Annotated in this window: 49 protein-coding genes and 3 pseudogenes; 23 read left to right on the forward strand and 29 right to left on the reverse strand. The window is 65.4% G+C overall.

All coding sequences use genetic code 11. The annotated features are described in order from the left end of the window. Nucleotides 1-109 precede the first annotated feature (109 nt). Nucleotides 110-622: a methylated-DNA--[protein]-cysteine S-methyltransferase gene (locus ASF57_RS22115; protein WP_056487567.1), complete on the forward strand. Its 513-nt coding sequence runs from the start codon at nt 110-112 to the stop codon at nt 620-622. A 7-nt stretch (nt 623-629) separates the two neighbouring features. Here ASF57_RS22115 and ASF57_RS22120 read toward each other — a convergent pair whose 3' ends face one another. Continuing rightward, entirely contained in the window at nt 630-1,364 is a 735-nt protein-coding gene (locus ASF57_RS22120) for a GyrI-like domain-containing protein (protein ID WP_056487569.1), read from the reverse strand. Nucleotides 1,365-1,613: 249 nt separating this feature from the next. On the opposite strand from ASF57_RS22120, the gene dapF reads away from it, so the two are divergent. Next, the gene (gene dapF, locus ASF57_RS22125) at nt 1,614-2,507 is read left to right on the forward strand and encodes a diaminopimelate epimerase (protein WP_056183591.1); all 894 of its coding nucleotides are present in this window, start codon (nt 1,614-1,616) and stop codon (nt 2,505-2,507) included. 1 nt (nt 2,508) lies between these two features. Then, nucleotides 2,509-3,768 (forward strand): tRNA (N(6)-L-threonylcarbamoyladenosine(37)-C(2))-methylthiotransferase MtaB, encoded by a 1,260-nt coding sequence (gene mtaB / locus ASF57_RS22130; protein WP_056487572.1) that lies wholly within the window; start codon nt 2,509-2,511, stop codon nt 3,766-3,768. Nucleotides 3,769-3,804: 36 nt separating this feature from the next. On the opposite strand, the gene ASF57_RS22135 is transcribed toward mtaB, so the two are convergent. Beyond that, nucleotides 3,805-4,506 (reverse strand): RluA family pseudouridine synthase, encoded by a 702-nt coding sequence (locus ASF57_RS22135; protein ID WP_056183595.1) that lies wholly within the window; start codon nt 4,504-4,506, stop codon nt 3,805-3,807. A gap of 41 nt (nt 4,507-4,547) precedes the next feature. On the opposite strand from ASF57_RS22135, the gene ftsY reads away from it, so the two are divergent. Both ftsY and ASF57_RS22145 read left to right on the forward strand, forming a co-directional pair. Then, complete coding sequence (ftsY, locus tag ASF57_RS22140; RefSeq protein ID WP_056487575.1) at nt 4,548-6,023, forward strand: signal recognition particle-docking protein FtsY; 1,476 nt, start codon at nt 4,548-4,550, stop codon at nt 6,021-6,023. Nucleotides 6,024-6,081: 58 nt separating this feature from the next. Then, nucleotides 6,082-6,699, forward strand: a complete 618-nt coding sequence (locus tag ASF57_RS22145) for a septation protein A (protein ID WP_056183647.1) — start codon at nt 6,082-6,084, stop codon at nt 6,697-6,699. A gap of 10 nt (nt 6,700-6,709) precedes the next feature. On the opposite strand, the gene ASF57_RS22150 is transcribed toward ASF57_RS22145, so the two are convergent. Next, a complete protein-coding gene (locus ASF57_RS22150; protein ID WP_056487577.1) occupies nt 6,710-7,255 on the reverse strand; it encodes a Crp/Fnr family transcriptional regulator in 546 nt (181 codons plus the stop codon). Nucleotides 7,256-8,125: 870 nt separating this feature from the next. Between ASF57_RS22150 and ASF57_RS22155 the strand changes: the two genes are divergently transcribed. Beyond that, nucleotides 8,126-8,842 carry a Crp/Fnr family transcriptional regulator gene (locus tag ASF57_RS22155; protein WP_056487579.1) on the forward strand — a complete coding sequence of 239 codons (717 nt, stop codon included), beginning with the start codon at nt 8,126-8,128 and terminating at the stop codon, nt 8,840-8,842. 37 nt (nt 8,843-8,879) lie between these two features. Here ASF57_RS22155 and ASF57_RS22160 read toward each other — a convergent pair whose 3' ends face one another. From ASF57_RS22160 to ASF57_RS22180, 6 genes are all read right to left on the reverse strand, one after another. Continuing rightward, entirely contained in the window at nt 8,880-9,491 is a 612-nt protein-coding gene (locus tag ASF57_RS22160) for a DsbE family thiol:disulfide interchange protein (RefSeq protein ID WP_056487583.1), read from the reverse strand. Continuing rightward, the gene (gene ccmD / locus ASF57_RS25095; protein WP_082504301.1) at nt 9,488-9,664 is read right to left on the reverse strand and encodes a heme exporter protein CcmD; all 177 of its coding nucleotides are present in this window, start codon (nt 9,662-9,664) and stop codon (nt 9,488-9,490) included. Before ccmD ends, ASF57_RS22160 begins: the two co-directional genes overlap by 4 nt. A 63-nt stretch (nt 9,665-9,727) precedes the next feature. Next, the gene (locus ASF57_RS22165; protein WP_056183605.1) at nt 9,728-10,549 is read right to left on the reverse strand and encodes a heme ABC transporter permease; all 822 of its coding nucleotides are present in this window, start codon (nt 10,547-10,549) and stop codon (nt 9,728-9,730) included. 88 nt (nt 10,550-10,637) lie between these two features. Continuing rightward, nucleotides 10,638-12,965, reverse strand: coding sequence for a PAS domain S-box protein (locus ASF57_RS22170; RefSeq protein ID WP_082504303.1), 2,328 nt, complete (start codon nt 12,963-12,965; stop codon nt 10,638-10,640). A gap of 43 nt (nt 12,966-13,008) precedes the next feature. Then, a complete protein-coding gene (locus tag ASF57_RS22175) occupies nt 13,009-13,818 on the reverse strand; it encodes a Crp/Fnr family transcriptional regulator (protein WP_056487588.1) in 810 nt (269 codons plus the stop codon). 328 nt (nt 13,819-14,146) lie between these two features. Further along, nucleotides 14,147-14,395 carry a hypothetical protein gene (locus ASF57_RS22180; RefSeq protein ID WP_056487591.1) on the reverse strand — a complete coding sequence of 83 codons (249 nt, stop codon included), beginning with the start codon at nt 14,393-14,395 and terminating at the stop codon, nt 14,147-14,149. Between the two features lie 246 nt (nt 14,396-14,641). On the opposite strand from ASF57_RS22180, the gene ASF57_RS22185 reads away from it, so the two are divergent. Beyond that, nucleotides 14,642-14,857 (forward strand): hypothetical protein, encoded by a 216-nt coding sequence (locus ASF57_RS22185; protein WP_056487593.1) that lies wholly within the window; start codon nt 14,642-14,644, stop codon nt 14,855-14,857. 269 nt (nt 14,858-15,126) lie between these two features. Here ASF57_RS22185 and ASF57_RS22190 read toward each other — a convergent pair whose 3' ends face one another. The 5 genes from ASF57_RS22190 to ASF57_RS22210 form a co-directional block, all read right to left on the reverse strand. Further along, nucleotides 15,127-15,396, reverse strand: coding sequence for a hypothetical protein (locus ASF57_RS22190; RefSeq protein ID WP_156376280.1), 270 nt, complete (start codon nt 15,394-15,396; stop codon nt 15,127-15,129). 241 nt (nt 15,397-15,637) lie between these two features. Further along, nucleotides 15,638-16,699, reverse strand: coding sequence for a hypothetical protein (locus ASF57_RS22195; RefSeq protein ID WP_056487598.1), 1,062 nt, complete (start codon nt 16,697-16,699; stop codon nt 15,638-15,640). Between the two features lie 296 nt (nt 16,700-16,995). Continuing rightward, the gene (locus ASF57_RS22200) at nt 16,996-17,421 is read right to left on the reverse strand and encodes an RES family NAD+ phosphorylase (protein WP_244477078.1); all 426 of its coding nucleotides are present in this window, start codon (nt 17,419-17,421) and stop codon (nt 16,996-16,998) included. 128 nt (nt 17,422-17,549) lie between these two features. Further along, on the reverse strand, nt 17,550-20,657 hold the full coding sequence (locus tag ASF57_RS22205; RefSeq protein ID WP_056487602.1) for a transglycosylase domain-containing protein: 3,108 nt from the start codon (nt 20,655-20,657) through the stop codon (nt 17,550-17,552). Nucleotides 20,658-20,870: 213 nt separating this feature from the next. Further along, complete coding sequence (locus tag ASF57_RS22210; RefSeq protein ID WP_056183618.1) at nt 20,871-22,505, reverse strand: AarF/UbiB family protein; 1,635 nt, start codon at nt 22,503-22,505, stop codon at nt 20,871-20,873. Between the two features lie 248 nt (nt 22,506-22,753). On the opposite strand from ASF57_RS22210, the gene ASF57_RS22215 reads away from it, so the two are divergent. The 4 genes and pseudogenes from ASF57_RS22215 to ASF57_RS22235 all read left to right on the forward strand — a co-directional run. Then, nucleotides 22,754-23,398, forward strand: a complete 645-nt coding sequence (locus ASF57_RS22215) for an MBL fold metallo-hydrolase (protein WP_056183620.1) — start codon at nt 22,754-22,756, stop codon at nt 23,396-23,398. Between the two features lie 587 nt (nt 23,399-23,985). Beyond that, entirely contained in the window at nt 23,986-26,433 is a 2,448-nt protein-coding gene (gyrB, locus tag ASF57_RS22220; protein ID WP_056487606.1) for a DNA topoisomerase (ATP-hydrolyzing) subunit B, read from the forward strand. A 520-nt stretch (nt 26,434-26,953) separates the two neighbouring features. After that, a partial coding sequence (locus tag ASF57_RS22225) for a transposase (protein ID WP_244477079.1) occupies nt 26,954-27,266 on the forward strand: 313 nt, incomplete at its 3' end. A gap of 1 nt (nt 27,267) precedes the next feature. After that, nucleotides 27,268-27,806, forward strand: a pseudogene (locus tag ASF57_RS22235) (IS5 family transposase); the annotation flags it as partial. A gap of 115 nt (nt 27,807-27,921) precedes the next feature. Here the strand turns inward: ASF57_RS22235 and ASF57_RS22240 are convergent. From ASF57_RS22240 to ASF57_RS22250, 3 genes are all read right to left on the reverse strand, one after another. Continuing rightward, the gene (locus ASF57_RS22240) at nt 27,922-29,910 is read right to left on the reverse strand and encodes an ATP-binding protein (RefSeq protein ID WP_244477063.1); all 1,989 of its coding nucleotides are present in this window, start codon (nt 29,908-29,910) and stop codon (nt 27,922-27,924) included. Between the two features lie 485 nt (nt 29,911-30,395). Continuing rightward, nucleotides 30,396-31,613, reverse strand: a complete 1,218-nt coding sequence (locus ASF57_RS22245) for a glycerate kinase (RefSeq protein ID WP_056487612.1) — start codon at nt 31,611-31,613, stop codon at nt 30,396-30,398. 87 nt (nt 31,614-31,700) lie between these two features. Then, a complete protein-coding gene (locus ASF57_RS22250) occupies nt 31,701-32,636 on the reverse strand; it encodes an SLC13 family permease (RefSeq protein ID WP_348528153.1) in 936 nt (311 codons plus the stop codon). Here ASF57_RS22250 and ASF57_RS25100 point away from each other — a divergent pair. From ASF57_RS25100 to ASF57_RS27090, 3 genes are all read left to right on the forward strand, one after another. Then, nucleotides 32,524-33,281 (forward strand): IS5 family transposase gene (locus ASF57_RS25100; protein ID WP_156376281.1). Its coding sequence is split into 2 segments (ribosomal slippage): nt 32,524-32,854 and nt 32,854-33,281, totalling 759 coding nucleotides; the frame shifts between segments, so codons are not numbered across the junction. The genes ASF57_RS22250 and ASF57_RS25100 overlap by 113 nt on opposite strands. 44 nt (nt 33,282-33,325) lie before the next feature. Then, nucleotides 33,326-33,538: a MucR family transcriptional regulator gene (locus ASF57_RS27405; RefSeq protein WP_348528154.1), complete on the forward strand. Its 213-nt coding sequence runs from the start codon at nt 33,326-33,328 to the stop codon at nt 33,536-33,538. Beyond that, nucleotides 33,480-33,644 (forward strand): MucR family transcriptional regulator, encoded by a 165-nt coding sequence (locus tag ASF57_RS27090; protein WP_244477064.1) that lies wholly within the window; start codon nt 33,480-33,482, stop codon nt 33,642-33,644. Before ASF57_RS27405 ends, ASF57_RS27090 begins: the two co-directional genes overlap by 59 nt. Nucleotides 33,645-35,017: 1,373 nt before the next feature. On the opposite strand, the gene ASF57_RS22270 is transcribed toward ASF57_RS27090, so the two are convergent. Beyond that, nucleotides 35,018-38,176, reverse strand: coding sequence for an efflux RND transporter permease subunit (locus ASF57_RS22270; RefSeq protein ID WP_056487632.1), 3,159 nt, complete (start codon nt 38,174-38,176; stop codon nt 35,018-35,020). Nucleotides 38,177-38,338: 162 nt separating this feature from the next. Here ASF57_RS22270 and ASF57_RS22275 point away from each other — a divergent pair, with 162 nt between their 5' ends. The 4 genes and pseudogenes from ASF57_RS22275 to ASF57_RS27095 all read left to right on the forward strand — a co-directional run. Continuing rightward, nucleotides 38,339-39,550 carry an efflux RND transporter periplasmic adaptor subunit gene (locus tag ASF57_RS22275; RefSeq protein WP_082504308.1) on the forward strand — a complete coding sequence of 404 codons (1,212 nt, stop codon included), beginning with the start codon at nt 38,339-38,341 and terminating at the stop codon, nt 39,548-39,550. Between the two features lie 798 nt (nt 39,551-40,348). After that, nucleotides 40,349-40,864 carry a DUF3280 domain-containing protein gene (locus ASF57_RS22280; RefSeq protein ID WP_056487635.1) on the forward strand — a complete coding sequence of 172 codons (516 nt, stop codon included), beginning with the start codon at nt 40,349-40,351 and terminating at the stop codon, nt 40,862-40,864. 532 nt (nt 40,865-41,396) lie between these two features. Continuing rightward, nucleotides 41,397-42,599, forward strand: a complete 1,203-nt coding sequence (locus ASF57_RS22285) for an AI-2E family transporter (RefSeq protein ID WP_244477065.1) — start codon at nt 41,397-41,399, stop codon at nt 42,597-42,599. A gap of 130 nt (nt 42,600-42,729) precedes the next feature. After that, nucleotides 42,730-42,906: pseudogene (locus ASF57_RS27095) on the forward strand (PAP2 family protein); the annotation flags it as partial. 188 nt (nt 42,907-43,094) lie between these two features. On the opposite strand, the gene ASF57_RS22290 reads toward ASF57_RS27095, so the two are convergent. Together ASF57_RS22290 and ASF57_RS27100 are read right to left on the reverse strand one after the other, a co-directional pair. Further along, nucleotides 43,095-43,478: a VOC family protein gene (locus ASF57_RS22290; protein WP_056487638.1), complete on the reverse strand. Its 384-nt coding sequence runs from the start codon at nt 43,476-43,478 to the stop codon at nt 43,095-43,097. A 204-nt stretch (nt 43,479-43,682) separates the two neighbouring features. Further along, nucleotides 43,683-43,826: pseudogene (locus tag ASF57_RS27100) on the reverse strand (dihydrofolate reductase); the annotation flags it as partial. 846 nt (nt 43,827-44,672) lie between these two features. On the opposite strand from ASF57_RS27100, the gene ASF57_RS22300 reads away from it, so the two are divergent. Beyond that, the gene (locus tag ASF57_RS22300) at nt 44,673-45,215 is read left to right on the forward strand and encodes a DUF1003 domain-containing protein (protein WP_056487935.1); all 543 of its coding nucleotides are present in this window, start codon (nt 44,673-44,675) and stop codon (nt 45,213-45,215) included. 160 nt (nt 45,216-45,375) lie between these two features. Here the strand turns inward: ASF57_RS22300 and ASF57_RS25130 are convergent, their stop codons facing one another. The 4 genes from ASF57_RS25130 to hmpA form a co-directional block, all read right to left on the reverse strand. Beyond that, nucleotides 45,376-46,068 carry a GntR family transcriptional regulator gene (locus ASF57_RS25130; protein WP_082504339.1) on the reverse strand — a complete coding sequence of 231 codons (693 nt, stop codon included), beginning with the start codon at nt 46,066-46,068 and terminating at the stop codon, nt 45,376-45,378. 140 nt (nt 46,069-46,208) lie between these two features. Continuing rightward, entirely contained in the window at nt 46,209-46,991 is a 783-nt protein-coding gene (locus ASF57_RS22305) for a 5-formyltetrahydrofolate cyclo-ligase (protein ID WP_082504313.1), read from the reverse strand. A gap of 29 nt (nt 46,992-47,020) precedes the next feature. Next, nucleotides 47,021-47,449 carry a PAS domain-containing protein gene (locus tag ASF57_RS22310; RefSeq protein ID WP_056487643.1) on the reverse strand — a complete coding sequence of 143 codons (429 nt, stop codon included), beginning with the start codon at nt 47,447-47,449 and terminating at the stop codon, nt 47,021-47,023. Nucleotides 47,450-47,498: 49 nt separating this feature from the next. Then, complete coding sequence (gene hmpA / locus ASF57_RS22315; RefSeq protein ID WP_056487646.1) at nt 47,499-48,740, reverse strand: NO-inducible flavohemoprotein; 1,242 nt, start codon at nt 48,738-48,740, stop codon at nt 47,499-47,501. A gap of 96 nt (nt 48,741-48,836) precedes the next feature. Between hmpA and ASF57_RS22320 the strand changes: the two genes are divergently transcribed. Continuing rightward, entirely contained in the window at nt 48,837-49,310 is a 474-nt protein-coding gene (locus ASF57_RS22320; RefSeq protein WP_056487650.1) for an Rrf2 family transcriptional regulator, read from the forward strand. Nucleotides 49,311-49,397: 87 nt separating this feature from the next. On the opposite strand, the gene ASF57_RS26025 is transcribed toward ASF57_RS22320, so the two are convergent. Continuing rightward, the gene (locus ASF57_RS26025) at nt 49,398-49,703 is read right to left on the reverse strand and encodes a hypothetical protein (RefSeq protein ID WP_156376282.1); all 306 of its coding nucleotides are present in this window, start codon (nt 49,701-49,703) and stop codon (nt 49,398-49,400) included. A 399-nt stretch (nt 49,704-50,102) separates the two neighbouring features. On the opposite strand from ASF57_RS26025, the gene ASF57_RS22325 reads away from it, so the two are divergent. Continuing rightward, complete coding sequence (locus ASF57_RS22325) at nt 50,103-51,224, forward strand: HPP family protein (RefSeq protein ID WP_056487655.1); 1,122 nt, start codon at nt 50,103-50,105, stop codon at nt 51,222-51,224. 14 nt (nt 51,225-51,238) lie between these two features. Here ASF57_RS22325 and ASF57_RS22330 read toward each other — a convergent pair whose 3' ends face one another. Then, on the reverse strand, nt 51,239-51,676 hold the full coding sequence (locus tag ASF57_RS22330; protein WP_056487658.1) for a helix-turn-helix domain-containing protein: 438 nt from the start codon (nt 51,674-51,676) through the stop codon (nt 51,239-51,241). A 78-nt stretch (nt 51,677-51,754) separates the two neighbouring features. Here ASF57_RS22330 and ASF57_RS22335 point away from each other — a divergent pair, with 78 nt between their 5' ends. After that, a complete protein-coding gene (locus ASF57_RS22335) occupies nt 51,755-53,617 on the forward strand; it encodes a chloride channel protein (protein WP_056487661.1) in 1,863 nt (620 codons plus the stop codon). A gap of 113 nt (nt 53,618-53,730) precedes the next feature. Then, complete coding sequence (locus tag ASF57_RS22340; protein ID WP_156376283.1) at nt 53,731-54,012, forward strand: hypothetical protein; 282 nt, start codon at nt 53,731-53,733, stop codon at nt 54,010-54,012. A gap of 214 nt (nt 54,013-54,226) precedes the next feature. Here the strand turns inward: ASF57_RS22340 and ASF57_RS22345 are convergent, their stop codons facing one another. The 3 genes from ASF57_RS22345 to ASF57_RS22355 all read right to left on the reverse strand — a co-directional run bounded on the left by ASF57_RS22345 (nt 54,227) and on the right by ASF57_RS22355 (nt 56,952). Then, complete coding sequence (locus ASF57_RS22345; protein WP_056487667.1) at nt 54,227-55,894, reverse strand: OFA family MFS transporter; 1,668 nt, start codon at nt 55,892-55,894, stop codon at nt 54,227-54,229. A 166-nt stretch (nt 55,895-56,060) separates the two neighbouring features. Next, nucleotides 56,061-56,510, reverse strand: coding sequence for a cupin (locus ASF57_RS22350; RefSeq protein ID WP_056487670.1), 450 nt, complete (start codon nt 56,508-56,510; stop codon nt 56,061-56,063). A gap of 82 nt (nt 56,511-56,592) precedes the next feature. Then, a complete protein-coding gene (locus tag ASF57_RS22355; protein ID WP_244477066.1) occupies nt 56,593-56,952 on the reverse strand; it encodes a DoxX family protein in 360 nt (119 codons plus the stop codon). Nucleotides 56,953-57,132: the final 180 nt, after the last annotated feature.

Consider the following 57,132-nt stretch of genomic DNA (forward strand, 5'->3'; position numbering starts at 1 on the left):
AGCCAGAACAGGTCCACCATCGCCGCCTCCATGCTGCAAACGGCGGCTCTGAATCACAAAACCAGAACTCTCGCAACGTCTTGGTTCGGTTCACACCCTAGGAGGGGCCATGTCCCGAATGCGCTACACAACCCTGCCCAGCCCCATCGGCACCCTCGTCCTCGTGGGTGCGGACGGACGCCTCGCCTGCATCGGTTTCCCCGCCGGCAAAGGCGCTGTGACAGTGGGTTCCGACTGGCGACGGGACGATGCAGCCTTCCCGGATGTGCGCGCCCAGCTGGGTGCCTATTTCGGTGGGTGCCTCACACGGTTCGAGGTGGAACTCGCTCCGCGCGGTACGCCGTTTCAGCTCGATGTCTGGCGGGCCCTCACCGAAATTCCGCCGGGCGAGACGATCTCCTACGGCGAACTCGCCCAACGGATCGGCCGTCCGCGTGCCAGCCGGGCCGTCGGCGCGGCCAACGGCGCCAATCCCTTGCCCATCGTGGTGCCCTGCCATCGGGTCATCGGTGCAGGCGGCGCCCTGACTGGCTTTGCCGGCGGCCTCGATACCAAGCGCTTCCTGCTGGCACTCGAACGCGGCCACGGTCGCACGCAGCTGGAGCAGATAGGTCGACTCTGACACCCGCCTATTTCGGCAGGGCGTAGATGTTCACGTCCAGCTTCTCGTCCGCCTTGTCATTGAGATCGGTGACGTATTCCTCGATGAACCTATCCTGCACCACCACGTCCTTGGCATCGAGATAGGCCGTCAGAGTCTCGTAGGTGCCGTCGATCTCGTCGTAGGAGCCCTTGTGCGGGAAGCGCAGGGCCTTGCCGCTCGGCGTGGTGCCGAAGCGCAGGCCGTCGGTTTCGGCCGGCTTCGGGTCCGGCATTGCGGCGATCGGGATCATCGCGTCGTACTGGAAACCGTCATCGTCGGTCTTGGCGAAGACGGCGATCGGCCGGCCCACCGGCCGAATGCCGGCCTTGGCTAGATCGGCTTCGATCCGCTGGAAAGCGGCCTTCAGGCTCGGCACCGCCTCCTCCCACTTGGCCCGGCCCGCCAGGATGGCGGCCGGCTTGGCCGGTAGCGAGACCTCGTCGACGTCGTTGGCGTCGCCGGGCGTCGCGACCAGTGTCTCGCGTCCCGCAGCCGGCGGGGTGGCGGAGGGAGCAGCACCCGCCTGGGCGGGGACCGGGATATCGGCCGTTCCCGGCGTCTTCGGATCGGGATTGGTGGTCGTCGGCAGCGGGTTCGTTGCGGCCGGCGGCGGTGACTGAGCAAGAGCAGGTGCGGCAGCATCAGCAACCGAGAGCGCGAGGCACCCGGCGAGCGTGCGGGCCAGCAGCGTCGAACGCGACTTGGAACGTGTGCGGGTCAAGGCGAGGGCTCCGGAACGTCGCTGGGGCGCGGATGACGTCGGATCGGCGACGCGACTCCGAGGTCAGGAACCTAGTGGCGACAGGAGCAATCGGCGAGAGATCATGGGTGTCGCGACGCACGAAGCCTGCAGGGCGCGGCGCTTCTGCAACGCAGCTCTGGCGCCGGCCCCCGTGCGTGCGGGCGCGCTTTGCCCTATAGCCCTGGGGCGTTGAAGACACCGGAAGACAGACGAAAGAGACTAGGCGGCATGAGCGAGCTCGCCCATCGACGGTTCCTGAAGATGCATGGAGCCGGCAACCGGATCGTGGTGCTGGATCTGCGCGGAGCCTCCACGCAGGTCGCTCCCGGGGAGGCGCGCGCGATCGCGGAGCATCCGCGATCGGCCTTCGATCAGCTCATGGTCATTCATGATGCCCGCACCCCCGGCACAGACGCGTCCCTGCGCATCTACAACACGGACGGATCGGAATCCGGTGCCTGCGGCAATGGCACCCGCTGCGTCGCCTACGCCATGTTCGATGATCCGGCCATGGCGCGCCCGGCGGAGAGCGGTCGGCTGCTCTTGGAGACGCAAGGCGGGTTGGTGGGCGTCAAGCGCGTTGCCGAGCGCTCCTTCACCGTCGACATGGGTCGGCCGAAACTGGCTTGGAACGAGATCCCGCTCGCCGAACCGTTCCAGGATACGCGGCGGATCGAGCTGCAGATCGGGCCGATCGACGATCCGGTCCTGCACTCGCCGAGCGTCGTCAACATGGGCAACCCGCACGCGATCTTCTTCGTGGAGCACGACCCCGACAGCTACGATCTCGCCCGGATCGGCCCGATGCTGGAGAACCACCCCATCTTCCCGGAGCGCGCCAACATCTCGGTGGCGCAGGTCCGCGGGTCGGATCGGATCAAGCTGCGGGTCTGGGAGCGCGGGGCCGGGTTGACGCTCGCCTGCGGCACGGCCGCCTGCGCCACCGTGGTGGCGGCTTCGCGCCTGCGCATGATCGGCCGCGGCGCCACAGTAAGCCTGCCGGGCGGCGACCTGGTCATCGAGTGGCGCGCCGATGATCACGTCCTGATGACCGGACCCGTGGCTCTCGAATGGGACGGCACCTTCCCGCCCGAGCTGTTTTCGCACGTGGACGCCGCCTGAGATGGCGGTGGAAACCCTGACCTTCGGATGCCGCCTCAACACCGTCGAATCGCAGGTGATGCGCGAGCATGCGGAGGCGGCTGCGATGCACCGCGACCTCGTCATCGTCAACACCTGCGCGGTGACGGCCGAAGCCGGGCGCCAATCGCGAAAGGCCATTCGCCGCCTCGCTCGCGAGCGTCCCGGCGCGGAGATCATTGTCACCGGCTGCGGCGCGCAAGTCGAGACCGCCGCCTACGCGGCGATGCCCGAGGTCGCACGTCTCGTCGGCAACGATGCGAAGAGTCGCGCCGAGACCTGGGGCTTACTTGCGTGGCCGGCGGAACGGACTTCGACGGAACGGATCGAGGTCGACGACATCATGTCGGTGCGCCGGGCGAACTCCACCCGGATCGCCGGCATTGCCGGGCAGACCCGCGCCTTCGTGCCCGTCCAGAACGGCTGCGACCATCGCTGCACCTTCTGCATCATTCCTTTCGGGCGCGGAAACTCGCGCTCCGTCCCGATCTCCGACGTCATCGACCAAGTCGTCCGCATCGTCGCGGCCGGCGGCCGCGAAGTGGTGCTCACCGGCGTTGATCTCACGGCCTATGGCCGAGACCTCGACGCAACCCCGAGCCTGGGCCGACTGGTTCAGGCTATCCTCGCACAGGTCCCGGATCTCGGCCGGCTCCGTCTCTCCTCCATCGATTCCATCGAGGTCGATGATGCGCTGATGGAGGCGATTGCGGGCGAAGCGCGGCTGATGCCGCATTTCCACCTCTCCCTTCAGGCCGGCGACGACCTCATCCTGAAGCGGATGAAGCGTCGCCACGCCCGTGCCGACGCGATCCGGTTCTGCGACGCCGTGCGGCGATTACGGCCGGGAGCGGTGTTCGGCGCTGACCTGATCGCGGGCTTTCCGACCGAAACCGAAGCACAGTTCGCCCGCTCCCTCGACCTCGTGGACGCGTGCGGGCTGACCCATCTGCACGTCTTTCCGTACTCGGCCCGCCCCGGGACACCGGCGGCCCGAATGCCGCCGGTGCCGGATGACATCGTCCGGGAGCGCGCGGCCCGCCTGCGAGAGGCAGGCGCAGCCGCCCTGGCGGTCCATCTCGCCAGCGAGGTCGGGCGCACCCACCGGGTGCTCACCGAGCGCGGTGGGATCGCGCGGACCGAGGGGTTTACCCCCGTCCGCCTGTCGTCCGACACACCGGCGGGCCGGTTTCTCGATGTGACGATCACGGGGCACGACGGACGGGTGCTCATCGCGTCCTGAAGGGTGAGCGTCGATGCCCCAGTCGGGCGCCGCCGTTCACTGCGCGTAGCCGCACGTCTCCAGCCTCGAGCGCATAGGCCCGGGCACCGGCGCTTCCACCGTGATCGGCGGCTTCTTCGGGTATAGCGGAAGGCGCAGGGCCCGGGCATGCAGCTGCAGCCCGGGACCGCCGCTGCGGGGGCCGGCGCCATAGATTGGGTCGCCGAGGATCGGATAGCCCATCGCCGCGCAATGGACGCGAAGCTGATGCGTCCGGCCGGTGACCGGCGAGAGGGCGAGCCAGGTCAGGCCATCGCCGCGCCCCAGAACGGTGTAGCGCGTCAGGGAAGGATCACCCGCCGGATCGGCTTTCATCCACCAGGAGCGCGGATCGTCGGAGCGGCGTGCAAGTGGCAGATCGATCGTACCCGACTGGTCGGATGGCCCTCCCTCCACGAGGGCCCAGTAGGTCTTCTCGACGGTGCCGCTCGCGGCGAACAGCTTGTTCAGGCGCGCCAGCGCCTTGGCATGGCGTCCGAGCGCGAGGCAGCCGGAGGTGTCCCGGTCGAGCCGATGCGCGGCCTCAGGCCGTCGGGGCAGGCCGAAGCGCAGGGCATCGAGATGGTCGGTGAGGGTTTCGCCCCCCTTCGGCCCGGGATGAACGGGCAAACCCGCCGGCTTGTCGATGACGAGCACCAGGGCATCGCGGTAGAGGAGGCGCGCGCCTATGTCTGTTACGAGGGCATCGGCTGGGGACATAGCCCTGCGCTAACCATGCCGGGTCCGGGGAGCAAGCGGGAATGAGCGAAGACAAGAGGCCGGGCTGGCTGCTGCGCAAGATGTTCGGCACCAAGGAGGAGCCGCGTCCAGCACCGGTACCAGTTCAGCCGCCGGACCCGAAGCCGACTTCGGCAGGGACTCTGGCGCCCGCTCCACAACCGGCGCCTGAGCCTGTCGTCGCACCCGTAGCCCCCCCACCCGAATCCCCAGCCTCGTTCTCCGAAGGACAGCCGGACTTCGCCACCGCCGCGACGGATGTGTCCCACGTGCCACCGCCGCCGAACGAGCCCGGCACAGGGACGCCGGACAAGAACGCGGTGCCTGACGAACTCGAAGGAGCCGACCTGCAGCCGGTGGAGGGTGCCGAGGAGCGTCCCCCCGCCGGTACGGCCGGTGACGACCCGAACCGGGGTGCCGAGGCCGCCGATACGACGACCCAGGCGTTTGCACCCGAGCCCGCGCAGGCACCGGACCTTCCGTCCGAGCCAGTGCAGGTACCGGATCTGAAGCTTGAGCCGGAAGTCGCGACCCAGATCTTCATGCCCGAGCCGGACGCGGCTGCGGAGGAGCCCAAGCGCGGGTGGTGGAGCCGCTTGACCGGAGGCATGAAGCGCACGTCCTCCGCGCTGACCGAGCGCGTGACCGGCCTGTTCACCAAGCGCAAGCTCGATGCCGATACGCTGGAAGAACTGGAAGACGCCCTGATCCAGGCTGATTTCGGTATCGAGACCGCCATGCGGATCTCCGAGGCCGTGGGCAAGGGCCGTTACGAGAAAGGCATCTCACCGGATGCGGTGCGCGAGATCCTCGCAACCGAAGTCGAGCGGGCGCTCACCCCCGTGGCCATCCCGTTCAGCATCGACACCACGAAGAAGCCCTTCGTGATCCTGATGATCGGGGTGAATGGAGCCGGCAAGACCACCACCATCGGCAAGCTCGCGATGAAGCTGAAGGCGGAAGGTCATTCCCTCATGTTGGCCGCGGGCGACACGTTCCGGGCCGCGGCGATCGAGCAGCTCAAGGTCTGGGGGCAGCGCACGCAGACCCCCGTGATCGCCAGGGCCCAGGGCGCGGACGCGGCAGGCCTCGCCTTCGATGCCTATGAGGCTGCCAGGGCACAGGGCACCGACGTACTGCTGATCGACACCGCCGGACGGCTCCAGAACAAGGCCGGCCTGATGGCGGAACTGGAGAAAATCCTGCGGGTGATCCGCAAGATCGACCCGGAGGCCCCCCACGCCGTCCTCCTCGTCCTCGACGCCACCGTGGGTCAGAACGCGCTAAGCCAAGTCGAGCTGTTCTCGAAGGCCGCCAACGTCACAGGCCTCGTCATGACGAAGCTCGACGGCACCGCGCGCGGCGGCATCCTGGTCGCGCTCGCGGCCAAGTTCGGCCTCCCCGTCCACTTCATCGGGGTCGGCGAGGGCGTTGAAGATCTCGAGCCCTTCGAGGCCCGGGATTTCGCCCGCGCCATCGCCGGGCTCGACGCCATTTAGGCGACCGAGCGCCACGTCACAGCCCACAACGGCCGGGACTGCTATAGATATGGACACCATGCAGATCGAAGCCATTCCCCCGCGCCGCCATCTTCCGCCCCTGCTCAAGCTCGCGCTCGAGCTTGGGCCGCTGATGGTCTTCTTCTTCGGCAATGCCTATGCCGAGCGCCTCGGCGTTCACCCCGACCAGAAGCTGTTCGTGGCCACCGGAGTCTTCATCGCCGCGACCGTGGTGGCGCTGGCAATCCACTACGCGTTGATGCGGAGGCTTCCCATCATGCCGCTCGTCTCGGGCGTCGTGGTGGTGGTGTTCGGCGGCCTGACTCTGGCGCTGCAGGACAAGACCTTCATCATGATGAAGCCCACCATCGTGAACACGCTGTTCGGTCTCGTGCTGCTCGGCGGTCTCGCGTTCGGAAAATCCCTGCTGTCGGTCGTGCTCGATTCGATGTTCACCCTGACCGAGGATGGCTGGCGCAAGCTCACCTTCCGATGGGGCGTATTCTTCCTGGTACTGGCGGTCCTGAACGAGGTGGTGTGGCGAACCCAGACGGAGGATTTCTGGGTGAGCTTCAAGGTGTTCGGCATCATGCCGCTGACCATTGTCTTCGCATTGGCCCAGACGCCCCTCTTGATGCGCTACGAGCGCAAGGAGCCCGGCGCAGACCCGGTCTGACCGGACCCCATCAGGGGATTCCTAGGATTCGGGTATATTCGAGTTCGGGAACCCCATAGGAAGCCCCGGCAATCTCCAGCAGCGCCGTGCGGTCCCTGATGTCGACGCCGCCGCGCCGTGTCTTCAGGGCCCCGGTGAGTTCGAGCACGCGCAGACCGGTGGTCACCCCCGCCCGTCGCACGCCGAGCATCAGCGAGAGCATCTCGTGGGTCAGCGGCAGATCCTCACGATCGGCACGGTCGTGGCACATCAGAAGCCAGCGCGCGAGGCGTTGCTCAATGGTGAAATGGGCATTGCAGAGACCGGCCTGAGCCAGCTGCACCGCGAAGGCCTGGGCATACCGCAACAGGTAATCATGCAGGGGTCGGCTCTCAGCCAGCACGCCCCGGAGGACATCCGCTTCGATCCGCAGGGCTCGGCACGGCACCTGAACCAGAGCCGTATGGGGCGAGGCATCGACGCCGTTCAGCAGGGTGATGCCAGTCATGCCCTCCGGCCCGACGATGCCGGCTTCCGCCTGGGTTCCATCCGCGCCGTGCGCGACGACGGAGATCATGCCAGGTTCCGGGAAATGCGCAGCGCGGATCGTGACACCAGGTGCCTCGAGGACGGCACCCTGATCGAGCGAGCACCGGACGAAATGCGATTGAAGACGCTCGAACTCAAGCGGCGGCAATGCGCGAAGGAGGCGGTTACGGACCTCAGATTGAACGATGAACGACGTCACAACTCCGGCACTCGATAGGCGGGAGTGCAAACGCAAGGTCACCCGCAACCTGAATTCATTTCAGGGAACGCAGTGGACATGGCACACGAATTTAACACAGGGAAGAGAACGTGGACTTATATTTTTGTCCGATTTCAGACAAACTTCGATATTACAAGATGAATTACAACCGTAAGATCGAAATAGCCTAAGTATTGTCGATTTTCGTCGATTTTTCGCCGCGATCGCCGGCCACAGCTTCTCCGCAAGTTCACTCGCGGGGATTGTGTGCCGGCTTTCGGTGAGACTTGGTAGTCACGGCCACAACGGTGATGGCCTTCAGCAGTAGACGTGACCCGGGCTTATAAAGCGACGAACAAGGGGCTTGTGGGCTCGGACCATGAGCGGAACCAGATCGCGAAACGCGACGCCGACATCGGGGAGGCGCACGACCTGAAGCGCCGCGCTTCAGGAGAGGACGACTCCTTCGCGCTCGCTAAAAGAGCAGGTGAGATCCGACACGGATGTCTCTGTTTTCACGTACGATAGCGGACTGTGGGGCCCCAGCGCAGACAAGGTCCAGAGCCAGAGATTGTACGACATAGTACAGACCCCGGACTGTGCGGTTCCTTCACACCCCGATCCAGCTATGAGGGACATCCATCCCTCATCCCGAGCAGCAAAACGTTCGATGGCTGCTCTATCGAGCCGCTACGTTTCATGCCGGTGCCGTCTCAGCGATATGTCCGAAACCAGCTCCTCAGCATCCTGGGTGGTGATGATTATGGGGCCGTTCAGGCTGTCGCCGAGAGCGTGATGCTCGGCCGGCGGGATATCCTGATCGCCGGCAACAAGACGATCACCCACGTGTATTTCCTGGAAGCCGGGATCGCCTCGGAGATTGCCGCCACTCCGGAAGGGCGCCGAATCGAGGTATGCATCACCGGACGCGAGGGTATGGTCGGGGTCCCGTTACTGCTCGATGTCGACCGAACACCGCATGAGACCTTCGTGCAGATCGAGGGCGAGGCCTTGCGGATCGATGCCGCAAGTTTCCGGACCCTGATCGAGGAACGGCCGAACCTGCGACGCACCTTCGCGAACTACGCCTACGTGGCCCATCTGCAGACCGCCGGCACGGCCCTCTCCAACGGCAGCCATACCCTGGAGGAGCGCCTCGCGCGCTGGCTGCTGATGTGCCACGATCGGGTCGATGGGGACGAGTTTCCCGTCACCCATGAATTCCTCTCGACGATGCTCGGCGTGCGGCGGCCTGGCGTCACGACGGCGATCCACAGCCTCGAGGGGGGCGGCATGATCAAGGCCCGGCGCTCGCACATCCAGGTCTTGGATCGGGAGAAGCTGAAGACCGCGGCGGGAGACAGCTACGGCGTGCCGGAGATCGAATATGGGCGCCTGATCCGCACTGGACGCTGAGCGTTCCGGTGCCCGATTCGTCCGCGGCTCTATCGGGTCAGCGAGACGGCGCCGGCGCAGTTCCGGCGGCCCGGATCTTGTCGAGCACGCCGGCATAACTCTCCGGTGTGAGGATGCCCACGAGTTTGTCACGGATCGTGCCGTCAGGCCCGATGATGAACGTCTCGGGCACGCCATAGACGCCGAAATCGATCCCAGTGCGCCCTTCCATATCCAACCCCACGGCCTGGAACGGTATGCCGTTCCGGGTCAGGAAGCGGCGGCCGTTCTCGGGCGTATCCTTGTAGGCGATGCCCACCAGGTGCACGCCCGGCTCGCGTGCGAGCCGCATCAGTTGCGGGTGCTCGACCTGACAGGGGGCGCACCAGGATGCCCAGAAATTGACGACGGTAACGTTGCCCAGAAGGTCGGCGCGAGACACGCCAGGGATTGAAGCTCCGTTGGTGGCCAGACCTGGCAGACCGGGAAGAACGAATTCCGGGGCCGGCTTACCGATCAACGCGGACGGAATCGCTGCGGGGTCCGCGCCCGAGCGCAGACGCAGGAAAAAGATCGCGGCCAGGACCGCGAAGGTGACGAGGGGCAGGATCACCAAAAGCGAGCGGCGCGCGGGCTCCGCCCGATGCGTGGCAGGGTCGATCGGGCTCATGGGCGCACTCCCACCCCGTCCTGCGATCCCCCCTGCGACCCATCCTGAAAACGCGCAAGGGCCCGCTTCTGGGCAGTGTGATCCCGTCGAGCGCGCGCAATCAAGGTGCCGATCACCAGAGCCGTGAAGGCATAGGCGGCGAAAATGTAACCGGCATGCGGTCCAACGTTCATGATCGAAACTTCACCATCAGCGTTGCAGGAAATCCGACCTGTTCGTGAGGACCTGCACCGTCCTCACAGGCCTTGCGCCACGCGCCCGACTGGCGCCTGACTCAGGGGAATGCTGCGTCCAGGCGCGACCGAGGCGGCGGTTCCGGTGGACATCCCCGCATCAAGCTGCTCCGCCTCGCGCAGGGTCAGGGCACGAACCCGGCGGCGCAGGATCTCGGTGCGCATGGCAGAGAGGTGCAGGGTCACCCCGAGCACCGTGAAGGCCAAAATCATTTCGAGCAGGGGATAGAGCATGCTCGGATCGATCGATGAGCCACCCATGCGCATGATCGATGCGGGCTGGTGAAGCGTCGACCACCAATTCACCGAGAATTTGATGATCGGCAGATTCACGGCGCCGACCAGGGTGAGAATGGCGATCGCGCGTGCGGCCCGGTTCGGATCCTCGATCGTCCGCCAAAGCGCGATGATCCCGCAATAGATCAGGAACAGCACGAGCATTGAGGTCAGACGCGCATCCCAGACCCAATAGGTGCCCCACATGGGCTTGCCCCAGAGAGACCCCGTCACGAGACAGATGAGGGTGAACGCCGCCCCGATCGGCGCAGCGGCGCGCTGGGCCACATCCGCCAGAGGGTGGCGCCAGACCAGGGTTCCGATCGCGGACACCGCCATCGCGCCGTAGAAGAAGACGCCGAGCCAGGCTGCCGGCACGTGGATGTACATGATCCGCACAGTCTCGCCCTGCTGATAATCGGGCGGGACGACGAACCACGTGAGCGACAGACCGACGATCAGGAGCAATCCTGAGACCCCGGCGAGCCAGGGCATCACGGGTTGCGTCCAGCGCAGGAAGTGACCGGGATGAGCGAGGCGATTCCACATGGTTGCGCCCTCTACCCCAGGGTGCGGTGCGGCGGCAATGTGGGGGTTACGCGCAGGCGGCCCGTCTCGCCTCGGTCTGTCCGCGTGCTTACCCATTCGCCTGGAAGCCAGCCAGCGGTGCCACCACGCAGCAGATCAAGCCCGCAGGCGCATAGTCGAGGCTGATGGTGCCGCCGACGGCACCGACGAGGCCGCGCTCGATCAGGCGCGAGCCGAAACCCTTCTGCAGGGGTGGCGTCACCCGTGGCCCGTTCACTTCCGACCAGGCCAATCGAACGGTTGGGCCACCATCCGCCTCCTCGATCGTCCAGGCGAGGCTGACTCGACCGTCGGGGAGCGAAAGAGCACCGTACTTGGCTGCGTTGGTGGCCAGTTCGTGCAGCATCAGCGCCAGCGACAGGGCTGCCTTCGATCCGAGCAGAATCGAAGGGCCCACAAAGTCGAAACGCCCGGGCTGACGGTCATCGTGGATCGCGAGCGCACCGCGCATCACCGCCTCCATGTCGGCGCTCTCATGCACCCCGGCGAGCAGGATGTCGTGCGCCTTGCCCAGGGCGATGAGGCGGGCGGCCAGCGCCTCCTTGGCCGCATCCATGTCGGTGACGTTGCGCAGGGTCTGCGAGGCGATCGCCTGGACCATGGCCAGAGTGTTCTTCAGACGATGGCTGAGTTCCCGGTTGAGGGTGCGCTGCTGCTCGTCGGCCTCGATCCGGGTCAGGCCGCCCCAGGCGCGTTCGGCCACCTCGCGCGCGAAAGTGATCTCTCCCGCACTCCAGTCGCGGACCTGCCGGTCGAGGACGTAGAGGATACCCACCAGACGGCCGCGCCGGAGAACCGGTACCTTGATCACGGCACGCATGCCGAGCCGGGCATAGCCCTCCGGATCGTCGACGCGATCCGGCGTCGCCACGATGTCGCCGACACTGATGACGTCGCCCCGCGCCAGGCGCTCGATGCTCGCGGCCAGGGTCGACCGGGACGGCGTCGGTAGACCGAGGGCACGGGTCGGATCGTCCTGTGCCTCGGCGGTCCAGTCGGGGTTGAACGCGGCGATCTGACCGCCGGGATCGACCTGGGCGTAACCGGCGCGGGTGACGCCGAGCGTGCGGCCCAGGCTCTCGGCCGTGGTCGTCACCACGTCGGCGTGGGTCTGCATCTCACGCAGGCGGTCGCTGAGCGCGATCAAGGCCTCGCGGCGGGCATCGGCCCGCTTCTCCTCGGTGATGTCCTCGATCATCGCGGTGGCGTGGACATCGTCGCCGAGGCGCTGGGACACGAGGTTGACCCGTGCCCAGATGATGGTTCCGTCCATGCGACGGTAGCGCTTCTCCAGGCGGAGTTGCAGGGTTTGACCGGTGGAGAGGCGCTCGTGCAGGGCGACCCGGGCGTCGTCGTCCTCCGGTGGCGTCCAGCGCGCGAGGGACTGCCCGAGGATCTCGGATTCCGGCGCGCCCCAGATCTCGCAGAGCTTGGCATTGACCGCGAAGGCGCGGACGGTGCGGGGATCGAACTGGACGATTCCGATATTGGCGCCCTGGAACACAGCCCGGAACTGGGCGGCGGCGCGGTTGCGCGCGGTCAGGTCGAGCATCGCTCCGATCATCCGGATCGGCTGGCCGGCCGCGTCGCGGACGACGTAGCCGCGGTCGAGCACGTCGGCGTAGGTGCCGTCGGCGCGCAAGAAGCGGTAATCGTGGTTCCAGGCCTCGGCGCCGCCCGCGATGGCGGCCCGGATGTCGGCTTCGACAGCGGCGCGGTCGTCGGGATGAAGGCGGCCGAGCCACCAGGCGCCGGTGGGCTCGATCTGATCCGGCGCCCAGCCGTAGGCGGTGGTAAGCGCCTCGTTCCACTGGACGGTGTCGGTGGCGAGATCCCAGTCCCAGATCGCGTCGTTGGTGGCGCGGGCGGCGAGACGGTAGCGCTCCTCGGTGGTGCGCAGCGCGATTTCGGCGCGTTTGGCATCGGTGATGTCGCGCATCGTGCCGACGAGACGGACCGATCGGTCGGCCCCCGGGACGCGTCGGCCGCGCGCCGATATCCAAAGCGGTCGCGTCGAGGTCGCGACACGGAACTCGCAGTCGAACGTCCCGGCACCGTCCGGGTCGAGGGCACCCCGCATCGCCGACTCCACGGCCGCACGATCCTCGGGGGCCAGCGCGTTCAGGAAGGTCTCCCGATAGGTGACGGGGTCCTCCGCTGCCAAGCCGAACAGGTCCCGGATCCGGGCGTCCCAGCGGAGGCTCTGCGTGGCTAGGTCGTGATCGAAGATGCCGATGCCGGCCGACTCGACCGCCAGTCTGAGACACAGCGTCTCGTCGGCGCGGTCGAGCGCGCCGGGCAGGAGACCGCCCCCGTTGGTCGGGGACGGCGCCTCCGGGGGCTGGCCGGGCAGCGTGGGGGCAGCGCGCTTCTTCATCGGGAAAGGGGCGGGGATTCGGGATCTCGAGGCGGGGAGGGGGTCAGGCCGGTTCCGGGGTTGCGAATTCCCGGTGCGGATCGGTTTCGCGCTGGCCGGGCGGCGGTTCCACCGCGACCAGAATCCCCCCGGGGTCGTAGACCGCGCCCAGCACGGTCTCGTAGTGGCGACGGACGACGCCGTGGCATTCGCAGGCGGCGCTCTCCGCGAGCACCCGGCTCTGCACCGTGATGCGGCCGCGGCCGACCTCGATCAGACCCTGACGCTGCAGCGCGTGCAGGATGCGGGTGAGATAGGTTCGCTGCACGCCCAGCATGGTGGCGAGGAGTTCGTGCGTGACCGGCAGGACGTTGGTGCCGATGCGGTCCTGCAGGGTCAGGAGCCAGCGCAGGCAGCGCGCCTCGATCGGGTGAAGGGCGTTGCAGGCCACCGATTGCAGAACCTGGGCGAGCAGGCAGTCGCCGTAGCGGGTGAACAGGTTGCGCAGGGCCGGGGATTGTCGCTTGGCCTCCTGGAGGCGCAGGGCGTCGAGGTGCAAGATCGGGCCGCCGATCTGCACCACGGCGCTGGTCGAGGCCGGCAGGAAGCCGCTGCTGACGATGGCGCCGACGGCCCCCTCGCGGCCCACCGTGGCGACCTCTGCGCTCCGGCCGTCGCGCATGGCGACGATGAGGGTGACCACCGCCTGACGGCATGGGAATGCGATGGCGGTGACGTCGCTGCCGACCTCGAACAGGGACTGGCCCCGCTCGCGCCGCGACAGCGTCAGGTGAGGTTCGAGGAGCGCACGATCCTCGGGCCGCAGGCCGTCGAGGAGAAGATTGCCCGTGAGAGGATCGAGGGCCGGACTCATGCGACGCGCTGTGTTCACCGTATGTCTCTCCGGCCTCTAGCGCACAGCCGTCGCATCCGTCTGTCTGTAAGTAGACCCTAGCTGAGACAATTTTGTCGTTTTGATGGGAACCTGCGCGGAAAGACCTGTTTGAGGCCGTCCAAGCATCGGATGCCGGTGTCGTGCAGGTCTGGGAAGTCTCGGCTTCCGACGCCGACGCGCAATCTTGACACACGCAGTCTTGGCAGCCGCAACCGAGGTCGGATCGGTCGTCGCGCTTCGACGCGGGCTGAACCAAAAAGGTTCAGGCCAACCGACAGGCTTCGACCAAGCCTCGACCAAGTCCCGATCAGGCTTGGCCGGCCTCGTCGCCCTCGCCGATGCAGTCGAGGGCGCGCTCGACCGCCGTGACGGCGTCGAGGAGGTTCTGGACCGTGCGCTCGACCTCGCGGGCCGGGCGCCCCATGGCAGCGGCCCGGGCGCTCACGATCTCCAGCTGCTCGAGGAGCGCGAAGAGATCGTCGGCGACGGCCACCACGTCGGTGACCACGACCGCGGGAGCGGGGGTGCGTCGGAGGAAGGGGACCACGTTGCTCATCGACGCTATGTCTCGCGTGTTCGTGGCCAAAGCGCCAGCCTGACGGCCCATGGATTCCACACGTTCACCCCCCATTCGGCCGCTTCCTTGCCAAGGTGGTGAGCGTTTTCGTGTCGCCGCAACATCAGTGCGGCAGGAACCTGAGACGATTCGTTAGGCTTTGGCCCTGTCGAGCGGTGTCCGGCTTGACGGGGATGCGGGCCGGGCAGCACCACGGAGACCGCTTTCCCACCAGGATCTCCACCGATGCGCCTCGCCCCCCTCGCCCTCGCCGCCACCCTCCTGGGCGGCCTCTGCGCCTGCAACAGCGACAGCCCGAGCGGGCGCGGCGGCGTCTCCGACGCCTTCGACGCCAGCAACTATCGCCAGTCCAGCAACACCAACGGCACCCAGACCCGCCGCGACGTCAACCGCCAATACACCCAGCCGTCGATGCCCTCGATCGCCAATCGCGGAAACTGAGGCGAAGGCCGGTCTCACCCCTCCCGGGGGCTGGGTGAGACCGGCGCCTCGGCGATCGGGTTCGCTGAGGCCGCCTCCAGGCCAAGCCCACCTCAAGTCCAAGCCGGCCTCAAGTCCAAGCCGGCCTCCAGGCCCAAAGCGCCCTCCGGCTCGGTGCCGAGACGCTCGAGCCCGCGGAGCATGAACCGCCGCTTCATCGAAGCCGCGCGGGAGGCTGGCGCCCGCGAGGACAAGGCAGGGATCGCGCCGCCAGGAACGTCCCGAAAGACCTAGAAGTGATCCGTCTGACTGTGGCTGGAAATCGAGACGACCGGCGACTCGATCACGCTGAAGTCGAGCCAGAGCATGACCAAACCCTGCGCATTCGTCACTTCCAGCCGCCACTCCCGGCACGAGCTGACATGCGCGGCGTTCTCCAGGATGATCCGGCCGGCGACGCCGATCGCCTCTATCCGCGCCGCATCGAGGCTATCAAGCTCCGTTCCGATGCGATCAAACCACGTTTTTCCGTCGTGCATGTTGAAATGAAAGCGCGGCATGTCCTGCCTCGTTGACGGGGAGGCGGGAGCATCTGCGCTCTCACTCGCGAGCATGCCGGTGATAGGGCGCGCGATTGCCCGCACCGTGAGCAGGTATTCTTTATGCCGCTATTTCATGCGTTGATCCGATCGTCAGATCGACGCTGTGTCGCAGGAGGATAGGCGAGCGGCAGCATCGTTGAAGACACCCTGAACGTTCCTCATGATGTCTTCGATGAGGAACGGTGACGTGATCGACCGCTCAGTTCTTCGCCAGCGCGTCCGCAAAGGCGATCATGCGGTTTCGGGCGTAGGTCGGCAGGCCGGCGCTGATCGAGGTGCCGGTGTTGAAGGACGAGTTGCCCATCAGCACCTGCGCCGGCAGCAGGTTCTTGAGCACCGGCACGCGCGCGTATTCCTGCTTGCGGTCAAGGACGTCGCCCTTGATCGCCAGCGCCACGTAGGTGGTCACCACGGTCTTGCCCGGATCGCCCGGCATTGGCTGGAACACCGCCAGGAACTTGCCGAAGCGCAGGATCTGGTTGACCCAGAAGATCGTCTGCTCCAACCCGCCGGTCACCGGCGTGTCGATCTTCGTGAGGCTGGCAAGAGTCGCGGTCTCGGCCGGGGGCAGGGTGCGCAATTCGCTCTGGAACGAGACGAACTCGGCGATCTTCTTCGAGGCTCCGTCCTCCAGGCGGTTGGCGAGCTTCACGCCGAGCGGCAGCTTGCCTTCGAGATCGTAGCGCGACTCGATGCAGGTGGTGCCGGCCTCGCACCAGGGCCGGTCGGGCCGTTTGGCGAAGACGGCGGCCGGGTCCTTGTTCGGCGTCGCGTCGGCGGGGTTGAGGGCCTTGTGCTTGATCACCGGGTCCATCTTGGCGACGAAGCCGAGGGTGGCGTAGGCGGCGAGGTCGATGCTCTCCGGGGCCTTCGCCACCACGAAGCGCCCCTGCGCCACGTAGACCTTCAGGGTCTCGTGCCGGCGCTTGGCGACGCCGTTGAGGGTCTGCATGTAGTCGGGCTCGACGTAGCCCGGATGCGGCGCCAGCGCCGCCCGCTCGCCGGGACGGAGCTCGCCCCAGTTGAGGTAGGGCACGAGGCCGTTCTCGGGCTTGGTCGGATCGTCGCGATGGTCGGTGAACAGGATGGTACCGGGCTTCAGGCTGGTCACGCCGGCCGCCTCGATGGCGGGCACGTCCTTGATCCGCTCGCTACCCGCCGGGCTCGCGGGCGCCTGCAGCTTCATGCCGTCCTGGGCCAGGGCCGGGCGCAGGGTGCCGGCGCCCGTCAGGGCGAGGGCCAGGAGAAGGGTTGCGGGCATTCGCCCATGCGAAAGGTGCCTGTCCAAAACTTGCCTGTTCACGTCGGGGCCTCAGAAGTCGGGGGCTACTGGATTCACACGACTTTGACGAGACTAACTTCGCCGAGAGACCGTGTGATGGCGCTCACCTCCGGGTGAGCGTAAGGCGCACCAGACTCCCCCTCCTTCCAGGAGGCGGGACCGGCGCAGCCCGCGAGACGTGGGAATGCCGTCGAATCGGAGGAGGGGTGTGGAGTCCGGCGCCGGCACGCGATCCGTCGCGTCGGGCGGGGCGGCTTTCGCACCCGGCCGACCGGTCACAAGCGCACCTGCGGCGCGCCCGGAACGTTCCAGTGAAACAGGACGAGGTGCCAGAGGCCCGGCGCCTTGCGCGACGGATCGATCAGGCCCTGCGCGCCCTGGGCGGCGATCCAGTCGCGGGCGCGCCAGGACGACGGCGCGCGACCTTCGGCGAGGTCCTGCTGCCAGTCGCCGAACGGCTCGCCGGCCATCGTCCGGACGCGTTCGGCGGCATCCGGGTCGCGCAGATCGAAGACGGCATCGGCCTGAACCCACAGGGTGAGAACGGATTTTTCCGGGTCCGTCGCCGTGGTGTGGGCGCGCATCGCCGCATCGATCCCGGCCCGCGATGCGCTGAGATACAGCGTGCGCTGATCCGGCCGCGAATATCGTCCCGCCCTCTGTGACCCGGACAGCGCCGCCCCGACATGAGCCGGCGCCACCGCACGATAGAAAATGCCCGCGACCGAGCCGAGACCGCCAGGGGTCGGGCGGAACTCGGGCTGTGATGACTCGGGCCGGGACGACTCGCGGCAAGACTCGGAGGATGACAACGGATCCCTGACAAACGTTAGAAGCGCGGCTCGTCGCCGAACAGGTAATCGGGATCGCGGCGGCGCTGGCGCGGCCTGACCTCCTCGTCGTCGCCGAAGGGCGAGCGCTGGGTGCCCGGCCAGGGCTGGTAGGTCTCGGATTGCGCCCGGCGGTTGCGGCGCTGGCCGTAGGGATCGAGCAGATCCGCTTCGGACTGCGCCCGGCGCCGATCGTAATCGGCGGGTGCCTGCGGCCGATCGTAATCGGGCTGCGCCCGACGTCGCTCATCATCAGGCTGCGCCCGTCTGCCTCCATCGAGGCCCCCGAACAATCCGCCCGCAACATCGGGGGCGTCCTCTTCGGGACCGAGATCGCCGTCCTCCGGGTCGGGTCGCATGGCGGTGCGGGTCTCGCGCGGCAGCAGCTTGTACTGGGTGTCGGCCATGCGGCCGTCCTTGATCCGGAAATGCTCCTGGAAGCCGCCGCCCGCGACCCGCTCGCCGCTGCGCGGATCGATGCTGGCGTCGGCGAGCGATTGCTGCGCCTCCGGCGAGGGCGGGGCGAGGGGGGTGCGCGGCACGCCGTTGGCCCAGGCCGCCTGCAGGATGGTGCCGGCGATCGGCACCGCGAGGTGTCCGCCGGTCTGGCCGCGCCCCAGGGTCTTGCGGGTGCCGTCGGCGTTGTCGTAGCCGACCCAGACCACGATGGTGATCTCGTTGGTGAAGCCCGCGAACCAGGCGTCGTTCTCGTTCTCCGAGGTGCCGGTCTTGCCGGCGATCGACGCGGAGAACCGGGCCAGGGCCGCGGCGGTGCCGTGGTTGGTCACCCCCTGCAGCATGGTCTTGAGCTGGTAGAACGCCACCCGGTCCGCCGAGGCGATGCGCGTCGGCGCCCGGGTCTCTCGGGTGTAGAGCGCCTTGCCGTCGCGCTCGACCGATTCCAACGCGTAGGGCGCCGGCCGGGCACCCTCGTTGGCCACCGCCGCGTAGAACGCGGCCAGATCCACCATGCGCACCGGCTGCGCCCCAAGCACGAAGGGATAATAGCGCTCGCATTCGGCGTAGATCTGCGCCTCCAGGGCGAGGTCGCAGACCTTTTGCAGGCTGGCCGGGGCCTTGTCGGCGATGCCGCCCTGGAGCAGGCGGGCGGTGACGAGGTTCTTCGAGAATTCGAGGCCGCGCCGCAGCGTCGTGGCCCCGGCGCCCATGCCCTCGTAGTTCTTGGGTGACCAGGAATCGCCGATTCCGCCGATGGGCGGCAGGGTGATGGCGGAATCGAGCACCAGGGTGTTGGGCTGCAGGCCGGCGTTGAGCGCGGCCAGATAGGTCAGGGGCTTCAGGGTCGAGCCCGGCTGGCGCACGGTCTGGGTGACGCGGTTGAGCTGGCTCAGCGGGTAGGAGAAGCCGCCCGCCATGGCGAGGATGCGCCCGGTGCGGTTCTCCAGCACCAGGGCGGCGCCCTGAACGCTCGGGCGGACCCGCAGGTCGGCCCGGAGTGCCTTCGCGTTCGGATCGCGCAGCTTCACCCGCACCACGTCGTAGGGCTGAAGCTTGCCGCGGGCCGGGCCGGGCTCCAGGCTCGCGGTGCGTCCGTCGGCGAGGCCGACCTTGGCGCTGCCGCCGCGCCCGGTCTCGAGCACCACCGCCAGCGGCCAGTGCACATCGTAGAGCGCGGGCCTGGCCGTCTCCAGCGCCCGTTGCCAGGCCGGTTTCGGACGCTCGACCCTGGGGGCGGCCTTCTCGGCGGCGGCCGCGACCTTGCGCTCGGCCCGGGTTTTCGGAGCCGGCGCGGGCTTGGCCGCATCGCCGACGAGCAACGGTACGCCGAGGGGCGAGGCCTCGGCGGCCGGGGCCGCACCTTCGAGCTTGCGCACGGCCTCGGCGAGGTTGAGTTCCGGCCCCTCGTAGCGGGCGCGGCCGGTCGATCGCTCGTAGGTGGCGAGCCCCTCCTGCAGCGCCGTCTCGGTGGCGGTCTGGAGGCCGGCATTGATGGTGGAGCGCACCACGTGGCTGGCGGCGGTGAGCGACTCCACCCCCGCGAAGGTCCGCACCTCGCGGGCCAGGTGATCGACGAAGTAGAAGCCCGAATCGCGCCGGGCCGCCTCGATCGGCTTGAGGCCGAGAGGCGCATTGGCGGCCTCGCCGAGCTGCGCCTCGGTGATGACGCCCTCCTCCTTCATCCGCGCCAGCACGTAGGCCCGGCGCTCGCGCGCCCGGTCGGGGTACTTGTCGGGGCTGTAGAAGTTCGGGCCCTTGGGCATGCCAGCGAGGAGCGCGGCCTCCGGCACGGTGAGCTGGCCCACCGATTTGCCGAAGTAGCTGCGCGCCGCCATCTCGATGCCGTAGGCGCCGCGACCGAGATAGATGCCGTTGAGGTAGAGTTCGAGGATCTGCGGCTTGCCCAGGATGTGCTCCAGGCGGGAGGCCACGATCATCTCGCGGATCTTGCGCTCGTAGGTGACGTCGTCGCCGACCGAGAGGTTCTTGACCACCTGCTGGGTGATGGTGGAGCCGCCGGCCGGGCGCCCGGGGGAGGCGAGATTGCCGATGAAGGCGCGGATCACGCCGCGCTCGTCGATGCCCTTGTGGCTCTCGAAGCGCTTGTCCTCGGCCGCCACGAAGGCTTGTCGGACCATCGCGGGCACCTCGGCGATCGGCACGCTGAGACGCCGGCCATTGGCCTCGAAGGCCTCGGCGTAGCGCTTGCCCGATCCGTCGAGGATCAGGGACGCGCCGGGAAGCTTGCGCTCCTTCAGGGCCTCGGCCGAGGGCAGGTCCGCCACCGCCTTGTTGTAGAAGGCGATGACCTCGGCCGCATCGAAGGGCGAATCCTTGGGTGTCTCGCCCTTGCAGAACTGGCGGTAGCTGACGTTCAGTTCGCCGATGTCGAGGCCGTGCAGGATTTTGGGCGCGCTCTCACCGGCCACGGCGGACGGGTCCTCCATGGCGGTGGAGATCAGTTCGTCGAGGTTGATGTCCTCGATGTCGAAGGCCTTGCGCATGTGGGCGCAGCCGTCGCGCAGGATCTGCACCACCTGGGCCTTGTCGGCCACCGGATCGAACTGCGTCTTCACCGCATCCGGCCGCGTCGTGACCTGACTGAGCGTCAGCGCCGTCGCGAACAGCTTGATCAGAATGATGTTCATGCGGGCCGGGCTACCGGAGGTTGGGTCGTGTCGCACAACGGCCGCACGGTCCGAAGCGGGACCGCCGGCGCCAGCGCGGCAGATGCACCGCACAACGCGGCTGATTTAAGATGGCGGACGCGAGCGGATGCCGGCATCCGAGGCGATCGCCGTCCCGTCCCGGCAATCGGCCGGGACCGTCCCAGTCCGCCGGCAGGCGTGAGTGCCCAGCCCCTACTTGTTGCGCCCCAGCAGCACGAGCCAGCCGATGCCGATCACGCAGACCACCGCGCCGACGGTAATGAAGGCCGGGGTGCCGAGGTCCATGAAGCGCGGGGCGAGCTGCGTCGCGAAGGCGGCGACGATGAGCGCCACCGCGATGCGGGCGGCGGCGCGCTCGATGCCGCGGGTCAGCTTCTCGATGCCCTTCAGCTCGATCTCGACGGTGACGCGGCCCTGCTTCAGGCGCACCAGCATGAGGTGAATCAGGGTCGGCAGCTCGGAGGCGGCGCCGAACAGGCCGGCTCCCACCGCCTCGACCTTGCGGGTGATGCCCTTGATCGAGAACTGCGAGGCGAGCTTGCGCTTCACGGTCGGTCCGGCGGCCGAGAACAGGTCGAAGCCGGGGTCGAGCTGGCGCATCACGCCGTCGGCGGTGACCAGGCCCTTGAACAGGATGGCCAGATCGGTGGGCATGGCGAGGTCGTTCTCGCGCGCCATGGTCATGAAGTCGGTGAGCAGGGCGCCGAAATCGAGGGAGGCGCCGGTGTGGCGCGCCACGAAGGCCTGCGACGAGGCCTCGAGCTTGGTCAGGTCCGGGTTGCTCGAGCCGCTCCAGTCGAGGAGCACGGCCATCAGCCCGTCGGAATCCTCCTTGAGCATGGCGCCGATCAGCATCAGGAGCTGGGTCCGGCGGCGCTGGGACAGGCGCCCGATGATGCCGAAATCGATGAAGCCGATCCGGTTGTCCGGCATGATCAGCATGTTGCCGGGATGCGGATCGGCGTGGAACACGCCCTCGATCAGGGCCATCTGCAGGAAGGCGTCGGTGCCCTTCTGGGCCAGCAGCACCTTGTCGTAGCCCGCCGCGTCGAGCCGGGGATGGTCGTTGGGTGGGATGCCGTGCACGAATTCCTGCACCAGCACGCGCTCGGAGGTCCATTCCCAGTGGATCTTGGGCACCACGATATCGTCGCGGTCGGCGAAGATCGCCGCGATGGTCTCGCAGTTGCGCGCCTCGTTGATCAGATCGAGTTCGCCGTAGAGGCCGCTGGCCAGATGACGCATCTGTTCCTGGGGCTGGTAGCGCCCGAATTCCGGCCACTCGTCCACGACGATGCGGGTGGCGTGGCCCATCAGGCGCAGGTCCGCCTCGATGATCTTGCGCAGGCCGGGGCGCAGCACCTTCACCACCACTTCCTCGCCGGTCTGCAGGCGGGCGCGGTAGACCTGCGCGATGGAGGCGGCGGCGAGCGGCGTGGTGTCGAACTCGGCGAAGATCTCCGAGGCCGGGCCGCCGAGGTCCTCCTCGAGCTGGGGCCGGATGCGCTCCCACGGGATCGGCGAAACCTGGCTGTGAAGCTTCTCCAGTTCCTCGGTCCATTCCGGGGTCAGGAGGTCGGGCCGGCTCGCCAGGATCTGGCCGAGCTTGACGAAGGTCGGCCCCAGGGTCTCGATCGCCCGGCGCACCCGCTGGGGCTGCGACAGGCGGGCGATGTCGACCTGCGGCGTCCGGCGCTTGGCCAACCGCGCGACCTGGGCGAGGCCCAGGCGCTCGACCACCTTGGTGACACCGAATCCGATGAGGACGGACGCGATCTCCCCGAGGCGCTGCCGGTCCCGTGCGGCGACGAAGGCGGTTTTCAGCATGTGCGCAAGGGACCCGGGTCGGGGGAGGGGGAGCCGGCCGAGTGGGCGGCCGGATCGTGGTTAAGGCCCCGCTAGTCCCGTGGCGAGGCCGAAGTTTGGCGGAGGTGACGATGGCGGCGCGGCGGATTCGCGCCAACGGCGATCTCGGGCTAGACAGGCGGCCACCGGCGCCGCCGCGGCGCCACACCTCCCCGCGTCAACCCTGCGCCGACCCGGCACCGCCCCGGCGCCATCCCGCGAGACCCCTGATGCCAGGCACGCCCCGCGCCGGAATCATCCCGGTGACCCCCTTCCAGCAGAACTGCACCCTGATCTGGTCGGACGAGACCAAGGTCGGCGCCGTGGTCGATCCGGGCGGCGACCTCGACCGGATCACGGCGGCGATCGCCGACCAGGGCATCACCATCGAGAAGATCCTGCTCACCCACGGCCATATCGACCATGCGGGCGGGGCGGCCGAATTGCGCGACCGTCTCGGCGTCCCGATCGAGGGTCCGCACGAGGCCGACCGCTACCTCCTCGACAGCCTGCCGGAGACCGGCGCCAATTACGGGATCGACGGCGCCCGGGTGGTGACGCCGGACCGCTGGCTCGGCGACGGCGACGTGGTCGAGGTCGGCGGCCTGACCTTCGACATCCTGCACGCCCCCGGCCACTCCCCCGGCAGCGTGGTGTTCATGAGCCGCGACGCGCGCTTCGCCCTGGTGGGCGACGTGGTGTTCAAGGGCTCGGTCGGCCGCACCGACCTGCCGGGCGGCAGCCACGAGCAGCTGATCCGGGCGATCAAGGACAAGGTCCTGCCGCTCGGCGACGATGTCGCCTTCATCCCCGGCCACGGCCCCACCAGCACGCTGGGCGAGGAGCGGATGACGAACCCGTTCCTGCAGGATTGAGCCTTGTCGAGTGAGGCTTGGCGAAACTGAGGCTCGGCAGGATCGAAGCCCGGCAGGCCTGAGAGTCCGCGGGATTCGCGCGTCGGAGACCCGCTCGTAGCGCCCCGTCATCCCGGGGCCGCGTAGCGGAACCCGGGATCCAGAAACGCAGGTGGCGCAAGACGTTGCACCGTCAGCGGCTCTGGATTGCACGTCCCCGGCGCCCGCCTTCGGGGCCGGGCTCGCCTGCGGCGCCCCGGAAGGACGGAGTGGTGCCATCCGTGATCGCCCTGCCTGCTACGAGGGGGGGGGGGAGGAAACGTGCCCGTGTCCCCGTCCGTCCCCGGCGCACACCCCGTATCCGGACCGATCGACGAACGCCGCAACTGGGGTGGAGGGCGCCGCCGTCGCGCCTGCGAGGCGGCCTTGACCGATCGTTAAAGCCGACCGCCCATCATCCCGTCGTTTCCGGGCTCGCAAAGCGCCGGAAACGATGCATTCTCAACGCGAAACGCCTATATTGCGTGAGCAAGTACGAAACGCAGGCGCGCGGGGGTCCGGCCTGGGCCGACAGCTCAGCCCAAGTGCCCGCCTGCCCGAGGAAGTTCATGTCCGACAGCTCCCACAATCTCGCCGCCGATGCCTACGGCGCGGAATCCATCCGGGTCCTCAAGGGGCTCGACGCCGTGCGCAAGCGCCCCGGCATGTATATCGGCGACACCGACGACGGCTCGGGCCTGCACCACATGGTCTACGAGGTGGTCGACAACGCCATCGACGAGGCGCTCGCGGGCCACGCGGACCTCGTCACCGTCACGCTGAACGCCGACGGCTCCGTCACGGTCTCCGACAACGGCCGCGGCATCCCCACCGACATCCACAAGGAGGAGGGGGTCTCGGCGGCCGAGGTCATCATGACCCAGCTCCATGCCGGCGGTAAGTTCGACCAGAATTCCTACAAGGTCTCCGGCGGCCTGCACGGCGTCGGCGTCTCCGTGGTCAACGCCCTGTCGCAATGGCTCCGCCTGCGCATCTGGCGCAACGACAAGGAGCACGCCATGGAGTTCCGCCACGGCGACGCGGTCTCGCCGCTGATCATCGTCGGCGACGGCAACGGCCGGCGCGGCACCGAGGTGTCGTTCCTGCCGTCCACCGACACCTTCACGATGATCGAGTTCGACTACGCGACCCTGGAGAAGCGCCTGCGCGAGCTGGCCTTCCTGAATTCCGGCGTGCGCATCGTCCTCACCGATGCGCGCCACGCCGAGCACAAGCGCGAGGAGCTGTTCTACGAGGGCGGTATCGAGGCCTTCGTGCGCTACCTCGACCGCTCCCGCAAACCGATCGAGGGCATGCAGAAGCCCGTGATGGTGCGGGCCGAGCGCGACAACATCCGCGTCGAAGTCGCCTTGTGGTGGAACGACTCGTTCAACGAGACCGTGCTGCCCTTCACCAACAACATTCCGCAGCGCGACGGCGGTACCCACATGGCGGGCTTCCGCGCCGCCCTCACGCGCCAGATCACCGGCTATTCGGAATCGTCCGGCATCGCCAAGCGCGAAAAGATCTCGCTCACCGGCGAGGATTGCCGCGAGGGCCTGACCGCCGTGATCTCGGTGCAGGTGCCGGACCCGAAATTCTCGTCGCAGACCAAGGACAAGCTGGTCTCCTCCGAGGTGCGCCCGGCCGTCGAGAACGTCCTCAACGAGGGCCTGTCGAACTGGCTCGAGGAGAACCCGACGCTGGCCCGCTCGGTGATGGCCAAGGTCATCATGGCGGCCTCGGCCCGCGAGGCGGCCCGCAAGGCCCGCGAGACCGTGACCCGCAAGGGCGTCCTCGACATCGCCTCCCTGCCCGGCAAGCTCGCCGATTGCCAGGAGCGCGATCCCTCGAAATGCGAAATCCTTCTGGTGGAGGGCGATTCCGCCGGCGGTTCTGCCAAGCAGGGCCGCGACCGGACCTTCCAGGCCGTGCTCCCCCTCCGGGGCAAGATCCTTAACGTCGAGCGCGTGCGCGCCGACCGGATGCTGTCCTCGGCCGAGATCGGCACGCTGATCACGGCGCTGGGCGCCGGCATCGGACGGTCATCGACCGACCGCGAGGGCTTCAACCCCGAAAAGCTGCGCTACCACCGCATCATCATCATGACGGATGCCGACGTCGACGGCTCGCACATCCGTACCCTGCTGCTGACCTTCTTCTTCCGGCAGATGCCGGAGGTGATCGAGCGCGGGCACCTCTACATCGCCCAGCCGCCCCTCTACAAAGCCGCCAAGGGCAAGTCGGCGCTCTACCTCAAGGACGAGCGGGCGCTGGAAGATTACCTGATCGATGCCGGCGTCGAGGGCGCCGTGCTGCGGCTCGCCTCCGGCACCGAGTTCGGCGGCGCGCAGCTGAAGTCCCTGGTCGAGGAGGCCCGCCAGTTCCGCGGGCTGATGCAGGCGCTCCACACCCGCTACGACCGCGCCGTGGTCGAGCAGGCCCTGATCGCCGGCGCGTTCCGGACCAATGTCGACGAGAACGCGGCGGAGGCCGAGGGTCTGGCCGTGACGGTCGCCCGGCGCATGGACCGGATCGCCGACGACATCGAGCGCGGTTGGGAAGGTTCCGTCTCGGAAGGCGGTTACGTCCTCAGCCGCACCCTGCGCGGCGTGCGCCAGGTGGCGACCCTCGACGCCTCGCTCCTGGCTTCGCAGGAGGCCCGGCGCCTCGCCGACCGGGCGGAAGCCCTGCGGGAGATCTACGACGAGCCCGTCACCTACGCGCGCAAGGGTGACGAGACGACCCTGCACGGCCCCGTCGGCCTGTTCGAGGCGGTGATGGCCTTCGGCCGCAAGGGCCTGCAGCTCCAGCGCTACAAGGGCCTCGGCGAGATGACCGCCCAGCAGCTGTGGGAGACCACCCTCGACCGCGACGTGCGCTCGCTCCTCCAGGTCAAGGTCAAGGACACTCAGGACGCCGACGATCTGTTCGTGAAGCTGATGGGCGACGTGGTCGAACCCCGCCGCGAGTTCATCCAGGACAACGCGCTCAGCGTCGCCAACCTCGACGTGTAAAATCGGAGCTGGGTGGTCTGTCGGATTAAAAGTGACAAAGCGTTGGCAATAAATGAGAGGCTTTCTTCCATGTGATCGGTAGTCGGACGAGGCCTCCTCTGTGCGCGGCGCTAGGTTCGTCGCTCAAGGTGCGGTGCCTGCGGTAAGGTGATTGCAACGTAGCCAGCGTAGAAGCCCACCGAAGGGGGCGCAGCTCTGTTCCTAACCACCAGGGTTGGACGGTGTTGCGGGCCTAGACGGAGTACAGTGTATCAAGGCTTCGATGAGAGGTCGGTGGGTCGCTTTCGCCATCGACCCTCCGTGAATTCACATCACGGCATCGTTGCGTACTCTGTGAGGTCGGGAGGCCCTCGCTCGATCCGGGTGCAAACTTCCTTTCGGAACTTCTCACCGACGCTGGCTGGTCGCGGCGCCTTGGAGAGCACTAGGGCCTGTCGTCGCCTGAACAGATTGGCTGGGCTTGCGTTTTCGTCTCTCTGATGGAGGAGGGACGATGCTGAGCGACGCGCAATAGGCTGATCTGGAGCCTCTGGTTGAAGCCTGCCGGCCCAAGGCCAAAACGCCTCCTCAGGATCTGCAGCGCACGCTCTCGGCCATTCTCTGGCGGCATCAGAACGGAGCCAAATGGCGAGCCATTCCCGAGGAATTGGGACCCTGGTGGCGGGCTGCCCAGATCTTCATCCGCTGGTCGCGTGCTGGCGTCTGGGAGCGGCTTCTTCACCTCGTGCAGGAGCGCGGTGTCCAACTCGGTATGGTGTTCCTCGACGGCACGAACGTTCGGGCGCACCAAAAGGCGGCGGGAGCCGCCAAAAGGGGGGATCTGCAGCCGAGCGNGTGCAGGAGCGCGGTGTCCAACTCGGTATGGTGTTCCTCGACGGCACGAACGTTCGGGCGCACCAAAAGGCGGCGGGAGCCGCCAAAAGGGGGGATCTGCAGCCGAGCGCGACGCTCGTGAAGCTGTTGGCCGCTCGTGTGGCGGGTATGGCACCAAGGCTTGCGTGATCGCCGACGGGCAGGGCCGCGCCATCGCCTTCCGGCTTGCGCCCGGTCAGGCCCATGAACTCCCTCACGCTGTTCCCCTGCTCGACCAACTGCCGGGGGTGCCCAAATGGGTCGTGGGGGACCGCGGCTATACCAGCCACGTCTTTCGCGAACATATCTGGAATATGGGCGCTCGGCCTGCGATCCCGCCTCAGCGCCACGAAGCGCCCGTGGCCTGCCCGGATTGGATCTACAACAACCGTAACCAGGTCGAGCGCCTCTGGGCCAGGCTCAAAGAGTGGCGCGCCATCGCCACCCGCTACGAGAAGACTGCCGTCAGCTTCATGGGCGTCCTCTACCACGCAGCCGCCCTCGATTGGCTCAAGCGATGACACGCCCTAGCAGGGTGTTGAAGCGGTCGGCCAACGAAATGCAATTTTGGCGATCTTTTTGGGTTTTTCTTCACGAGCTTAGACACGCTCTGGCCTGCGCGGCGATCTAATGAGATTAGCCCCGATCCATAGCTACCGTCCGCAGTCCGTCACTGCCGATCAGATCTCGGATGTCCCGAACGAGTTCCGCCATGTCGTACGGCTTCATGTAGAGCTTGTAGCCAAGCTCCGTCGCTCGAGCCGCCGAGGCGCTGTAGCCCGAGACCAGGATGACAGGCAGGTCCGGCCAGCGCCTGCGCGCCTCGTTGGCAAAGGCAAGGCCGTCCATGCCGCCCGGCATGATGAGGTCACTCACCAGGATGTCGCCGCCGCTCCGCTCCAGTACGTTGAGCCCGGCATGCGCGCTGTCGGCCTGCGCGACCTGGAAGCCCGCCTCCTCCAGGTAGGCCGCGGTCACGGTCCGCACCTCATCGTTGTCGTCAACCAGGACGACCCGAGCCAGACCGGACATGCCTAGGGCTTCGCTGGTGTCTGCGGGCATTTTAGAAGTCTCCGGCAATTCCTCCTGTGCGAGGGGAAGGTACAGCGTCACGGTCGTGCCCTGGCCAGCTCGGCTCTCGACGTCGGCCATGCCGTTCGACGCCTTGGCGAAACCGTAGACCTGGCTCAGCCCGAGCCCTGTTCCCTTGCCGACCTCCTTGGTCGTGAAGAACGGCTCGAAGACATGGGGGATGGCTTCCGCCGGGATGCCGCTGCCGGTATCCTTGATTGACAGGGCGATGCCGTCTCGCCCGGACCGGTCCGGCAAAGGGCACCTGCGGGCCGTAATCCGAAACGAGCCTCCGTCCGGCATGGCATCCCGGGCGTTCGCGGCGATGTTCAAGAGTGCCAAGTCGAACTGCAGGGGATCGAGTCGGACGGCATGTCGACCCGGGATGAGGTCGGTCTCGACGTGGATGTGTCCGCTGACGGACTGGCGGATCATCGTCAGCGTGCCGAGCAGCCGTTCGGTCAGGTCGACGACCTCGGACTGCGTGCCTCCGCCACGCGAGAAGGACAGCAGTTCCCGGGTCAGGTGCGTGCCACGTTCGGCCGCTTTGCGGATGGCCGTCACGTAGCGTTCGATGCGGGGCTCGTGGTTGCGCCGGCCCAGCATCTCCAGGTTGCCCAGGATAACCATCAGCAGGTTGTTGAAGTCGTGCGCCACGCCGCCGGTCATGCGGCCGAGCGCTTCCATGCGCACCGTGCGCTCCTGGGCAAGCGTGTCCCGGCGCTGCGCCTGAAGCTCACGGCGGAGCAGAAGGATGAAGGCACCGGTCAATAGGGCAGCGACGGCGCCAGCAAAGGCCAGGATCCAGACGGAGTGGGTCGCCGGCTGGTTGTAGAGCGCCAGTGGGACGGCGACGTGGACGGACCAGCCGGTCTTCACGGACTTACGGAAGGCTGTCACCAGCGGCTTTCCCTCCGGCGAGATGCCGTCGTAAATACCGGACGAGCCGGCCGTGCGCGCCAGTACCGTCGGTGGCATCGCGGGCGAACCCACGTTGACAGGCGCCCGCAAGCTCGCGGCGATCCGGTCCGCCCCGTCGACCAAGTAGGGCCGCCAAGCTGGATCAAGGCCGGCATTCGCCAGGAGGTCGGTGAGGCGCTGGGTGGACACTACCCCCGTCAGGACGAAGCGGATCTTGCCGTCGCGCCGGACGGGCACGCGGAAACTCGCCCGCGGAGCGCCATTCGCTGTCCCCCAGGGCTTGGCAATATCGCCAATGGTTGGCTCGCCCGTATCGAGCACCCGCCGATAACTCTTTTCGTCCACGAGCGGCGGGAGCGGTGTTCCGTAGGAGTAGCCGGTCCGCACGAGCATGTGGCTCTCGGTGTCGGCCAGGATAATGCGGTGCCAGAGCGGCAGCTGACTCTGGAAGCGCTCGGCGAGGCCGTGGAAGGCTGCGAGGTCCGGCCGATCGCCGTCGAGCATCGGCGACTGCGCGAGCACCTTGAGGAGTTCGATTTGGGTGAAGAGCTCCCGGTCCACGCTGCCGAGCATCTCATCGACCTGGTGGACGGCCTCCGAGCGCATCAGGGTTTGCTGCTGGCGGAACAGCATGAAGGACAATCCGCCAGCGAGCAGCACCAGCGGCAGGAGGGCCGCAATGGTGAGCAGTACGAGACCTCGGCGCACCTGCGGCATTCTCTATGCTGGGCTCAGTCGGTGGTAGGGCAGAGCGCCTAGCCTTCCATACAGATCCCACTGTGCCGTTTAGGAAAGGGCCTGTCATGCGCGCGTTCGTCGCGCCACGGCCAAGCTCACATGCACTGGCTGCGTGTTGCAGTTCTGTGACGACGTAGGCTCGCGCGGCAAGCCGTTCAGTCTGGACGGACCACGACCGCGCACGGCCGTATCACCGTAGCGTCCTCGCTGCTCAACGGTAGTGCGAGAAGCGGCTCAAGGGTGCGGTGCGGAGACAAGCCATGGGCGGGACGGCACAGCCTTCTCGGAGAAGAGCCCAGGCGTGAGCCTTTCTGCGGATAAGCCAAGCACGGCCGTCATTGCTGCGGCAGGCTGCAAGAAGGCATCGCTCGTTCGAGACCCTACGGCTTCTGAAGGCACCCAGGACTTTCTTGGGGTTCGGCCCACGGCATCCTGGCTCTGCGAGCGTGTACCTCCAGGCCGATGCGAACCATGCGCATCGCTTCGTCGGCCGCAGAGATCAGCAGAGCCTCGGTCCGCCCAAGCGCATCCTCCAACGTGCAGGGCCGTTCCATGATGCTAATGAAGGCATCGATCCCGTGCACCAGGTTCTCCTCGCAGCCCTCGCCCAAGGTGCCGGCCAGGGCGATGACCGGCAGCCCGCGTTCCTTGGCGCGGCGGCCCACCTCGGCCGGCACCTTCCCGCGCACTGTTTGACAGTCGAGCGTGCCTTCGGCCGTGATGACGAGGTCGGCCTCGGTGAGCAGCGCGTCGAAGTCGAGGTAGCGCATCACGATGTCGAAGCGCGGATGCAAAGTCCCGCCGAGCAGCCCCAAAATGCCGGCACCGAGCCCGCCGGAGGCTCCGGCTCCCGGGGCCTCGGTGCAATCCACACCGGTGGCCCCCCGGATGAGCTGGGCATAAACACCGAGCCCTCGCTCCAGACCGATGACCTGTTCCGGTATCGCCCCCTTTTGCGGCCCGAAGACCCGGGACACGCCCTCGGAGCCAAGCAGCGTGTTGTGCCAGTTCACCGCTGCGTTGATGCAAATCCGGTCGAGCCGCGCATCCCGGCCGGACAGGTCGATGCGAGCAAGGCGGAGCAATTCCCCTCCGCCAAATCTGAGTCGTTGCCCCTCCTCATCGAGCAAGGCGATGCCGAGGGCCTGCACCATGCCGGCTCCGCCATCGTTGACGCCGCTGTCACCGCACCCCAGCAGGATGCGTTCGGCACCGGCATCGAGCGCGGCGCGTACGAGCTCACCCACACCATAGCTCGTGGTCAGCGTCGGGTCCCTGCGGTCGCGTGGGACCAACGAGAGCCCCGCTGCGGCAGCCATCTCGATGACGGCGGTGCGCGGCCCGACTCCTCCGAGGAAGCCAAAGAAGCTCGGAACCGGCAGGCCGACCGGACCAGTGACGGTGAGGCGGTGCAGGGTGCCCCTGGTCGCATCGACCAAAGCTTCGACGAAGCCCTCGCCGCCATCGACCATCGGCGCCATGAGCACGCGGGCCTCCGGCATAGCTCGGTGCACGCCTTGGGCAATGGCCTTAGCAACCGCCCTGGCGCTCAAGCTTTCCTTGAAGCCGGAGGGGGCAACAAGAACGGTCAGGCTCATCGCATTCTCCTGTTGCCGGGGTCCAACGGGTAACCGTTGCCGGAGGCACTTAGCCCGCGCCACTCGAAGCTTTACACGTCGCCCCCGCTACGAAGCCCCCAGGGGAACTCCGAGCGCCGGCCAGACCCAGAGCGCGAAGACGAGTAGGAGCAGAACCATCAGCGGCATCAGCACGGCGCTCAGGAGCAGCAGATCACGTGCGTCGTAGGTCGGATGACCGGGATTGCGGAACAGGGCCACCGCCTTGGCGCTCACCGGCAGCGTCTGGCAGAAGCCCGTGCCCAGGGCGCAGAGCAACACCAGTGCAGTCGGGTTGTAGCCAAGCGCCGCAACCGGCAGCACGAGGGTCGGCACCAGCACCGTGACCCGCGCCGTACGCGAGGTGATTACGAGGTGGGCCAGCACCGATACGACGGCGATGAACGCGGCCACCCTTAAGGGCCCACGCAGCAAGTCAACCCTGACGTGAGCCAGGAGGCCCGCTGCGAGCCACTGGGCCGCGCCCGAGACGATCAGCGCCCGCCCCATGACCAGGGTGGCGGCCAGGAACAGGATCAGTCCCCACTCGACCTCGCGGAGTGCCGCCTTCAGCGAAACGCCGGACAACTTGGGAAGAGTCAGTGCCAAGGCAGCGGCGAATGCCACGACGGGCGCCGAGACCCCGTGCAGGCTGCTCGTCGCCCACAATCCGACCGTCAGGACGAGGACGCCCCCGACGTACAACTGGCGGTGATCGGTCGCCTGCCTCTCAGATTCCGGTACATGCGATGTCGCGCGGCGCTCATCGGCTGACAGGAACAGGTGCAGGATGACCTCGGTCGCGGCGAAGCTAGGGTGTGAACCGAACCAAGGCGTTGCGAGCGCTATCGTTTTGTGATTCAGAGCTGCCGTTTGCAGCGTGGAGGCGGCGATGGCAGACCTGTTCTGGCTTTCCGACGAGCAGTGGGCGGTGATGGAACCGTTCATGCCCACGAACCAGCCCGGGCCAGAGCGGAACGATGATCGGCAAGTCATCTCCGGCATCCTGCACGTGCTCACCTCAGGCTGCCGCTGGCGCGACTGCCCCGCCGCGTATGGTCCGCGCACGACCGTCTACAACCGCTTCAATCGCTGGTCGCGCCGTGGCTTCTGGCGGGCGATGTTGAGGGCGCTGGCCAAGAGCGGATGGGCGGGCGAGGCGGCCGCCATCGACAGCACCTACGTCAAGGCTCACCGCTCGGCGCATGGCGGTAAAGGGGGGCTCGTGCGCAAGGCATCGGCCCGTCACGCGGGGGCCAGACGACAAAGATCCACGTCCTCACCGATGTCCTCGGCCGCCCCGGCGTCCTCCTGCTGACGCCGGGCAATGCCAGCGACGTCACCGCCGCCCCAGCCGTGCTCGCCGAGGCTCCCGGTCGGATCCGTCGTCTGGCCGCCGACAAGGGCTACGACGCCGACTGGCTCCGGGCCAACCTACGGGAAAAAGGCATCACGCCGATCATCCCCGGCAAGCGCGGCCGCAAGCGGAAGATCCGCCACGACAAACGCCGCTACCGCGAACGCTGGCGGATTGAAGCGACCTTCAATCGCCTCAAGGACTTCCGTCGCATCGCCACCCGCTACGACAAGCTGGCCCGAAACTACGTCTCGGCCGTCGCACTCGCTGCCGTCATCGCCTTCTGGTGCTGATCGAGTCCAGACCCTAGCCAGCTGCTGACCAGATCGAGAAGCCATTGACTGCGCAGACCAAGAAATCAAATACGCCCAATGCGCTCATCAGCTTCGGGGACGGCAAGTCCTACAAAACGCTGAAGCGACACCGAACGATCCGGGGAATCAACCGCCCAGGAATGCCGGGCGAAGTGCGGTCTGCCCCAGGACTACCCGATGACCTCCGCCAGCTACTCGGCGCAGCGTTCCGAGCTGGCTCGCACCATTGGGCTTAGCAACAATCGGGAGGGTCCGACCAACGCTTCAGCAAAAGCCACCGCGTCGGATGAGACCGCGTCGGATGCCCCGAGGCGCTGCGGTCGGAAGCCCAAAGCTGCTTAAGCGAGGTCGTCCGTTGACCTGCGTGTGACCCGCGCGCGGCAGCCGATGTTTCTTCTTCGTTCCACAAGCTGAGGACTCGCATCGGCAGGGCAGGTGGATCAGATAGAGGAAGAAAACCCGCTTATGGTCTCGCCCCATGCCGTTCGCCTCCCGCTCCGTCCTCGTGCAGCATCGTGAGATCGCCGCTGTCCTAGGCACGTACGGGATGTTCCTGGGCGGCATCCTGGTGCTTGCCTGGATGATCGCCTGACGCACGAAGCCCCGGACCGCGGGACGGCCGAGGCTTCGTTCATGGCACGAGGCTGAGCGCCTCGGCGTGATAGGCTCTGGGACGACCAGCAATCTCCAGCTCCTTCAGCCCCGGCCGATCCTCTCAATCGGCTCGGTCCAGAGCCTCCCGGTCAGGTCACCGACGACGACGGGCTCAGTGAATGCAGATCGGAGCGAATAGCATCGCGTCAGAAGCGCCCTTCGTCGCCGCCCTGAAGCAGCTTCTCTATCGTCTCCAATCCGTGCGCCCGCGCTCTCGCTTCGGAGGGAAGGTCACGATCTGACCGCTGGATCAGCTTGCCATGCTTTCGGATGGCCCACTGCCAAATCCCTTCACGCCTTGGGTTAGGCCCGACTTCAAGGGTGTACGGGTGGGTGTTAGTCGTCATTCGGCATTACCGATCCTAGAGGCTTTCTTTCGTATCAGGGTTGGCAGCAAGCTGCTCAGCCTCGGCAGCCGTGTAGCCCTCCAGCCAGTCGGCGATCTCCTGTGAGCCAGCTGGCTAAGGGTTGGCCGAGCTGGGTTGCCCGGCCGTCTGCGCAGCGATCCCCTCTATCCAGCTTTGGTTTTAGATGACGGCGGTCATGAGGGCTCCTCCTATAGGCAGCAATCCGTCTCTCGGCAGGATGGTTCTTGGTGACCGGTCCGACCTACGCTCAATCGTTGAAAACCGTTAGCACCTTGGACGCGGAGGATGCCGGTGTCTGCGGCGGGCCATTTTCGTTGAAGCTCGTGGCTCCATAGGACGCGCGAGAGCTCTGGACCGTCCGTGCGGGGATTCTCGCATACTGACGTGGCATGCGACCCGCCAGCACCTCGGTGAGGAGCAGGGCGAGCAGCATTGCGAAGATGCACAAAAGGCTCACTAGGACGGATTCTGACCATCGCTCTAATGCTTGGATTATCAGACAGCCAGCAACAAAGATGCTTGCGAGGGCCACGGGGATCATCTGTGCAGTCATGGAAAGCTCGGAGGCTCTGGGGGCTCACAGAGATCAACCGTCAAACGCGAGACGCTTTTCCGACGCGGGATACCACCAGCCAAATATCACAGTCGCTGAGGGTGCCCAGACTTTGTCGGCGGTCTAATCTCATCAAGGGTTTATTCTGCGGGTAGAGGCGCGTCATGCATATTCGCGGTCTTCGCCCTTGATGCCTTCGGTTTGCCCAGGAGACGTTCGAAGGCGACATAGAAGGTTGGCGTCACGAACAAGGTGATGAAGGTCGCCACCAGCAGCCCGCCGATCACCACCGTGCCCATGGAGACCCGGGCATTGGCGCCGGCGCCGCTGGCGATGGCCAGGGGCACGGATCCCATGATGAAGGCAAACGAGGTCATCAGGATCGGGCGCATGCGTAGGCGGGCGGCATCCTGCGCGGCCTTCAGGACGTCCTCACCTTGCTTGCGCAGGTCCTCGGCGAAGGCCACGAGGAGGATCGAGTTCTTGGCGGCGAGCCCAACTAAGAGTAGGAGCCCGACCTGCCCGAAGATGTCGAGGGCGAGCCCTCGGATCGCCAGGAAGCCCACCGCTCCGAAGATCGCGACCGGCGTGCCGAGCAGGATCACGAACGGCAGCCGCAGGGACTCGTACTGTCCGGCGAGCAGCAGGAAGATCATCAGCGTGCCGAGGCCGAAGATGAGCGGCGCGTAGCCGCCGGCGATCTTCTCCTGGTAGGCGACGTCGGTCCATTCCACCGCGTAGGTCTTGGGCAGCTTGGCCTCGGCCAGCGTCTCGATTGCCGCGATGGCGGTGCCCGAGCTGGCGCTCGCCACCGTGTCCACCGCGATCTCGATGGTCGGATAGGTGTTGTAGGACAAGACCGCCGTCGGCCCTGTAATGAAATGGGTCTGGATCAGCGAGCCCACCCGCACGGGCTCGCCGCGGTTGTTGAGCACCGTGAGCGCCTCGACGTCCTGGATCGTGCGCCGGCCTGAGGCCTCGCTCTGGACGTAGACTTGATAGACGTAGCCGAAGCGGTTGAAGAGGTTGACGAAGCTCGAGCCCACATAGGTGCCGAGAGCGACGAAGAGGTTCTGGAGCGGTACGCCGAGCTGCTCGGCCTTGGCGCGGTCGATCTCAAGACGCATCTGCGGCACGCCGTAGGTGGTCGTCGGGATGGCACGCCCAACCGAGGGCAGCTTCTCCATCTCGGCGATGAAGCGGTCGGCCGCCTCCGCGAGCTTGACGCCGCCGGCGCCGCTGCGGTCCTGCAGCTCCAGGGTCAGACCGCTGCGAGAGCCCAGGCCCGGCAGGGGCGACGGGTTCACCACCCGGATCTGGCCGTCGGGATCGTGCTTGAAGCGCTTCTGTACCGTGGCGATGACGTCGTTGACGCTCTGGCGGCGCTCACTCCACGGCTTCAGGGTCGGGATCTGGAAGCCGTAGAAGGGCGCGATGGCGTCGGCCAAGATGCTGCGGCCGGTCACCCCGATGGTATGCTCCACGCTGGGAATGTCGCGCAGGGCGTCGCCGACCCGATCGACCATCCGGTTGGTGCGCGCCACGGAGGCGCCCTTCGGCAGCACCACGTCGGCGAAGAAGTAGCCCTGATCCTCGTCCGGCACGAAGCCCGACGGGCGCTGCATCGTCATCCACACCGTCATGGCGGCGAAGAGCACGAAGGCGATGCCCACCAGGGCGATGTGGCCGGTCAGCCAGCCAATAGCCGCCACCAGGCGACGGCTCGCCCGCTCCAGCACGGCGTTGAACCAGCGGAGCGGGGCACGCCAGCGGCTCTCGTCCTTTGCGTCCCTGTCGCGATGCTTCAGGATCAGCCCGCATAGGGCCGGTGTCAGGGTGAGGGAGACGACCGCCGAGATCATCACCGAGATAGCGATCGTAAGCGCGAACTGATTGTAGAGCTTGCCCGTCAGCCCGGGGATGAAGGCGACGGGCACGAACAGGGCGGCCAACACGAGGGTGGTGGCGATGACGGGACCCGCGACCTCAGTGACGGCCTCGCGGGAGGCCTCGGGCGGCGCCATACCTTCGTCCATCAGACGCTCGGTATTCTCGACCACGATGATGGCGTCGTCGACCACGAGCCCTACGGCAAGCACCATGCCGAGGAGGCTCAAGGTGTTGAACGAGAACCCTAACAGGGCCATCGGCCCGAAGGTGCCTACGAGGGCCACCGGCACCGCGATGGCGGGGATCAGAGTCGCGCGCCAGTTCTGCAGGAATAGGTAGGTGACGATGACCACGAGGGCGAGCGCCTCGAACAGTGTGCGCACCACCTCGAAGATCGCCTCCTTGACGAACTCCGTACGGTCGAGGGCGATCCGGTACTTCAGCCCCGGCGGAAAGCGCTTGGCGAGGTCCCTCATCGTCGTGCGGGCTCCGTCCATGACCTGCACGGCGTTGGCGTCCGGGTTCTGGTAGAGGCCGAGGGTGGCCGAGGGGGCGCCGTCGAAGCTCGAGCGGACGCCGTACTGCTCCGAGCCGAGCTCGACCCGGGCTACGTCGCGGACGCGAACGACGGAGCCGTCCGGGTTCGCGCGCAGGAGGATGTTGCCGAATTCCTCAGGCTGGCGCAGGCGTCCCTGGGTGACGAGTTGCAGCTCGAAGGCGGTCGCCTGGTCCACCGGGGGCTTGCCGAGGGTGCCCGTGGTGATCTGCGCGTTCTGCGCGGTGATGGCGGCGGTGACCGCGCCGGGGCTGATGCCGAGTGCTTCCATCTTCAACGGATCGAGCCAGATCCGCATAGCGTAACGCTTGTTGGAGAAGTTGACGATGCGGCCCATCCCCTGCACGCGTCGCAGAGGCTTAATCACTTGGGTCTCGGCCCAGTTGGCTAGGAACAGCTCGTCGTAGGGCGCACCGTCCTCCGCATAGAGCACGATGTTACCCAGCCGCTGTCGCGAGCTCTTCGTGATCTCCAGCCCTTGGGCGTTCACCGAGGGTGGAAGCTTGGCCTCTGCCCGGTTTGCGCGGGTGAGCACCTCCGCAGCAGCGGCGTCAAGATTCGAGCCGACCTCGAAGGTCGCGTCCATGCTGACGCTGCCGTCGGTGTTGCTGGTCGAGTTGATGTAAAGGAGGTTCTGCGCGCCATTGATCTCCTGCTCAAGTGGGATCGCGATGGCCTCGTAGGCCTGCTGCGCGCTGGCGCCCGGATAGGTCGCCTGGATGTTGATGATCGGCGGGGCGATCTCGGGGAATTGCGCGATCGGCAGGGTTAGGCCTGCGACAGCGCCGATCAGGGTGATCAGCACGGAGATGACGCCGGCGAGCACCGGCCGATCGACGAAGCGAGCAAACATGCGGGATCGTGACTTCGGGTCCTGGACCGCGACCGGTCATGGATCGCAGGCGTTTCGGGCCGCTCTCGTCGACCCCGCGATGCAACGTCCGGCCTCCAGGCGTGTTCCTCTGCGGTTGGGTGGTCGCGGTGGACCGGCCCGTCGATTTCAGGAGCGTCATCGGTGCAGACAGCGGTCAAGGTGGGGGTCGGGGCGGGGCTCTTCGCCCTGGCAAGTTCGGCCGGATGGGTCGCGGCTGGGCGCCCGTCGCCTGAACAGGTTGTCGCCGCGCTGCCGGTCATCGGCGCCAAGCCGGCGGTCCAGTTGGAGGAGCCACCGTTGGAGGTCCGAGTCGTTTCCGCCCGTAAGGTGCCAGTGCCGATCAGCTTCACCTACACGGGCACCATCATCTCGCAGCAGGATGCCACCCTGCAGGCACGGGTGACCGGCAACGTGATGGAACGGCCCTTCGAGCCGGGCGGACACGTCAAGAAGGGACAGATGCTCTTCCGCATCGATCCGCGCCCCTTCGAGGTGGCGCTCCAGACCGCCAAGTCCCAGCAGGCCCAGGCCCAGGCCCAGCTCACCTTCGCCCAGGCTGAGGTGGACCGCACCGAACCCCTCGCCGACAAAGGCTACGCCACCGAGCAGCGGTTCCAGCAGTTGCAGTCGAACCGCACCTCAGCCGTCGCGCAGGTGCAGGGGGCCGAGGCCGCGATCGCCCGGCAGAACCTCAACCTCGATTACGCAATCGTGAACGCGCCGTTCGACGGACGGGCCAGCCTTTCGACGATCAACCCCGGCGATCTCGTCATTGAGAACCAGACGCAGCTGGTCTCCGTTGTTCAGCTCGACCCGATCGACATCCAGATGGCGCTCTCGGCAGAGGATTCGGAGGCGATCCGGGCTGCGATGAAGGCTGGCAGCGTCACGGTCGAGGTCCTCGACCCTACGGGAAAGCCCGTGCGCGAGGCCAAGATCTACCAGCTCGACAACCGATTCGATCCCCGCACCGCGCGCCGCCTCGTCCGGGCACTGATGCCCAACGCCGACGAGCGTTTCCTGCCCGGCCAGTTCGTGCGCGCGAGCATCCGGACAGGCACCAAGGATAGGCTACTGGTACCGACCATCGCCCTCGACGCGCAGCTTGCCCAGCAGATCGTCTACGTGGTCGATGCCACGGGGAAGGTTCAGCAGAAGCCCGTCACCGCAGGCGACAGCTTCGGCGAGAACACCGCGATCCTCGATGGCCTCTCCGAGGGCGACAAAGTCGTGGTCGACCATCTCCAAGAGATGCGCCAGGGCCTCGATGTGCTGGCCCGACCGATGGGCGACGTCACGCCGGACCTCGAGTCCGAAGATCGGGCCGCTCCGGCTTTAGGTGAGCCCGGTTGAGCAGTGCGTCCGACTCCGCCCCGAACCCACTTCCGGCCCTGACTCGCGGGCGCTGGTAGCGATAGAGATGACCACGTCCAATCGCTCGGCCGCCTTGAAATCCAAATCGTGCCCAAGCGTGCCTTCCTTTCAAACGTAGTACGGTAGCGGACAATGCGTTCAGACACCCTGCAGTGCATCGGGTACGTATCTCACGTCAGCCCGAGTACCCGCCCTTACGCTGTTCGGGTCGACGGCGGCCGGGTCTGACCTGAACGAGGGCTCGGCCGTCTTTCTTCTGAAGCCAACACCAGGTTGCCGAAAGCGAACTCACCGGCAACGTCATCTAGGACCTCGACGGAAATTCAAGCCAGCACAGATCAGCGGACAAAGCTTTCGGACGCATGTCTGTGTCCTCGGGACTGCACGTAGACAATGTAGGGCTGCACGACCATCATCTGTGTGCCATTGCTCCGGAAGGGGACGTGGGCTGTCTTCATGCCAGAGGCTTTCGCCGATGGTCCCTTACCGTTGACTAAACCATGCTCACTCCGCGACAGGAGATGTCTGTCTGCTATTGGTTCCAGGGGCGGGTCGTAAGCGAGCATCAGGAGAGATTACTGCCGCAAGATGGACCCTGGATCGGATGAGGATCCAAAGTCGCAGAGAGGGAGAGCGAAAAATCGATGCGACCGTGGGGCCGCTTTTTGGGCGGGAATAACGGTTTCCGAGGTCAGATCATGCGGACGCAGGTCACCTCAACGACGTTCTCCCCATATGTGCGACCTTGAACAGGCAGAGCGCAGCAGAGGAAGACCCATGCGCCGTTGGTGTCCGACAACCCTGATCGCGTGTGCGACCGCGCTTGCCACGACATGTGCTCAGGCCGAAACGCCCCTCGCGGCTGTCTTCGACTTCCAGTTTGCTAATCTCGGCGCTCAAGGACCAACCGAAGCTGACAAGGCTCGGCTTGGACCCCTGACCGATCTGCTGCGTAAGCTACTCAGCGAGAATGGCCGGTATCGCATCGTCTCGACCGATCCGGTCCGAGAGGATGTCTCCAAGAGCGCGGACCTACGCAGATGTGGTGGATGTGCCAACGACTTCGCCCGGAAGCTCGGCGCCGATGTTGTCATAACAGGTGAGATCCAGAAAGTCTCAAACCTGATTCTCAACATCAACGTATACGTAAAATACTTAAAGGCCGATGCACCTGAGAAAGCTTACACCGTCGATATTCGTGGCGACAACGATCTCTCATTCGAACACGGCTTGAAGTACCTCGTGAAGAACAGAATGCCTTCCACCGAGATCGTCAAGGAAGATATGAAATAATGATGTGAACCTACGGTAATACCCATTTCTTTCGACGGATCGAGACAATAGAGATGACAGACGACACAACCGATAAACGCAAGTCATCGACCAGGAAACGCGAGTTCCCTCCATCGGAGAAGGCGCTCGCCGAACGAGGGACCGACCGAGAGGAGTTGATACCGATGCCGAAGCCAACAACATCCTCTAAAGCCCGCACCGATAAGGAATAAAGGCCTATTTCATTGACTAGTTGGTTGGGAGACGAACGCTTGGGCGAGGATGTCGTCGGCAGGAACGGCGGCTCAGGTTCCTTCGCGGCAGCCGTGCGCGCGACCCGCATACCTTTGCTTGGCATACGGTCCGGATGGTCGACAAGCCCCTCGAATGCTCGCGATTTTGCGCTACCCCTCAATCATGCTCCATGTTTAATTTCAGTATGAATGGGATCGCCCAATAGAGGCGTCGCGTTAAATCCTACCGCACTCTTCGCGGCGGGGAGACGACCTGCACAACCCTTCCTCGGCTCAGATCCTCGCTGGATCATTCCATCATGCCCCCCGTTGTCGATACACGAGGGATGCGGGAGGAGAATGTGGCGATCACGCGAGAACTAGGCGCAGTTCAGCCTTCGCTTGCCAATGATCGCGCGGATGAGCGCCACGAGCGTGAAGCCCGTGAAGCTGTCGCCGCCGGGGAGGCAATTCCGCGCGGAGTTCGATCTGCAGGGATTCTCGTACTGAGCCTCCTTGCAGTCGTTTACACGCTATACGCTGGCCAGGAGATCATCCTGCCCCTCGTGCTGGCGCTCGTGCTGAAGCTTCTGCTCGCGCCAGCCATGCGACTCCTGCATAAACAGCTTCGCTTGCCCGATGCCCTCGCCGCAGGACTACTGATTCTGGTTGTGTTTGGGGCCATCGCGGGTGTTGGTTTTACGGCCTCCATACCTGCATCAGGATGGATCCGAAGGGCTCCCGAGAGTCTGCCGCTTCTTAGAGAGAAAGTCGCAGTGTTACGCCAGCCTCTGGATATGCTGCAGCAAGGCCTGCAAGCCGTCGAGGATATTACCGCGGGCCGAGGACAGGAAGCGAACGAGGAGGTAGTCGCTGCGAAACCTGCTTCGACGCTCACTGGCAACTTGGTAACAGGCACCGCCACCATCCTGTCGCGCTTCTTCACAACAATGATCGTGCTCTTCTTCCTTCTCGCCTCCGGGGACCGACTGCTGCGTGGATTTGTTGAGGTACTGCCGACCTTTTCTGGTAAGCGTCAGGCCGTAGAAATCGCACAGGAAATAGAGATCAACATCACCGGATACCTCGTCACCATCACGATCATGAATGCCATTGTCGGTGTGGTGACGGGGATCGCTATGTGGGCCTGCGGCCTCGACACGCCGCTTCTCTGGGGAGCCACGGCGTTCCTGTTGAACTTCATTCCGATTCTCGGTCCAATCGCGGGTGTGTTAATTTTTTTCGTTGTGGGTGTGCTCAGCCTCGATTGGCCTTGGTTCGCCCTCATGCCAGCAGGGGTCTATCTACTGATCCATATCGCCGAAGGTGAGACGATCACACCCATGCTCTTGGCCAAGCGCTTTACGCTCAACCCTGTCCTCGTGATCATCTCACTATTCTTCTGGCATATGCTCTGGGGCATTCCGGGTGCTCTGCTTGCAGTGCCGTTGTTGGCTATGTTGAAAATCATAGCCGATCGTGTCGAGCCGCTTAAACCGATCGGTCACATCATTGGATCATGACGGAACGCACTCTTGATCTTACGGAACCCCCCTCGGGTGGGACGGCAGGTTCTCGTGAAGCGTGAAGAGTGCCTCCTCGGCTTGATCCAAAATGTCGGGTCTGAGTGCCGGTAGGGAAGGCATGCATGCGGTCGCTGTCGGAACGAGCCGGTCTATAGAAGTCTACTACGCGACCGACGTGCTGGCGGGCTGATGCGTGGGATCGGCCTGGGCGGTGCTGTGCTGGGGCGTAGCCCTCCAGCTTCAGCGGCGTGGCCAGATCGAGGAACCCGGGCATGGCCCGGGGGAGGCCGGCATCGAGGCATAGGGTGCCTTGCGCTGTCACCCCGAGCGGATCGCCGGAGGGGCTATTTCTACGAAAGCCCGTCGATCCTTGGACATCTTCCCTGGCGGCACCTGTACCATGCCATGAGTGTCCCGTTTCCCTGCTGAACCCATCCAAGATTAAGCCTGTGGAGGCGCGGGAACTCACCGGCACCACATGTACCTGGGGTACTATGGCTTGTTCACGCCAACAATGCAGAACCCATGGCCGAAAGGATCGCTGCAGAACGCAACGGGAGGAAAGCCCGGCACGCGGTGCACCTGTTCTGACCTTGCGCCGTTCGCCAAGGCGCGTGCGAGGGTCCCTTCGAAGTCGTCGACACGGAAATCGATGTGCACCGGCGTCCAATGGCGCTCGTACCGGCGAAGGTCGTTGCTTCCCGGCGCAGGAGAGGATCCAGCCGGTTTCGCGAGAAGCCCGATCGTCGCATCACCCGTGGTCAACATCGCGTAGCCGGGATGAGGCCGGGACGTCTCGACAAAACCAAAGACGTCACCAAAGAACTTCAGGCCATCTTCGATCGACGGCACGTCGATGGAAACAGTCACCTCCATCTCAGCCTTTCCCTCTCGCTTGTATGTTGACCGGTCTGTACGGAGCTAAACGCGCATTAGGCAGCGTTCCTGCGACGACCGCCTTCCAGCAAGCGTCGGCTTCCCACCCCCATGCGTGCTTCCGGCGGCAGCGGGCGTTTCGAACTTCCGTATGGGGGTCGGCTCCGAACGTTGAGGTAATGCCCGGTTCACCTCCAGCGGCCAGCGCGTCAGCACGATGTGCGTCGCAAGCTCTATTGGGACCGTCTCCGTCACCCGATAGCCCAGGCTCGGCAGGTCGATGCCCGCGAACAGGTGCTCGCCCCGGCCCAGAACAACGGGCGACACCGCCAGGTGCATTTCGTCGATCCCCAGCGAGCAGATACTGACTTGGGAGGGGAGGGGGTTTACATTTCGCGATCCAGAACTTGGAAAGTGACATGTGGCGGCTGGCCAAGTCCTCTTCCATCGTGACACATCGCGATTGCTGACAGGCGCTTAACTCTGCGTATTCAAGGCGCTGGCCGCCGAGCTATCGAACCCGCGAATCGGACGCCTCGCTGATAGATCTATATGACAGGGCGAGTTTCCGCTCCTCGGTCACTGTGCCGGCAACGATGTACGCCTCAGCGCTTCGGCGCGACCTCCGTGGTCTGCCGGAGCAATCGCATCAGCTCGACGTTCGGCCCGTCCTGAGGATTAGCGACGAGGTACTCGTCTCCGCCTAGACTGTCGATACCACGTGGGGCCTTCGGCTTACGGCAAGGCACCGATCATGCCCTTTGCTTCGCTCATCGTGTTCTCGCAGGCGTGCTTGTCGCCGCGCCGGTCCTCGTCGGCCGACTGATTGATCCTCCGCATCCGACGGCCCGGTAGCGCACGCGAGGACGAAACCTTGACGAAGGAGGGGGAACCCGGGCGCTTCCCTGAACCTGGCCGGTCGCCTCGTGGCGGCGAGGTGCCCTGCAGAGCACCCGGGCCGCTCTCGCCAGGTTCGTGAGACGTCCTGCGCCCGTTTATGCGCCTCAAGCTGTTACGCTGCCATCATGGCCGGATGCCGAACTCGGTCTTGAAGGGCATCATCCATGATGTTTTCCGCAACGCCCGCAGCCTTGTGAGCCACCGATGTCCGAGTTCCCCTTGCCGACTGCCACGATTTTCTCCGGCGGCGATGCGAAGCCGGTTAGTGGGGATAAGCCTCCCGTCGATGGGGCGGTGGCATATCTTGCCCGCCAACTGGCGGAAGCCGGATTGGAGGGCCTGTCCGAGCGCGAACGCCGGGTGATCCTCCACGTCGCCAGGCGGTGCCACGTGTCACGGGACGTGAACCATGTCCTCGTCGAACGCCAGACCTTCGGCGAACGCCTTGCGGATCGTGTGGCCCAGCTCGGCGGCTCCTGGGGCTTCATCCTAGTCTTCTCGGGAATGCTCGTGGCGTGGGTGGTCGTGAACACCGTCATCCTTGGCCGCCTTGGTGGCTTCGATCCCTATCCGTACATCTTCCTGAACCTGATCCTGTCGATGGTCGCGGCGCTCCAGGCCCCGGTGATTCTGATGTCCCAGAACCGCCAGGCGGCCCGCGACAGGCTAGCGGCCGGACTCGACTACGAGATCAACCTGAAGGCGGAGGTCGAGATCATGGCCCTGCACGAGAAGCTCGACCACGTCCGGACGGAGCGCCTCGAAGGCATGCTGGCCGCGCAATCGGCACGGGTCGAGGCGATCGCCGTGGCGGTCGGCGCCGGTCCCGCGACCTGACTGACGCTGGGCGAGGGCTCGACTAGGCTTCCCTGCGGTGCGTTCGGCGCATCAGGCAGGGGATGAGGTTCCCACACAAGGCAGCTTCCAACCAAGTTTCCGTTGCTCGTTTCCAGATATTTGAACTCCAGCTTTAACGCTCCGAAATTCATTCCTGAAATTAGTCAAGGTAGCCACCGCATAGATTGATGTGGTTTACCGAAGCCAGTGCATGGACCCGGATCATTCGATCTGCTGCCTCGGCATCCCTGACTTCGAGCGCCTCCATGATCGCGGTGTACGCTGCGATCGCCTCCGAGAGCCATCGATTTTGAGCAAACGATCTATCTCGAATATTCTGCAGATGAATGAACATGCTATTCGTCAATGATTGTATTACCGGGCATTGAGCGAGCAAGACGATTTTGCGGTGAAATTCAATGTTAAAAACAAAATATTCATTTGATGACTCAGAAGAATATTCTGTATCGGGCTGCGTGAGAAATCCTCGCAGCGATCCAATCTGGGCGTCCGTCGCCCGTTCGCACGCAAGTCGGGCTGCCATACTCTCAAGAGCTGCGCAGGAGTAAACCATATCGATGATTTCGCGCTTGGACTTCCTGATTACGAACACGCCGCGCCGTGCTTCCGAGCGCACGAAGCCTTGTTGCTGTAGAATGTTAAGTGCCTCCCGGACAGGCGTCCGGCTTATCCCGAGATCGTGGGACAGTTTACGCTCGTCGAGGCGCACCTCCTCATTTCGGTGATAGATATCCATAGCACCAATGGCGTTCCTCAGGCTCTCGTAGGCACGATCCCTAAGGGTGACCTGACCGCCGATCGATGCAAGTTCTATTTGGTAATCGCCAGACATGAGGTGCCCCACAAAGATATAGATCCAGAGACATTTCCACTGCGCGATGGTTCAAGTTTACATTTTATCGGTGTAATATATAGGAATAAGTGATCGGCGGAAAATCTGCCGTCATCTAGAGAAAGCGGACGTGGTTACCATCATTCTACAGACCTCCGGAGCGGCGCAGAAGATATATGCTTTGCTCCTGCTTCCGTGATGATGAGGTCCATGGCCACGTCGTGAGCTTGTGGATGGATCGTCGGTAGGCACGCCAGCTCAAAGCCCACGCCGATGACCAACGGGCGCACTTGGCTGTGCGCGATCGTTCGGTCGTAGAAACCTCCGCCGTACCCGAGGCGAAACCCAGCCGAATCAAAGCCCACCAGGGGTGCTATCAGCACGTCAGGACCGACAGCGTCACCTTCGGTGGGGATAGGAATGTTCCAGACGCCTCGGGTCATTGAAATCCCAGGCCACCATTCCCGGAACTGTAGGGGTTGAGCCTTCTCCTCTACGACGGGCAAAGCGAGACGGACCCCACGCTCACGCAGACTGGTCAGAACAGGCCTGGCGTCGAACTCACCTCGGAAGGGCCAGTAGAACCCGACGAGCTTACCCGGCACCGACAGCAGTGCCGCTTCGAGGCTCTGCCCGATGCGCGCGCTCCAAGCCGCGCGGTCCGGTGCTGCGATGTGGACACGGGCGTCGATGAGAGCCGCGCGCGTGTCCTTCCGCCACTGCCTGACCGCTGCCCAATCCAGGCATTCGCCTTGAAGAGATGTCGCTCTGGACGCGGGCTTTTTCTCTGCGCCCAAACCAAGAAAGCTCTCGTCGAGCTCATGCATGAAACAGGGCGGCGAACTATACTCGTTGAACAGGCCTGATGAGGTGCCAACGGCTCCTGGCGCTTGATCCGGCGGCTTAGCTGAACGTCCGGCCATGCGACTCTCCTTCGCTAATGCGTTCCCGCTTACGCCGCAGAGGCCTTGGCCAGCTGCTCTCTCAAAGCCTTCAGCTCGGCAAAGCGCACCGAAACGTCTCGGAGGACGGAGACCATGCCGGTCATCGATCCGTCCTCATCCTTGAGCGGCACGATGGTGAACTCGAGTGAGATTTGCCGTCCATCCTTGCAGACCCCTGGAACGGACAGGAGCGCGCCTTCGCCGTAGCGGCTCTCGCCTGTCGCCATGGTTTTCCGGTAGCCGTCCCAGTGGCGCTTGCGCAGACGCTCCGGTGTGATGATGTCGAGCGACTGCCCAACAGCCTCCGTCTCTGCATAACCGAAGATCCGCTCAGCGCCCGGGTTCCAGACCCGGATGATCCCCTCGCTGTCGGAGGCGATCACGGCGTCAGCGGCAGCGGCTAGGATGGCATTGGCGACAGTCTGAGCGTAGTCCACGTGACCTTCTCCTCCGGCATGGACGTAGTCCCTACTCGCGCACGTCCGTTCAAGCTGCTTGCCGAGGCTCCTCGGTCAGCTCGTCCGCAGGCCCGAAGAACTCGAACCGAATGCGCTCTGCGGGCACGCCCCTGTGCTTGAGACCATTCACCATGGCGCTCAGGAAGGGCTTGGGGCCACAAAGATAATAGGTCGCCGCTTCGTGAGGCGTCTCGCTGACCAGCCATTCCGGCGTGATCACACCTGCCACATCGTAGTGCTCGCCCGATCGATCCTCATTCTCCGGTTGCATGTAGAACGTGCTGAGGCGGAGGTTTGCTTTTCCAGCGGTCAGAGCACGAGCGTGGTCACGCATCGCATGCACACGGCCGTTCAGTGCCCCGTGGACGTACCAGGTCGGCCGCTCAGGCGTGGTCGCCGCGATGGTCTCCAACATACTGATCATCGGCGTAAGCCCGACCCCGCCACTTACCAGCACCACGGGGTCTGTCGTTTGTCGGTCCAGGAAGAAGTCGCCGGCAGGCGGTGTCGAGCAGAGGACCGTTCCGACCCCGGCATTGTCATGCAGCCAATTCGAGACGACGCCTGCCGGCAGATTGGGTTGGGCCTCGCGCTTGACCGTAATGCGGTAGGCGCGGTCGTTCGGCGCACAGGAGATCGAGTAGTTGCGCTTGAGGATGCCGTGACCCGGCAGATCGAGCTTGAAACCAAGGTACTGCCCTGGCTCGTGACGCAGGACCGGACCGCCATCAGCCGGGACGAGCACGAAGGAACGGATCGTCTCGCTCTCGGGCGTGACACTTTCCACCACGAACTCGCGCCACCCGTTCCAACCACCGCTCTTGGCGGCAAGATCACGGTAGATCGCGGCCTCACGGCCAATCAAAAGCTCAGCCAGGAACCAGTAAGCCTCGCCCCAGGCCGCGCAGATCTCGGGGGTGGCCGCATCACCGAGAACATCGGCTATGGCGCCGAGCAACGCATCCGCCACGTAGGGGTAGTGTTCGGGTACGATCGTGAGAGCGACATGCTTCTGAGCAATGCGCTCCACAGCCCCCGACATCGCGCCCAGATTGTCGATGTTCCGTGCGTAGGCCAGGACACTTTGGGCCAGTGCCTTCGGCTGCGACCCGGTTTCACCGTGGTGCGACTGGTTGAAGAGGTCTCGAATCTCCACATTCTTGAACAGGCGCTCGTACATGCGCTCGGTGATCTTCAATCCGTGCGCCTCGAGCGCCGGAACGGTGGCCTTGATGAGGACGATGGTGGAAGGCGCGAGCGAGGAAGGCATCGGCGGTTCTCAAAGATGCAGAATGCATAGACCTTCTACCGGCCTGGCTTGAAAGATGCAAGCGCTTTATACCTTCTGAATCTCGTTGGAGCCCTTATGCGACTCACTCGGTACACGGACTACTCTCTGCGCACGTTGATCTATCTCGGGCTGCACGAACCGCAGCAGAGCTCGATCGCCGAGATCGCACGTGCCTACGGCATCTCGGAAAGTCACTTGACCAAGGTCGTTCACCAGATGGGCCGTTCGGGGTTTATCCAGACAAGCCGCGGCCGTGGCGGTGGCTTACGCCTTGGCAAGCCTGCCGCAGAGATCACTGTCGGCGCCGTGGTTCGCGAGACCGAGGAGGATCTTGCCCTGGTGGAATGCTTCGCGGGCGGATCTTGCGCGATCAGCGCACCGTGTCGCCTCAGACGCGTACTTGGTGAGGCGCTCGCAGCCTTCCTTGCCGTGCTGGACCACTACACGCTTGCCGACTTGATAGAAGAGAGTTCCGGGGCAGAGATCGCAGCGCTCCTTGGCTTACCACTTCATTTTGACCAAGTTGATAGCGCGGGAAATCGTGCTTGAAGGGAAAATTCGATTGAGCCGACATCGGACATCGGACGCTGATGCTGCGAACAAAGGCTTACGCGTAACGTCGCGGAAGCAGCGACGTTACGCGACGTAAATGCAGACATAAATCAACAAAACCAGCGCGCTCATCGGCGCGGCGGACCACTGCCATCTTGCAAGTTCTGGCGTTTTCCGCACAACATCGTTAGTAAGCCAACCCAACAGCGTGACAACCGAAGCGCCGATCAGCCCACTTTGCTGGCAGATTAATCCAATCGCAAAAAGATACGCTGTTACGCCAAGCGTGAGATGGATGTCTTCACTGACAACTTTTCCCCAAGACCCTTCAAACAAGTCCAGGAAGCTGAAAAATCCTAGAACCGCACATGCCACGAGGATCAACAGCATTGCGCTTACTTACGTATTAGTTGGCGGCATGGAGACATCCCGATAGGAAACGTGCCTCCTGCAGTTGGCCATGCGGTAAGGGACGCGTACCTCATCTGACCAAGCGAAGCGCCCGCGTTTTCCCGGTAATCGGGAGGTGAAACGGCCTGCCTCGGCATTAGGCATACTGCATACCAATGTTGCATTCTGAGGCCTGCGCCGATAGAAGATACATGACACGTCTATCTTAGAGGGCTCAGGGTGCCAAGATCGTCGTCCCGCTCCGGCTCGGCCGGTGGCTCTCCATCGCAGGCGTATCGATCACGTGCTCGCCAGAGCGCGCATTCGGGGGCTCACGGTTGAAGCACCGCCGGCTTTCGGTGGACCCCGCTCTTTTTCAGCACTGACATGAGCTCTCGTATGTCTGATCCCAGCAGCTCCCCCTCGCAGGGCGGACGCATTCGCGGCTTCCGCATCTTCCGACCGATTCTCGCAGGTGCCACTCTTCGAGAGCGTCTCATCGCTTGCGTGGGAGCTTTGATCGGCATCGCGCTCACAGGACTGATCTGCGGCTTGTTCTTCGGAGAGGGGCCACACATTCCCCTGATCGTGGCGCCCATGGGCGCGTCGGCGGTTCTGGTGTTTGCCGTACCGGCCAGTCCGCTTGCGCAGCCGTGGCCGGTCATCGGCGGCAACACCATCTCCGCGCTCATGGGCGTGGTCGCCGCCCACCTCGTCGCAGATCCGGTCATAGCCATCGGCGTGGGTGTCTCGCTTGCGATCGCCGCGATGTCCATCACGCGCTCGCTTCATCCTCCGGGCGGCGCAGCTGCCTTGACGGCCCTGATCGGTGGACCAGCGGTGACCTCGGCCGGTTACACGTTCCCCTTGTTCCCGGTCTGCATCAACTCGCTGATCCTGGTCACCCTCGGTATCGTGTTCCATAAGCTTTCGCGCCGGAATTATCCGCACGTTGCCGTCGCGGTTTCGGCTAACCCACATGGCACGACCGACCTGCCGGCATCGATCCGCGTCGGGTTCACGCCGGACGATGTGGATGCGGCCCTGGCCGAGCTCAACGAAGCACTGGACATCGATCGCTCCGATCTCGACAGGCTCTTACGCCAGGTCGAACAGCATGCGCTGGTACGTACACAAGGCGAGCTCACGTGCCGTGATGTGATGTCCCGTGACGTCGTGACGATCGGTCTGGATGGTACCGTCGATCGCGCGCGCGAGCTTCTGCTCACGCACAACATCAGAACGCTTCCGGTCGTCGATTCGGATGGTCGCCTGAAGGGGACGCTGGGGCTGCGCGAGTTGGCGCTCAAAGGCTCAGGCCGTATCGCCGAGGCTATGTCCGGAGCGAGAACGGCAGAGCCTACTGCCCCGGCTGTCAGCTTGGTTCCCTTGTTGAGCGATGGCCGCACCCATGCGATCATCGTGACATCCACGGACAAGAAAGTTCTCGGCGTGATTACCCAGACGGACCTATTGGCGACGCTCGCGCGCGCTGCGTCCACGAAGGGTCTCGTGCGCTGATCCTGACGGATCGTTCAAGCGGAGCTTCGATCGACCTTTCTGAGCGCGCGAACGAGTGCGGGCTCCATGGTCCGGAGCTCCTCGAGGTGCGCGGTCGTCAGTTCGGCGAGAACAGCCTCTGCTCGCGACGTCAGGGCGAGCTCCATTCGACGCCCGTCATGCGCGCTCCGCTTCTTGGTCAACAAGGACGCCTCGACCATCCGCGAGACCAGCTCGGCGGCGGTATGAGGCGCGATCAGGAGCCGGTCAGCCAGGACACCAACCGTTGGAGCTTCGGGTCCCACGTGTCCCGCAATAGCCAGCATGGCTTGGTGCTGCTGCTGAGGCAGGCCAGCCTGCTGCGCAGCGGCCTCGCTAAACGCGAGGAAGCGGCGGAGCTGGTAGCGAAAGGCTGCAATGGCTGCGTACTGCTCGCGTGATAACCCCTCTCGTGCCGGCTCCTCCGCGGTCATGTGGGTAACCTCTGCTGCCCGGCCCTGGACTATATCGTTCTACGATATATATCTGCGCCCACGTTGGGTAGGATATCCATGCAGCAGGACACATCGAACGCAATCCCCGCCAGCCGTGGAAGGGGGCTTGAAGGTGACCCGAAGCGCCCCTTGGGCGATTTCACCACCGACCGGCGCGTCCTCATCCTCGTGGCGATGGCGCTCGTCGTCGGCACCGGCGGGGCGCTCGCGGCCTGGCTGCTCGTCCAGCTGATCACCCTGGTGACGAACCTCGCCTGGTTCGGCCGCCTCGACACGACGCCGACTTCCATGGCCGCCGCGGCGCGGACACCCTGGATGGTGCTCGTGCCTGTCCTGGGCGGGCTCGTGATCGGGGCGATGGCGCGCTTCGGCTCGGAGAAGATCCGAGGCCACGGCATCCCGGAAGCCATCGAGGCGATCCTAATCGGCGGCAGCCGCATGTCGGCGAAGGTCGCCGTGCTCAAGCCGATCTCCTCGGCGATCTCGATCGGCAGCGGCGGGCCGTTCGGTGCGGAAGGGCCGATCATCATGACGGGCGGCGCCATCGGCTCCCTGTTCGCGCAGTTCTTCCACCTGAGTGCGGCGGAGCGCAAGACGCTCCTCGTGGCCGGCGCCGCGGCCGGGATGACCGCGATCTTCGGGACACCGATCGCGGCCGTGCTCCTGGCCGTCGAATTGCTGCTGTTCGAGTGGCGCCCGCGCAGCTTCATCCCGGTGGCCGCCGCCGCCATCACGGCGACCTGCTGGCGCCCGCTGCTCTTCGGAATCGGGCCGTTGTTCCCGTTCTCGGCCGGCCCGGCCCTGCCCTGGTGGGGCCTGATCGCCTGCGCGGGACTGGGCATTCTCGCCGGACTGCAGTCGGGCCTCCTGACGAAACTCCTCTACGTCCTGGAGGACGCCTTCGAGCGCCTGCCCATCCATTGGATGTGGTGGCCGGCCATCGGCGGGCTCTTCGTCGGCCTGGGCGGTCTGGTCGAACCCCGTGCGCTCGGAGTCGGCTACGACGTGATCGGCGATCTCCTGACCGGCGATCTCGCCGCCCGGGCCGTCCTGACGATCCTGGCCGTCAAGGCGGCGATCTGGCTGGTGGCGCTGTCGTCCGGCACGTCCGGAGGCGTGTTGGCGCCCCTGCTCATCCTCGGCGGTGCCCTCGGCTGGGTCGTCGGCCTCGCCCTGCCCGGAACGCCCGGCTTCTGGGCCTTGCTGGGCATGGCCGCCATGCTGGGCGGCACCATGCGCGCGCCGCTGACCGGGGCGCTCTTCGCGGTGGAACTCACCGGCGACGTTCACATCCTGGCCCCGTTGCTGGCCGCCACCGTCGCGGCCTACGCGGTGACGGTGCTGCTCCTGAAGCGCTCGATCCTGACGGAGAAGATCGCCCGGCGCGGGCAGCACGTGACGCGCGAGTACGGGCTCGATCCCTACGAGCTGACGCGCGTGGGCGCGGTCATGACCCGCACGGTCGATGTGCTCGATGGGGAGCAGTCGATCGCGGATGCCGTCAGGATGATCGAGACCGGACGGCATCACGCCTATCCGGTCGTCGATGGGCAGGGGCGCCCTGTGGGTTTGGTCACGCGCGGCGACGCCCTGCGCTGGAAGGCGGAGGGTGGACACGCCGGCGAGCGCCTCGAGGAACGGGTCTCCGATGCGTCCCTGGCCGTCGTTCATCCGGAGGACGTCGTCGCCCGCGCCCTCGACATCATGATGGCGACCGGCCAAGGGCGAGTTCCTGTGACGGAAGCCGAAAGCGGCGCCCTGGTCGGCCTGCTCACCCGTAAGGACCTTCTGCAAGTCCGAGCGACGGTCGTTCAGTCCGAGCGAGAGCGCCGAACCTTTCTCAGTCACCGGATGATCCGACACGCGAAGACACGATACGCGAGAAAGCGTGCGCAGGCTGTTGTGCGCTCTGATAGCTAGGTGCCCGACGCTTTTCGATTCGAAGTTGTTCAGGACTGCAAACTCGGTTCACTGTACGGTCTCGACGCGGGCAGTACACATGTAAAATGGCGTACCTTTGTTTGGAGATCCCGATGTTGTGGATCACGCGTATCTTCGATGACGCTGAATGGATCGACATCCGTGCCACGTTCGAGGACCAGTTCGAAGCATTCGGCCGTCCGCGGGACATGATGCTCGTAGCTGCTTCCTTGGGCGATGGACGACACCGCCTCTGCATCGGCGTACCGGAGCCCGAACTTCTGACGGCCTACTATGGATTCGACCCTGTACTCCGCGCCCGCCTACCGCCGGCGCCGACGTTTCTGGTTGGCCACCAGGATGTCTTCCAAGCCATGTTCCAGTGTGGCGGCTGAAGCTCTCGACGCTGCCCTGCATCCTGCTTTGACCATCCTGGAAGCCGTGGCTGTGAAGCTCACCCGCCTCACCCTGTTGGTACATGCTACCTCTGCCGGGCCTACGGACGACCACTCCCGTGCGCCAGGTCGCCCGTCATCATGCGAAGAGCGCTCCGGGAGTGACGGGGAACTGGCCCCGATCCCTACCCATTCGGCCTATGTATGAGGGCCCCTAACTGAACAAGATCAGCGACTTCGACAGTGTGGTCCAGATGCCCCACAGGATCGGGATTCCCACGGCGAGCCAAGCCAGTCCCGCCAGCGGACTGAAGCCCCCGCGCCCAATCCCGCCGGAACCGAAACGCAGAGGCGCCGAGCTCGCGCTTCCCTCGACTTCCACCGCGGAGAGTTCGGCATCGGTCATGAACCAGCGCGCCGCGAGCGGTCGCACCAGATGGTTGGCGAGGAAGCCGACCGCAAGGAATCCCGCGAGGATGTACATCGTCCGGGTGTAGAGCGCCGCCCCCTGGATGCCGGCATCGACCTGGGCTTGGCGGATCGCCGTCACCACGAAGGGGCCGACCATGCCGGCCGTGGACCAGGCGGTCAGGATCCGCCCGTGGATGGCGCCGACGAACTGGGTGCCGAAGACGTCGGCGAGGTAGGCCGGGATCGTCGAGAAGCCGCCACCATACATCGACAGGATCACGCAGAAGAACAGCACGAACAGCGCCTTGGAGCCGATGCCGGCGGCCCAGGGCGCGGCCGCGTAGAGCAGGCAACCAAGGACGAAGAAGGTGGCATAGGTGAGCTTGCGGCCGATCCTGTCCGACATCGACGCCCAGAAGAAGCGTCCGAGGATGTTGAAGAGCGAGAGCAGGCCGACGAACCCGGCCGCCACCGCCGCGATCTGGGTCTTCTGGCCGGCATCGAGCTGTCCGAAGCCGACACCCGGCTGACCGATCAGGGCGCCGCCGAAGATCTCCTGCAGCATCGGCGAGGCTAGGGCGAGCACGCCGATGCCGGCCGAGACGTTGAGAGCCAGGGCGGTCCAGAGCAGCCAGAACTGCGGAGTCTTGTGAGCCTTGTCGAGATGGACGTGGCCGGAGGTGATCATCGCGCTCTTCGCGCTCGGCGCGACCCAGTCCGGCGGCTGCCAGCCGGCGGGCGGGACCCGGTAGCCGAAGGCGCCGCAGAGCATCGCGACGATGTAGAGCCCGCCCATCACCGCCAGGGTCTGCCACACGCCGGCCGAGGTCGGCGTCTTGAACGTGTTGATCAGCAGGGTGGCCAGCGGCGAGCCGATCATGGCGCCGCCGCCGAAGCCCATGATGGCCATGCCGGTGGCCATGCCGCGCCGGTCGGGGAACCACTTCACCAGGGTCGAGACCGGGGAGATGTAGCCGAGCCCGAGGCCGATGCCGCCGATCAGGCCCATGCCGAGCCAGATCAGCCAGAGCTGGTGCAGGTAGACGCCGAGTGCGCCGATCAGGAACCCGCCGCCCCAGCAGAGGGCCGCCGCGAGGCCGGCCTTGCGGGGACCGGCTCGCTCCAGCCAGCCGCCGAACACCGCCGCCGACAAGCCGAGCATGACGATGCCGATGGAGAAGACGATCACGAGGTCGCTGACGCGCCAGTCGCAGGTGGTGGTGAACAGCGCCGTGGCGATGCTCATGTCCGGGCAGGCGGCCGGCGCGGGCTGGCCGACGCTGAGCGCCCGGGACAGGGGCAGCCAGAACACCGACAGCCCGTAGGACATCCCGATGCAGAGGTGGATGGCGAGGGCCGCGGGCGGCACCAGCCAACGGTTGAAGCCGGGCTCTGCAATGGTATTGTCGCGGGATAACCAGCCATGAGAACGCGCGTCCGCCAAGGACGCGCCAGCAACGCGAACACTCATCTCAGGCTTCTCTCCCTCAGCGGCCTCGTAGGGCCTTGTTATTCGATTGAATAAATCAACACGGTAATCGCTTATTTATTCCGGGAAAGAACATTCCCGGGGCCCCACGCGAACTGCTGAACATGAACGGAGCGGGACTCAGCTCACACGGTGCGTGAAAGGTGTATTACTTAAAGCGACCAGGCAGGTCGACGGTCGGCTCGACGTCGAGGCCGGTGACGATCATCGTGCAGGGTTGATCGCCTACTGTGCCGGAACGATGACCGGTCCGCCCGTCGCTCTCCTTCGTGTTCTGGTCCTCGCCGAACATGATCTCGCCGGGCCCCATCTCGACGCGGGTGCCGTCCATGGTCTCGACAAACCATCGGCCCGTGAGAACCGCGATCCACTGAGGCTTCGGATTCTCGTGCCAGTCACCGATCCAACCGGCGGGGAGCACAGTAAAGGTCACGCCAGCCTTCGATGGATCCATTTTGTCGTTCCATTGCGGGGCGACCTCCGCGTTTACGCCCTCGAACACGAAGGACGAAAGCTCGCAGCGCTTTTGGCGGCTGACGCCCTCGGCGTCAGTGTAGACATGCCAATAAGGCATGCGGGGCGACTGCTGATCGGTCATACGCTCAGTATTCCTCAGGGGTTGCCGGGACTGGGACTGGGTTTCTCTGTGGGGGGCATTCGGTTGCCCGAGAGGTGGACACTTATGAACCAGCAATGACCACCAGTAGCAATCCGCCTACGAGGCCCAGGTTTTTGAGGAAGTCCCACAAGTGCGCGCGGCCCTTGCCGTTCTCCGACCAGAAGTCCGGGTACTTCCACCAACGATGATAAAAAAGTGCAGTAACCACGCAGAAGCCTGCGAGCACGAAGGCAGCGGCCCGGTCGAACCAGCCCAATACAATCATCACCGGCGTCACTGCCTCTACAAAAACGCCGACGACAACAAGTACAGCTGGACTAGGCAGAGGACCGGATGAGGCCTGCTTTATCGCGTCATGCCAATGTACCATCTTATCCAGCGCGCTTATTGGAAACAGGCACACGAGGCAGATCTTCGCCACGAGTGGTATCCCTATAAGGTTGAGCCCTGTCATCGCCTCGGCATCCATCATTCAATGTAAATGGGGCGAGACGGGGCATGATCCATTGGGGACCGGCGTTCCTGAAGTGAGATTCTTGTCTGCCAACGTACTGTTCTCGACGCTCCATCCGGCGCTTCGAGCCACGAACCGGTTACCTTG

Origin of the sequence: Methylobacterium sp. Leaf117 (assembly GCF_001422985.1) — a bacterium.
In the GTDB taxonomy this organism is placed as follows: Bacteria; Pseudomonadota; Alphaproteobacteria; order Rhizobiales; family Beijerinckiaceae; genus Methylobacterium.

Excerpts from the sequence above, each read along its gene's own strand:
- ASF57_RS22115 (WP_056487567.1), top strand. The coding sequence starts at position 110 with ATGTCCCGAATGCGCTACACAACCCTGCCCAGCCCCATCGGCACCCTC.
- dapF (WP_056183591.1), top strand. The coding sequence starts at position 1,614 with ATGAGCGAGCTCGCCCATCGACGGTTCCTGAAGATGCATGGAGCCGGC.
- mtaB (WP_056487572.1), top strand. The coding sequence starts at position 2,509 with ATGGCGGTGGAAACCCTGACCTTCGGATGCCGCCTCAACACCGTCGAA.
- ASF57_RS22135 (WP_056183595.1), bottom strand. The coding sequence starts at position 4,506 with ATGTCCCCAGCCGATGCCCTCGTAACAGACATAGGCGCGCGCCTCCTC.
- ftsY (WP_056487575.1), top strand. The coding sequence starts at position 4,548 with ATGAGCGAAGACAAGAGGCCGGGCTGGCTGCTGCGCAAGATGTTCGGC.
- ASF57_RS22145 (WP_056183647.1), top strand. The coding sequence starts at position 6,082 with ATGCAGATCGAAGCCATTCCCCCGCGCCGCCATCTTCCGCCCCTGCTC.
- ASF57_RS22150 (WP_056487577.1), bottom strand. The coding sequence starts at position 7,255 with ATGATCTCCGTCGTCGCGCACGGCGCGGATGGAACCCAGGCGGAAGCC.
- ASF57_RS22155 (WP_056487579.1), top strand. The coding sequence starts at position 8,126 with ATGCCGGTGCCGTCTCAGCGATATGTCCGAAACCAGCTCCTCAGCATC.
- ASF57_RS22160 (WP_056487583.1), bottom strand. The coding sequence starts at position 9,491 with ATGAGCCCGATCGACCCTGCCACGCATCGGGCGGAGCCCGCGCGCCGC.
- ccmD (WP_082504301.1), bottom strand. The coding sequence starts at position 9,664 with ATGAACGTTGGACCGCATGCCGGTTACATTTTCGCCGCCTATGCCTTC.
- ASF57_RS22165 (WP_056183605.1), bottom strand. The coding sequence starts at position 10,549 with ATGTGGAATCGCCTCGCTCATCCCGGTCACTTCCTGCGCTGGACGCAA.
- ASF57_RS22170 (WP_082504303.1), bottom strand. The coding sequence starts at position 12,965 with ATGAAGAAGCGCGCTGCCCCCACGCTGCCCGGCCAGCCCCCGGAGGCG.
- ASF57_RS22175 (WP_056487588.1), bottom strand. The coding sequence starts at position 13,818 with ATGAGTCCGGCCCTCGATCCTCTCACGGGCAATCTTCTCCTCGACGGC.
- ASF57_RS22180 (WP_056487591.1), bottom strand. The coding sequence starts at position 14,395 with ATGAGCAACGTGGTCCCCTTCCTCCGACGCACCCCCGCTCCCGCGGTC.
- ASF57_RS22185 (WP_056487593.1), top strand. The coding sequence starts at position 14,642 with ATGCGCCTCGCCCCCCTCGCCCTCGCCGCCACCCTCCTGGGCGGCCTC.
- ASF57_RS22190 (WP_156376280.1), bottom strand. The coding sequence starts at position 15,396 with ATGCCGCGCTTTCATTTCAACATGCACGACGGAAAAACGTGGTTTGAT.
- ASF57_RS22195 (WP_056487598.1), bottom strand. The coding sequence starts at position 16,699 with ATGCCCGCAACCCTTCTCCTGGCCCTCGCCCTGACGGGCGCCGGCACC.
- ASF57_RS22205 (WP_056487602.1), bottom strand. The coding sequence starts at position 20,657 with ATGAACATCATTCTGATCAAGCTGTTCGCGACGGCGCTGACGCTCAGT.
- ASF57_RS22210 (WP_056183618.1), bottom strand. The coding sequence starts at position 22,505 with ATGCTGAAAACCGCCTTCGTCGCCGCACGGGACCGGCAGCGCCTCGGG.
- ASF57_RS22215 (WP_056183620.1), top strand. The coding sequence starts at position 22,754 with ATGCCAGGCACGCCCCGCGCCGGAATCATCCCGGTGACCCCCTTCCAG.
- gyrB (WP_056487606.1), top strand. The coding sequence starts at position 23,986 with ATGTCCGACAGCTCCCACAATCTCGCCGCCGATGCCTACGGCGCGGAA.
- ASF57_RS22240 (WP_244477063.1), bottom strand. The coding sequence starts at position 29,910 with ATGCTGTTCCGCCAGCAGCAAACCCTGATGCGCTCGGAGGCCGTCCAC.
- ASF57_RS22245 (WP_056487612.1), bottom strand. The coding sequence starts at position 31,613 with ATGAGCCTGACCGTTCTTGTTGCCCCCTCCGGCTTCAAGGAAAGCTTG.
- ASF57_RS22250 (WP_348528153.1), bottom strand. The coding sequence starts at position 32,636 with ATGCCGGAGATGACTTGCCGATCATCGTTCCGCTCTGGCCCGGGCTGG.
- ASF57_RS27090 (WP_244477064.1), top strand. The coding sequence starts at position 33,480 with ATGACCTCCGCCAGCTACTCGGCGCAGCGTTCCGAGCTGGCTCGCACC.
- ASF57_RS22270 (WP_056487632.1), bottom strand. The coding sequence starts at position 38,176 with ATGTTTGCTCGCTTCGTCGATCGGCCGGTGCTCGCCGGCGTCATCTCC.
- ASF57_RS22280 (WP_056487635.1), top strand. The coding sequence starts at position 40,349 with ATGCGCCGTTGGTGTCCGACAACCCTGATCGCGTGTGCGACCGCGCTT.
- ASF57_RS22285 (WP_244477065.1), top strand. The coding sequence starts at position 41,397 with ATGCCCCCCGTTGTCGATACACGAGGGATGCGGGAGGAGAATGTGGCG.
- ASF57_RS22290 (WP_056487638.1), bottom strand. The coding sequence starts at position 43,478 with ATGGAGGTGACTGTTTCCATCGACGTGCCGTCGATCGAAGATGGCCTG.
- ASF57_RS25130 (WP_082504339.1), bottom strand. The coding sequence starts at position 46,068 with ATGTCTGGCGATTACCAAATAGAACTTGCATCGATCGGCGGTCAGGTC.
- ASF57_RS22305 (WP_082504313.1), bottom strand. The coding sequence starts at position 46,991 with ATGGCCGGACGTTCAGCTAAGCCGCCGGATCAAGCGCCAGGAGCCGTT.
- hmpA (WP_056487646.1), bottom strand. The coding sequence starts at position 48,740 with ATGCCTTCCTCGCTCGCGCCTTCCACCATCGTCCTCATCAAGGCCACC.
- ASF57_RS22320 (WP_056487650.1), top strand. The coding sequence starts at position 48,837 with ATGCGACTCACTCGGTACACGGACTACTCTCTGCGCACGTTGATCTAT.
- ASF57_RS26025 (WP_156376282.1), bottom strand. The coding sequence starts at position 49,703 with ATGCTGTTGATCCTCGTGGCATGTGCGGTTCTAGGATTTTTCAGCTTC.
- ASF57_RS22325 (WP_056487655.1), top strand. The coding sequence starts at position 50,103 with ATGTCTGATCCCAGCAGCTCCCCCTCGCAGGGCGGACGCATTCGCGGC.
- ASF57_RS22330 (WP_056487658.1), bottom strand. The coding sequence starts at position 51,676 with ATGACCGCGGAGGAGCCGGCACGAGAGGGGTTATCACGCGAGCAGTAC.
- ASF57_RS22335 (WP_056487661.1), top strand. The coding sequence starts at position 51,755 with ATGCAGCAGGACACATCGAACGCAATCCCCGCCAGCCGTGGAAGGGGG.
- ASF57_RS22340 (WP_156376283.1), top strand. The coding sequence starts at position 53,731 with ATGTTGTGGATCACGCGTATCTTCGATGACGCTGAATGGATCGACATC.
- ASF57_RS22345 (WP_056487667.1), bottom strand. The coding sequence starts at position 55,894 with ATGAGTGTTCGCGTTGCTGGCGCGTCCTTGGCGGACGCGCGTTCTCAT.
- ASF57_RS22350 (WP_056487670.1), bottom strand. The coding sequence starts at position 56,510 with ATGACCGATCAGCAGTCGCCCCGCATGCCTTATTGGCATGTCTACACT.